The 57671-nt window shown below is 28.5% G+C and carries 57 protein-coding genes and 1 riboswitch (2 of these 58 running past the window's edge); of the genes, 45 read left to right on the top strand and 12 right to left on the bottom strand.

What is annotated here, in order from left to right:
• From ACQPUW_RS13200 to ACQPUW_RS13190, 3 genes are all read left to right on the top strand, one after another.
• Positions 1-851, top strand: the 3' portion of a protein-coding gene (locus ACQPUW_RS13200) for an ABC transporter permease (RefSeq protein WP_430837964.1). Its footprint begins 1663 nt before the window's first position; the window shows 851 of its 2514 coding nt (coding positions 1664-2514); its start codon lies off the left edge, out of view; it ends in the stop codon at positions 849-851.
• Between the two features lie 18 nt (positions 852-869).
• A complete protein-coding gene (locus tag ACQPUW_RS13195) occupies positions 870-1556 on the top strand; it encodes an ABC transporter ATP-binding protein (protein WP_430837963.1) in 687 nt (228 codons plus the stop codon).
• Positions 1557-1642: 86 nt separating this feature from the next.
• The gene (locus ACQPUW_RS13190) at positions 1643-2059 is read left to right on the top strand and encodes an acyl-CoA thioesterase (RefSeq protein WP_430837962.1); all 417 of its coding nucleotides are present in this window, start codon (positions 1643-1645) and stop codon (positions 2057-2059) included.
• A gap of 63 nt (positions 2060-2122) precedes the next feature.
• On the opposite strand, the gene pyk is transcribed toward ACQPUW_RS13190, so the two are convergent.
• On the bottom strand, positions 2123-3535 hold the full coding sequence (pyk, locus tag ACQPUW_RS13185; RefSeq protein ID WP_430837961.1) for a pyruvate kinase: 1413 nt from the start codon (positions 3533-3535) through the stop codon (positions 2123-2125).
• A 335-nt stretch (positions 3536-3870) separates the two neighbouring features.
• Between pyk and ACQPUW_RS13180 the strand changes: the two genes are divergently transcribed.
• The 14 genes from ACQPUW_RS13180 to ACQPUW_RS13115 all read left to right on the top strand — a co-directional run bounded on the left by ACQPUW_RS13180 (position 3871) and on the right by ACQPUW_RS13115 (position 18908).
• Positions 3871-4638 carry an ABC transporter ATP-binding protein gene (locus ACQPUW_RS13180; protein WP_430837960.1) on the top strand — a complete coding sequence of 256 codons (768 nt, stop codon included), beginning with the start codon at positions 3871-3873 and terminating at the stop codon, positions 4636-4638.
• Positions 4625-6619, top strand: coding sequence for an FtsX-like permease family protein (locus ACQPUW_RS13175; protein WP_430837959.1), 1995 nt, complete (start codon positions 4625-4627; stop codon positions 6617-6619). The genes ACQPUW_RS13180 and ACQPUW_RS13175 overlap by 14 nt, the downstream gene beginning before the upstream one ends.
• A 104-nt stretch (positions 6620-6723) precedes the next feature.
• Positions 6724-7395, top strand: a complete 672-nt coding sequence (locus ACQPUW_RS13170; protein WP_430837958.1) for a response regulator transcription factor — start codon at positions 6724-6726, stop codon at positions 7393-7395.
• Positions 7392-8402, top strand: a complete 1011-nt coding sequence (locus ACQPUW_RS13165; RefSeq protein ID WP_430837957.1) for a sensor histidine kinase — start codon at positions 7392-7394, stop codon at positions 8400-8402. Before ACQPUW_RS13170 ends, ACQPUW_RS13165 begins: the two co-directional genes overlap by 4 nt.
• Before the next feature lie 174 nt (positions 8403-8576).
• Entirely contained in the window at positions 8577-9377 is an 801-nt protein-coding gene (locus ACQPUW_RS13160) for an SDR family NAD(P)-dependent oxidoreductase (RefSeq protein WP_430837956.1), read from the top strand.
• Positions 9378-9770: 393 nt separating this feature from the next.
• Positions 9771-10640 carry an N-acetylneuraminate lyase gene (locus ACQPUW_RS13155; protein ID WP_430837955.1) on the top strand — a complete coding sequence of 290 codons (870 nt, stop codon included), beginning with the start codon at positions 9771-9773 and terminating at the stop codon, positions 10638-10640.
• A 29-nt stretch (positions 10641-10669) separates the two neighbouring features.
• A complete protein-coding gene (locus ACQPUW_RS13150) occupies positions 10670-12145 on the top strand; it encodes a sodium:solute symporter (protein WP_430837954.1) in 1476 nt (491 codons plus the stop codon).
• Between the two features lie 27 nt (positions 12146-12172).
• The gene (locus tag ACQPUW_RS13145; protein ID WP_430837953.1) at positions 12173-12622 is read left to right on the top strand and encodes a YhcH/YjgK/YiaL family protein; all 450 of its coding nucleotides are present in this window, start codon (positions 12173-12175) and stop codon (positions 12620-12622) included.
• Between the two features lie 64 nt (positions 12623-12686).
• Positions 12687-13484, top strand: a complete 798-nt coding sequence (locus ACQPUW_RS13140) for a sialate O-acetylesterase (RefSeq protein WP_430837952.1) — start codon at positions 12687-12689, stop codon at positions 13482-13484.
• A gap of 17 nt (positions 13485-13501) precedes the next feature.
• A complete protein-coding gene (locus tag ACQPUW_RS13135; RefSeq protein ID WP_430837951.1) occupies positions 13502-14386 on the top strand; it encodes an ROK family protein in 885 nt (294 codons plus the stop codon).
• A gap of 26 nt (positions 14387-14412) precedes the next feature.
• On the top strand, positions 14413-15264 hold the full coding sequence (locus ACQPUW_RS13130; protein ID WP_430837950.1) for a MurR/RpiR family transcriptional regulator: 852 nt from the start codon (positions 14413-14415) through the stop codon (positions 15262-15264).
• A 177-nt stretch (positions 15265-15441) separates the two neighbouring features.
• Complete coding sequence (cls, locus tag ACQPUW_RS13125; protein ID WP_430837949.1) at positions 15442-16977, top strand: cardiolipin synthase; 1536 nt, start codon at positions 15442-15444, stop codon at positions 16975-16977.
• 147 nt (positions 16978-17124) lie between these two features.
• The gene (locus ACQPUW_RS13120; RefSeq protein WP_221862373.1) at positions 17125-17799 is read left to right on the top strand and encodes a TrkA C-terminal domain-containing protein; all 675 of its coding nucleotides are present in this window, start codon (positions 17125-17127) and stop codon (positions 17797-17799) included.
• Positions 17800-17936: 137 nt separating this feature from the next.
• A complete protein-coding gene (locus ACQPUW_RS13115; RefSeq protein WP_430837948.1) occupies positions 17937-18908 on the top strand; it encodes a glycosyltransferase family 2 protein in 972 nt (323 codons plus the stop codon).
• Positions 18909-19089: 181 nt separating this feature from the next.
• Here ACQPUW_RS13115 and ACQPUW_RS13110 read toward each other — a convergent pair whose 3' ends face one another.
• Entirely contained in the window at positions 19090-19353 is a 264-nt protein-coding gene (locus ACQPUW_RS13110) for a DUF1294 domain-containing protein (protein ID WP_430833999.1), read from the bottom strand.
• A gap of 191 nt (positions 19354-19544) precedes the next feature.
• On the opposite strand from ACQPUW_RS13110, the gene ACQPUW_RS13105 reads away from it, so the two are divergent.
• The 9 genes from ACQPUW_RS13105 (at position 19545) to ACQPUW_RS13065 (ending at position 28475) form a co-directional block, all read left to right on the top strand.
• Positions 19545-20270, top strand: a complete 726-nt coding sequence (locus ACQPUW_RS13105; RefSeq protein WP_430837947.1) for a peptidoglycan recognition protein family protein — start codon at positions 19545-19547, stop codon at positions 20268-20270.
• A 55-nt stretch (positions 20271-20325) separates the two neighbouring features.
• Positions 20326-20970, top strand: coding sequence for an NAD(P)H-dependent oxidoreductase (locus ACQPUW_RS13100; protein ID WP_430837946.1), 645 nt, complete (start codon positions 20326-20328; stop codon positions 20968-20970).
• Between the two features lie 270 nt (positions 20971-21240).
• The gene (locus ACQPUW_RS13095) at positions 21241-22092 is read left to right on the top strand and encodes a YitT family protein (protein WP_430837945.1); all 852 of its coding nucleotides are present in this window, start codon (positions 21241-21243) and stop codon (positions 22090-22092) included.
• Positions 22093-22241: 149 nt separating this feature from the next.
• Positions 22242-22868: a hypothetical protein gene (locus tag ACQPUW_RS13090; RefSeq protein ID WP_430837944.1), complete on the top strand. Its 627-nt coding sequence runs from the start codon at positions 22242-22244 to the stop codon at positions 22866-22868.
• A gap of 21 nt (positions 22869-22889) precedes the next feature.
• A complete protein-coding gene (locus ACQPUW_RS13085) occupies positions 22890-23474 on the top strand; it encodes a hypothetical protein (protein ID WP_430837943.1) in 585 nt (194 codons plus the stop codon).
• 134 nt (positions 23475-23608) lie between these two features.
• Positions 23609-23890 carry an ArsR/SmtB family transcription factor gene (locus ACQPUW_RS13080; protein WP_430837942.1) on the top strand — a complete coding sequence of 94 codons (282 nt, stop codon included), beginning with the start codon at positions 23609-23611 and terminating at the stop codon, positions 23888-23890.
• Positions 23891-23925: 35 nt separating this feature from the next.
• Positions 23926-26430, top strand: a complete 2505-nt coding sequence (locus ACQPUW_RS13075; RefSeq protein WP_430837941.1) for a DsrE/DsrF/DrsH-like family protein — start codon at positions 23926-23928, stop codon at positions 26428-26430.
• 215 nt (positions 26431-26645) lie between these two features.
• On the top strand, positions 26646-27590 hold the full coding sequence (locus ACQPUW_RS13070; RefSeq protein ID WP_430837940.1) for an alpha/beta hydrolase: 945 nt from the start codon (positions 26646-26648) through the stop codon (positions 27588-27590).
• Between the two features lie 174 nt (positions 27591-27764).
• On the top strand, positions 27765-28475 hold the full coding sequence (locus ACQPUW_RS13065) for a hypothetical protein (protein ID WP_430837939.1): 711 nt from the start codon (positions 27765-27767) through the stop codon (positions 28473-28475).
• Positions 28476-28547: 72 nt separating this feature from the next.
• Here the strand turns inward: ACQPUW_RS13065 and ACQPUW_RS13060 are convergent, their stop codons facing one another.
• Together ACQPUW_RS13060 and ACQPUW_RS13055 are read right to left on the bottom strand one after the other, a co-directional pair.
• On the bottom strand, positions 28548-29153 hold the full coding sequence (locus ACQPUW_RS13060; protein ID WP_430837938.1) for a DUF2628 domain-containing protein: 606 nt from the start codon (positions 29151-29153) through the stop codon (positions 28548-28550).
• 183 nt (positions 29154-29336) lie between these two features.
• The gene (locus ACQPUW_RS13055) at positions 29337-29633 is read right to left on the bottom strand and encodes a DUF3892 domain-containing protein (RefSeq protein ID WP_430837937.1); all 297 of its coding nucleotides are present in this window, start codon (positions 29631-29633) and stop codon (positions 29337-29339) included.
• 190 nt (positions 29634-29823) lie between these two features.
• On the opposite strand from ACQPUW_RS13055, the gene ACQPUW_RS13050 reads away from it, so the two are divergent.
• Positions 29824-30255 (top strand): hypothetical protein, encoded by a 432-nt coding sequence (locus tag ACQPUW_RS13050; RefSeq protein WP_430837936.1) that lies wholly within the window; start codon positions 29824-29826, stop codon positions 30253-30255.
• Between the two features lie 84 nt (positions 30256-30339).
• On the opposite strand, the gene ACQPUW_RS13045 is transcribed toward ACQPUW_RS13050, so the two are convergent.
• The 5 genes from ACQPUW_RS13045 to ACQPUW_RS13025 all read right to left on the bottom strand — a co-directional run bounded on the left by ACQPUW_RS13045 (position 30340) and on the right by ACQPUW_RS13025 (position 34277).
• Entirely contained in the window at positions 30340-31617 is a 1278-nt protein-coding gene (locus ACQPUW_RS13045; protein ID WP_430837935.1) for an ectonucleotide pyrophosphatase/phosphodiesterase, read from the bottom strand.
• Positions 31618-31696: 79 nt separating this feature from the next.
• Entirely contained in the window at positions 31697-32662 is a 966-nt protein-coding gene (locus ACQPUW_RS13040) for a DUF4097 family beta strand repeat-containing protein (protein WP_430837934.1), read from the bottom strand.
• Positions 32643-33476: a DUF1700 domain-containing protein gene (locus ACQPUW_RS13035; RefSeq protein WP_430837933.1), complete on the bottom strand. Its 834-nt coding sequence runs from the start codon at positions 33474-33476 to the stop codon at positions 32643-32645. The genes ACQPUW_RS13040 and ACQPUW_RS13035 overlap by 20 nt, the downstream gene beginning before the upstream one ends.
• Complete coding sequence (locus tag ACQPUW_RS13030) at positions 33469-33792, bottom strand: PadR family transcriptional regulator (RefSeq protein ID WP_430837932.1); 324 nt, start codon at positions 33790-33792, stop codon at positions 33469-33471. The genes ACQPUW_RS13035 and ACQPUW_RS13030 overlap by 8 nt, the downstream gene beginning before the upstream one ends.
• A 245-nt stretch (positions 33793-34037) precedes the next feature.
• A complete protein-coding gene (locus tag ACQPUW_RS13025) occupies positions 34038-34277 on the bottom strand; it encodes a DUF1292 domain-containing protein (RefSeq protein WP_430837931.1) in 240 nt (79 codons plus the stop codon).
• A 456-nt stretch (positions 34278-34733) separates the two neighbouring features.
• Here ACQPUW_RS13025 and sfsA point away from each other — a divergent pair, with 456 nt between their 5' ends.
• Both sfsA and ACQPUW_RS13015 read left to right on the top strand, forming a co-directional pair.
• Complete coding sequence (gene sfsA, locus ACQPUW_RS13020) at positions 34734-35426, top strand: DNA/RNA nuclease SfsA (RefSeq protein ID WP_430837930.1); 693 nt, start codon at positions 34734-34736, stop codon at positions 35424-35426.
• 74 nt (positions 35427-35500) lie between these two features.
• Positions 35501-35995: an NAD(+) diphosphatase gene (locus tag ACQPUW_RS13015; RefSeq protein ID WP_430837929.1), complete on the top strand. Its 495-nt coding sequence runs from the start codon at positions 35501-35503 to the stop codon at positions 35993-35995.
• Positions 35996-36237: 242 nt separating this feature from the next.
• Here the strand turns inward: ACQPUW_RS13015 and ACQPUW_RS13010 are convergent, their stop codons facing one another.
• Positions 36238-36585 carry a hypothetical protein gene (locus ACQPUW_RS13010; RefSeq protein ID WP_430837928.1) on the bottom strand — a complete coding sequence of 116 codons (348 nt, stop codon included), beginning with the start codon at positions 36583-36585 and terminating at the stop codon, positions 36238-36240.
• Positions 36575-37867, bottom strand: a complete 1293-nt coding sequence (locus ACQPUW_RS13005; protein WP_430837927.1) for a DUF1576 domain-containing protein — start codon at positions 37865-37867, stop codon at positions 36575-36577. The genes ACQPUW_RS13010 and ACQPUW_RS13005 overlap by 11 nt, the downstream gene beginning before the upstream one ends.
• 125 nt (positions 37868-37992) lie before the next feature.
• Here ACQPUW_RS13005 and ACQPUW_RS13000 point away from each other — a divergent pair, with 125 nt between their 5' ends.
• From ACQPUW_RS13000 to ACQPUW_RS12970, 7 genes are all read left to right on the top strand, one after another.
• Positions 37993-38673 (top strand): hydrolase, encoded by a 681-nt coding sequence (locus ACQPUW_RS13000; RefSeq protein WP_430837926.1) that lies wholly within the window; start codon positions 37993-37995, stop codon positions 38671-38673.
• A 102-nt stretch (positions 38674-38775) separates the two neighbouring features.
• A riboswitch (Lysine riboswitch) is annotated at positions 38776-38944 on the top strand.
• Positions 38945-39093: 149 nt separating this feature from the next.
• Positions 39094-40389, top strand: coding sequence for a diaminopimelate decarboxylase (gene lysA / locus ACQPUW_RS12995; RefSeq protein WP_430837925.1), 1296 nt, complete (start codon positions 39094-39096; stop codon positions 40387-40389).
• A 32-nt stretch (positions 40390-40421) separates the two neighbouring features.
• Positions 40422-40928: a signal peptidase I gene (gene lepB, locus ACQPUW_RS12990; RefSeq protein ID WP_430837924.1), complete on the top strand. Its 507-nt coding sequence runs from the start codon at positions 40422-40424 to the stop codon at positions 40926-40928.
• 580 nt (positions 40929-41508) lie between these two features.
• Positions 41509-41778, top strand: a complete 270-nt coding sequence (locus ACQPUW_RS12985; RefSeq protein WP_430837923.1) for a DUF3006 domain-containing protein — start codon at positions 41509-41511, stop codon at positions 41776-41778.
• A 77-nt stretch (positions 41779-41855) separates the two neighbouring features.
• Positions 41856-42401 (top strand): signal peptidase I, encoded by a 546-nt coding sequence (lepB, locus tag ACQPUW_RS12980; RefSeq protein WP_430838093.1) that lies wholly within the window; start codon positions 41856-41858, stop codon positions 42399-42401.
• A gap of 30 nt (positions 42402-42431) precedes the next feature.
• Positions 42432-44471 carry an ATP-dependent zinc metalloprotease FtsH gene (gene ftsH / locus ACQPUW_RS12975; protein ID WP_430837922.1) on the top strand — a complete coding sequence of 680 codons (2040 nt, stop codon included), beginning with the start codon at positions 42432-42434 and terminating at the stop codon, positions 44469-44471.
• Positions 44472-44497: 26 nt separating this feature from the next.
• Positions 44498-46600, top strand: coding sequence for a HelD family protein (locus tag ACQPUW_RS12970; RefSeq protein ID WP_430837921.1), 2103 nt, complete (start codon positions 44498-44500; stop codon positions 46598-46600).
• 61 nt (positions 46601-46661) lie between these two features.
• Here ACQPUW_RS12970 and ACQPUW_RS12965 read toward each other — a convergent pair whose 3' ends face one another.
• A complete protein-coding gene (locus tag ACQPUW_RS12965) occupies positions 46662-47750 on the bottom strand; it encodes a PRK06851 family protein (RefSeq protein WP_430837920.1) in 1089 nt (362 codons plus the stop codon).
• Positions 47751-48025: 275 nt separating this feature from the next.
• Here ACQPUW_RS12965 and ACQPUW_RS12960 point away from each other — a divergent pair, with 275 nt between their 5' ends.
• From ACQPUW_RS12960 to ACQPUW_RS12920, 9 genes are all read left to right on the top strand, one after another.
• The gene (locus ACQPUW_RS12960; RefSeq protein ID WP_430837919.1) at positions 48026-48838 is read left to right on the top strand and encodes a transporter substrate-binding domain-containing protein; all 813 of its coding nucleotides are present in this window, start codon (positions 48026-48028) and stop codon (positions 48836-48838) included.
• 73 nt (positions 48839-48911) lie between these two features.
• Positions 48912-49598, top strand: coding sequence for an amino acid ABC transporter permease (locus ACQPUW_RS12955; RefSeq protein ID WP_430837918.1), 687 nt, complete (start codon positions 48912-48914; stop codon positions 49596-49598).
• Entirely contained in the window at positions 49585-50307 is a 723-nt protein-coding gene (locus ACQPUW_RS12950) for an amino acid ABC transporter ATP-binding protein (RefSeq protein ID WP_430837917.1), read from the top strand. Before ACQPUW_RS12955 ends, ACQPUW_RS12950 begins: the two co-directional genes overlap by 14 nt.
• Positions 50308-50645: 338 nt before the next feature.
• Positions 50646-51755, top strand: a complete 1110-nt coding sequence (locus tag ACQPUW_RS12945; protein ID WP_430837916.1) for an ABC transporter ATP-binding protein — start codon at positions 50646-50648, stop codon at positions 51753-51755.
• 40 nt (positions 51756-51795) lie between these two features.
• The gene (locus ACQPUW_RS12940; protein WP_430837915.1) at positions 51796-53007 is read left to right on the top strand and encodes a sugar ABC transporter substrate-binding protein; all 1212 of its coding nucleotides are present in this window, start codon (positions 51796-51798) and stop codon (positions 53005-53007) included.
• Positions 53008-53120: 113 nt separating this feature from the next.
• A complete protein-coding gene (locus tag ACQPUW_RS12935) occupies positions 53121-54002 on the top strand; it encodes a carbohydrate ABC transporter permease (RefSeq protein WP_430838092.1) in 882 nt (293 codons plus the stop codon).
• A 1-nt stretch (position 54003) separates the two neighbouring features.
• Positions 54004-54879, top strand: coding sequence for a sugar ABC transporter permease (locus ACQPUW_RS12930; RefSeq protein ID WP_204593114.1), 876 nt, complete (start codon positions 54004-54006; stop codon positions 54877-54879).
• 29 nt (positions 54880-54908) lie between these two features.
• Positions 54909-56639, top strand: a complete 1731-nt coding sequence (locus tag ACQPUW_RS12925) for a glycoside hydrolase family 13 protein (RefSeq protein WP_430837914.1) — start codon at positions 54909-54911, stop codon at positions 56637-56639.
• A 25-nt stretch (positions 56640-56664) separates the two neighbouring features.
• Positions 56665-57671, top strand: partial view of a LacI family DNA-binding transcriptional regulator gene (locus ACQPUW_RS12920; RefSeq protein WP_430837913.1) — the 5' portion only. 10 nt of this gene lie beyond the right edge of the window; the window shows 1007 of its 1017 coding nt (coding positions 1-1007); its start codon is at positions 56665-56667; the stop codon falls past the right edge of the window.

Raw genomic sequence — 57671 nt, 5'->3', positions numbered from 1 at the left:
ATATAGGGGCACTTCAAGGAATTAACCCATCAAAATACTTAGAGTATTTCCGCGGTGAGAAGATATTTAATGATTCATCAGAAAGTAATAAGGAGATATTAGATAAATTAGATAGCGGAAATAAAATTATATTAGCTGATATATATAAGAAAAAATACAAGTTAAAAAGTGGTGATAAAATAGAATTGAATATTGATAATAAATTATATGAATATGAAATAGCAGGATTCCTATCATCACCAATAAGTGCAAATAAGAGAAATTGTTTAATAAGTGAAAAGAATTTTAAGGAAGATTTTAATAGAAGTGTTCCAAGTAGTATTTTAATTAAAGGGAAAGATATATCAGAAAATACACTTAAAAAGAGTTTAAATAAAGATTTAGATGAGTATGGAGTATCTATAAAAACAAAAGAAGAAATGAAAGAGAGTGAACTTGCAAATAATGCAGGACTTATGAGTTCGTTAGAGAGCTTTTCTATAATGGCATTAATTATTGGATCATTAGGGATAGTAAATAACTTAATGGTAAGTTTCATGCAAAGGAGAAAAGAACTTGCAGTACTAACTTCAGTTGGAATGAGTAAGGGGCAAAGAAGCAGAATGATATTTATAGAAGGTGCAACAATTGGAATATTTGGAAGTATACTTGGAGTATTTACTGGAGTTTTAGTGTGCAGATTTATACCTGAGATATCACTATCTTTAGATGCATATTTAAAGATAACTATTCCAGATAAAAAGTTAATAGGATTAACCATATTTGGAATAGTTCTTATGTTAGTTGCATCACTTGCACCAGTATTTAAGTCATCTAAAATATCAGTTGTTGATGAAATAAAATATGAGTAAAAAGAGGGTTTGGATAATATGGATAATATAATTGAGGTTAAAAATTTGTGGAAGAGTTTTGAAGTAGGCAATGAAAAAGTTGATATATTAAAAGATGTGTCTTTAGATATAAAAAAGGGGGAGTTTGTATCTATAATGGGACCATCAGGTTGTGGTAAGAGTACTTTATTATACTTAATTGGAGGACTAGATTCTCCAACAAAAGGAGAAGTTCTTTTAAATAAAAAAAATATTCATAAACTTAATGATAAAGATATGAGTAAGCTTAGAAGGAGAGATCTAGGATTTGTATTTCAGTTTTATAATTTAGTTCAGAATCTTTCAGTTGAGGACAATATATTATTACCAATAACATTAGATGGTGGAAGACTAAAGGATCATAAAAAGGATTTAGAAGAGATACTAGATATAATAGAACTTTCACACAAGAGAAAAGTTACTCCAAGAGAACTATCAGGAGGACAACAGCAGAGGGTTGCTATTGCAAGAGCACTAATAAATAAGCCAGAAATAATTCTAGCAGATGAACCAATAGGAAATTTAGATTCAAAGACTGGAACAGAAATAATGAAATTATTCCAAAGAATAAATAAAGAAAGAGGAATGTCTATAGTTAACGTTACTCACTCAAAAGAATCAGCGGAGTATGGAACTCACATAGTATTATTAAAAGATGGAGAAATTGTATCTAAGGATTCTATATAGATATTAATAATATTATAAGTTTAAGGGGATAATTTTATGTTAAAATAAAACATAATCTAGTATATTTAAGAAAAGAGGTATAGTGAATGAGTTTTACTGATATTAAAGTTAGATACGCAGAGACAGATGCAATGGCAGTAGTCCATCATGCTAATTATTATATATATTTTGAAGTAGCAAGAGAGGATTTAATAAGAGAATCAGGGATTTCTTATAAAGATTTAGAAGATAAGGGGATTATGATGCCTCTTATAGAAACTCATTGTAAATACATAGAAGCTGCTAAGTATGATGATGACTTAGTTGTTGAATCTTCTATTAGTGAGTTAACGCCAGTAAAGGTTAGAATAGAGTATGTCGTTAGAAGAAAAAATGATAACACTATTTTAGCTACAGGTAATACGCTTCAAACATTTGTAGATAGTAATGAATTCAAAATAGTAAATTTAAAAAGAAATAATGAAGATATATGGAATAAGTTTACTGAAATATTTGAAGCATAATAAATAAAAAGAATCCTAAATTTAGGATTCTTTTTGTTTATTATAATTATCTTTATCTATAAGTTAGAGATTTACAATCTTAAAATTATCGTTTTTCCAAGAAAAAGTCTTATTAGCTGTAAGAACTAATATAGTATCATATTTCTTAGCAAGACCATTGTTTAAAGCTATATTTCTTGCCTCTTCCATAAATTCTTCAGGACTATCAAACTTATCATAAATAAAAGGAGTTACCCCAAAATTAAGACAAAGGCTCTTTGCTATATCTTTGTTATCTGTGACAGCTATAATTGGTGCATCAGGTCTATATTTAGATATACTTCTTGGAAGCATACCATTATAAGTTCCAACGATTATAGCTTTTGTTGGAAATTTATTTGAGATTTCAGCAACTGAAGATGCCATTAAGTTATCATAATCTAATATTATATCGTTAGAAAATATTTTGAAAAACTCCTTATAATCTAAGTATTTTTCACTATCTTCTAGAATTTTTTTTAATGTTTTTAGTGTCTCTAATGGATAGTTACCGATAGCTGTAGTGCGTGTAAGCATTAATGCAGTAGTACCATCTAATACAGCATTGAAAACATCACTAGATTCTGCTCTTGTAGGTCTTGGAAAAGTATCCATTGAACTTAAAACTTGTGTAGATACAATGGCTATTTTATTTAATTTATTACATTTTTTTATTAAGTCCTTTTGAATAAATGGAATTTTTTCCACAGGAATATCTATTCCGAGCTCTCCTCTTGACATTATAATTCCATAGCATGAATTTAAAATATCATCTATATTATCTACAGCATCACTATTTTCGATTTCACAAATAAGCTTTATATTTGGCCCACCATATTCAATAACCATATCACGATATTTTAAACAATCAGCACCAGTTCTAACAGCAGAACATGATATAAAGTTCATTCCAATTTTACAAGCAAATTCAATATCCTTTTCCATCAATTCTGTTATTATTGAAGGGTTCTTAAATTTAGGTATATTTATTTGTTTATTTTCTGATATTACTCCACCGTGTGTTATTAAACATTTAATTTCTCTTCCTAAGATTTCTACAACTTCAAAAGAAATAAGTCCGTTATCTATATATAATTTATCTCCTATATTTAAATTCTCATGAAGATAGGAATTGCTTATTGAACATCTAGTATTATCACCTAAGATTTCACTGCCACAAAGAAATGAAAAATAATCATTGGTATTAAGTGTTACATTTTTATTTGAAAATTTATTAGTTCTTATCTTAGAATCTCTTATATCTCCAAGTATTGCTGTTGTTGTATCTAACTCTTCATCTAATTCATTTAAAATTTTAACTAGAGATTTTATTTCCTCATATGAGCTATGAAAGAAGTTTATTCTAGCTACATTCATTCCATTTTTAATAAGTTTTCGTATAGTATCTTTATTATTACTAGATGAACCTAGAGTAACAATCATTTTTGTCTTTTGCATTATTATCACCTCATTAAAGATATGTTTATATATGTATAGTAAAATTATACATATGTAAATATATAAAATGATAAATTAAATAACTTATTTTCTAAAAGTTTACAAGTAAAATACTCGCTATATATTAATGAATATTGTAAGATAGAGTAAATTTTAACTAGTTGAACAAAATATACTCAATAATATTGTCTTATAGGATATTGTAAATTCAAAATTACAATATCCTATATTTTATCTTACAAAATTGAAAGATTACTGAAATATAGTTCAATATGAAGATTAAAAATTAAAGCATAAAATAAAGACATAGTGTAGGGAAACGAGGAGGAAATTAAATGAGTAATATATTAGAAGTTAAAAATATAGAAAAATATTATGGAAATAAAGATAACGTAACAAAAGCTATAGATGGAATAAGCTTTGATGTTGAAAAGGGTGAATTCGTTGGAATAATGGGAGCATCAGGAAGTGGTAAATCAACACTTTTAAATTGTATTTCAACAATAGATAATGTAACAACAGGAAAAATATTATTAAAGGGAAAAGATATAACAAAACTTAAAGGGAAAAATTTAGAGAAATTTAGAAGAGATGAGTTAGGGTTTATATTCCAAGATTATAATCTTCTAGATACCTTAACTATTTATGAAAATATAGCATTAGCACTTACAATTCAAAATAGAAAACCAAAGGAAATAGATACTTTAGTTAAAGATATAGCTAAAAGATTAGGGATTGCTGAGCTTTTAAATAAATACCCATATCAAGTATCTGGTGGACAAAAACAAAGAGTTGCATCTGCAAGAGCAATAGTAACAGATCCTTCAATCATTTTAGCAGATGAACCAACAGGGGCGTTAGATTCAAAGTCAGCTAGACAACTTCTAGAAAGCTTTGAAAATATGAATAAGGAGCTACAAGCTACAATACTTATGGTAACTCATGATCCATTTACAGCAAGTTATGCTGAAAGAATATTATTTATAAAAGACGGTAAGATATTCAATGAATTAATAAAGGGGAATATGTCTAGAAAAGAATTCTTTGATAGAATAATTGAAGTTGTTACGCTTCTTGGAGGTGAAGCAAATGAATCAAACTAAATTAGCAATTAATAATGTTAGGAAGAGTTTTAAAGATTATACAATATACTTTTTAACTTTAACATTTGCTGTATGTATATTCTATGCTTTTAACTCCATAGGATCACAGAGTGCAATGATGGAGATTAATTCAAGTAAAAAAGACTCATTACAAATGATATCACAAGTAATATCCTATATATCAGTATTTGTTTCATTTATTTTAGGTGGACTTATTATATATGCAAACAACTTCTTGATTAAAAGAAGAAAGAAAGAACTTGGGTTATATATGTCTCTTGGTATGGGGAAAGGGAGAATATCAAAATTATTAGTTTGTGAAGAATTAATTATTGGGATATTTTCACTTATTGCAGGATTAGTTGTTGGAATTATAGCTTCACAAGGATTATCAATAATAACAGCAAAGCTATTTTCAATCAAATTATCAAATTATAAATTTGTATTTTCATCAGAAGCTATGGTTAAAACTATAATATACTTTGGTATTATATTTGTTCTTGTAATGATATTTAATACATTTGCTATATCAAAATATAAGCTAATAGATTTATTAAATGCACACAAGAAAAATCAAGAAATAAAAATAAAAAATCCTATGATTTCAGGATTGATTTTCATAGTATCATTAGTTTCCTTAGGGGTTGCATATTATTTAGTAAAGAAGGTTGGGCTAGATATTAGAACAATTGAATTTAAGTTATCAATTGTACTTGGGATAATTGGAACAGCATTATTTTTCTATGGACTTACAAGTTTCTTAATAATGGCAATACAAAGGAATAAGAACTTGTATCTAAGAAAGTTAAATATATTTACATTAAGACAAATGAATAGCAAAATAAATACTAACTTTATATCAATGACAGTTATATGTCTAATGTTATTTTTAACTATAAGTATGCTTTCAGTTGGTGTAAGTTTTAAAAGAAATAATATGGATTCATTATCACCATACGATGCGTCAGTAAGTACATATGTAGATAATGATTCAAAACTTAGTTTAGAGCAAATGTTAGATAAAGTTGGGTTTAAAATACAAAGTGGAGATAAATATTCATATGTAACAACATATAATACAAAAGATACAATTAACAATGTATTAGATAAATATATGGATTCAAGATTTAAAAATAATCTAAGTAATGGTACTACTATATCTGTAATGTCTATATCAGATTTTAATAAACTTAGAGAATTAAGTGGAAAGAGTGCTATGAAACTTAATGATAATGAAGTTTTAATTCAATCTAATTTTGATAAATTAAAGCCTGCAATTGAGGATTTAATAAAGAGTGGTAATAAAATTAAGCTAGGTAAAGAAGATTATACTATAGCGAATAAAGAAATAATAACTACAGCAAATTCAACTTCAGCGGTATCACAAGTGATATTTAATCTAATAGTTCCAGATAGTGCTGTAAAAGGATTAGAACCTAGTGATTATACTTTAAATATTAATTACGGAAAAGATAATAAAGAATCATCAGAGAAATACTATTCTGATTCTGCTATTAATTATATGAAAAATCCAAATGTTGAAAATGGATATATGATGTTTATGACAAAGACATTATTACAAGAAGAAATGCAAGCAAGTACTACTATGATTCTATATATAGCTTTATATATAGGTGTTATATTCTTAATATCAAGTGCAGCTATACTAGCACTTCAACAATTATCAGAAGCAAGTGATAGTGCAGATAGGTACAATTCTTTAAGAAGGATTGGAGCGCCAAATAATATGATTAATAAATCAATATTTATTCAAACTCTAGCATATTTCATGTTGCCACTTGTTTTAGCGATAGTTCATTCAGTAGTTGGAATTAGTGTTGCAAATGATTTTGTATCAATATTTGGTAAGAGTAGTATCCTAGAATCAGCTCTTATAACAATGGGTGGAATAACTATAATATATGGAGCATACTTTATTGCTACTTATATTGGATATAAAAATATAGTTAAGAAATCTTAATCTTTAGATAAGCTTAGGCACAATAGCCTAAGCTTATTTTATGTTATATATAAATTGTAATATGGTATATAATATAAAATAAGAAGATAAAGAGGAGGGGTATTATGTTTAACATTACTATTGTAGAAGATAGTGAAATCATAAGAGAGGAGTTAACTAAGCTTCTTTCTAAATATGGATATAATATTAAAGCACCTACAGATTTTGAAAATATAATTGAAGAGATATTAAACTCAAAACCAGATTTAATAATGCTAGATATAAATTTACCTTATTTTGATGGTTATCATATTTGCAGAGAAATTAGAAAGAAATCTAGCGTACCTATAATAATTGTGACTAGTAGAGATAGCGATATGGATGAGCTTATGAGTATGAACTTAGGGGCGGATGATTTTATAATAAAACCATATAATACTCAAATTCTTTTAGCTCGTATAGAGGCTTTACTTAGAAGGACATATGGAAACAAAGATAATTCAAGTAAATTAACATATAAGAATTTAGAGCTAGATTTAGCAAAAGGAATAGTAACAGTAGAAGATAAATCAATAGAGATTACTAAAAATGAAATGAGAATATTATCATATCTTATGGAACGAAAAGGTGAGATAGTAAGTAGAGAAGACCTAATGGAATATCTTTGGAATTCAGACTATTATGTTGATGATAATACTCTTTCAGTTAATGTAACAAGAATTAGAAAAAAACTTCAAGAACTAGGAATAGAAAATGCTATAGAAACTAGAAGAGGACTTGGATATATAATGCCATGAGATTTGTAGATTATATTAAAGATAAAAGTATATTTTTAATAGTAAGTTTAGGACTATTTCTTCTATTTACGTTATTTATGATTTTAATAGACATAGGTGGTGCAGTAATTACTATAGTATTTACATTGTGGTTTGTTCCACTTATATCATACATCGGTATAGAGTTTTTAAGAAAGCGAAAATTTTTCAATGAAATAAGTGAAATATCAGAGAAACTTGATAAGAAATTTTTACTAACAGAAATAGTAAAAAGTCCAGAATTTCTTGAAGGAAAGATAATTCATGATGCTTTAAGGGAATCTAATAAAGATATGTATGAGCATATAAATTCTTATAAGTATGCCCAAAAAGAATATAGAGACTATATAGAGATGTGGGTTCATGAAATAAAGACACCTATTGCATCAACAAAGCTTATTATTGAAAATAATAAAAATGAAGTAACTAATAGTATAAATAAAGAACTTAAAAAGATTGATGAGATGGTTGAACAGGTACTATATTATTCTAAAAGTGATGATGCTAATGAAGATTATATAGTAAGAGAATTTCCACTAAAGAAAGCTGTTATGAATGTGGTAAAAAGGAACTCAAGAGATTTTATAGGCAAAAGAATTGCTGTAGATATGGGAGAAATAAATGAATTAGTTCTTAGCGATATTAAATGGGTGGAATTTATAATAAATCAGATTGTAGGAAACGCATTAAAATATACTAATAGTGGCGGAATGATTAAAATTTACTCAGAGGCTTATAAAAATAAAATCATACTAACTATAGAGGATAGTGGTGTAGGCATACCAGATGCAGAACTTTCAAAGGTGTTTTTAAAAGGATTTACAGGAGAAAACGGAAGAATATTTGGTAAATCAACTGGAATTGGGTTATATCTATGTCAAAAGCTATGTGATAAGTTAGGTCTAGGATTAACTTTAAAATCAGAAAAAGATAAAGGAACTAAGGTAAATATAATTTTTCCAATAGGAGAGAATACTAGTTTTAAATAACTTATATTAATTAATAAGGAGCTAACCTGAAGCTATAGAAAGCTAAAGGTTAGTTTTTTTATAACATAAATATATTTTATTTATATATTCTTTTACAGATAAAAATGATTATTATTTTTTATAAATGAAAGAATAATAATAAATAATTTTATGAATTCAAGGTGGATCTATAATATGAATAAAAGAATATTAGTTACAGGCGCGGGGACAGGACTTGGAAAGGAGGCTTCTATAGAACTTGCTAAGAGAGGGCATTTTGTTCTTGCAACAACACATTATGAAGATGAAGCAAAATGTATAAATAAATATGCTATTGAAAATGGGTTAGATGTCAATTTAAAATCATTTAAATTAGATATATTATTAGATGAAGACAGAAAAATGATATTAGAATATGACTTGGATATTTTAATAAATAATGCTGCAATAGGGGATTCGGGGTCAGTGTGTGAAATTGATGTAGACAGATATAGAAAAACTTTTGAGACAAATGTATTTTCTGCAATAGAATTAACACAATTATTCTTATGTAAAGTTATCCCAAAAGGAGAGGGTAGAGTTATATTTGTATCATCATTATTTGGAAGAGAATCCTTTCCTTTTTTATCTCCTTATACGGCTACTAAGTTTGCATTAGAGGGAATTGCGGAGTCCTTTAGGGAAGAAATGAAAGTTCTTAAAGATTGTACTATAGATATAGTACTTATAGAGCCAGGAGCATACGCAACTGGTTTTAATCAAAAGAATATAGAAAAGAAATATAATTGGATGAGAGAAGACTCATACTTTAAAGAGCAAGTTGAAGAGATAAAATCAAGTGAAGAAAAAGCGTTTAATTTAATGGAAGCTTCAAGGTATGATTCAATTATAGAAAAATATATAAAAGCTGTAGAAGAGGTTAAACCGAAAGATAGATATGTAGCGCCAAAATATCAAGGTGCTTTAATACAAAGTATGAGGATATTTGGAAAATGAAAAATGATAAATAAAAAACTAAAGAAAATGAAAATTTTAGGTAGTAAAAGTATGGTTATCTTTTGCTATCTTTTTCATATATAGAATATTTTTACTATAATATAGAATATTTTTATAAAAGGTAAAAAAATTTTCATTAATAAAAATTATTTTCGTAAATTTGAAAATAATTATTGAAGTAAAGGTTTAAATGTGTATAATAAAAGTATAAAAGTAAATAAATGTTAATATTTGAATTGAATTTTCATAAAATTTGACATAAAAAATTTCGCTTACAATTAACCTACCAATGAAAAAATCTAAGATAATACCTATTAAAATTAAAAATTCAAAGGTTATTATTAAAAATTTATATATTAAGATTTATATTTTATATTTTTAGGAGGAAGAGAAATGAGAGGGATTTATTCAGCATTATTAGTTTCATTTGATAAGGAAGGAAATATTAATGAAAAAGGTTTAAGGGAAATAGTAAGACATAATATTGATGTATGTGGTGTAGATGGACTTTATGTTGGAGGAAGTACTGGTGAAAACTTTATGCTTTCAACTGATGAAAAGAAAAGGATATTTGAAATTGCAATGGATGAAGCGAAGGGACAAGTTAAATTAATTGCTCAAGTAGGTTCAGTAAATTTAAAAGAGGCAGTAGAACTTGCAAAGTTTGCAACGGAACTTGGATATGATTCATTATCAGCAGTTACACCATTCTACTATAAATTTGATTTTAATGAAATAAAGCATTATTACGAAACAATAATAAATTCAGTAGATAATAAAATGATCATTTATTCAATTCCATTCTTAACTGGAGTTAATATGTCATTAGAACAATTTGCAGAGCTATTTGAAAATGATAAGATAATAGGCGTTAAATTTACAGCAGCGGACTTCTATTTATTAGAGAGAATGAGAAAAACATTCCCAGATAAGCTTATCTATGCAGGTTTTGATGAAATGATGTTACCAGCTACAGTTCTTGGAGTTGATGGTGCAATTGGATCAACATTTAATATGAATGGAAAGAGAGCTAAAGAAATATTTAATTTAGCTAAGGATAATCAAATAGATAAGGCAAGGGAACTTCAACACTTAACTAATGATTTTATAACTGATCTTTTAGGCAATGGTTTATATCAAACATTAAAAGGACTTCTTCAAGAAGCCGGTGTAGATGCAGGATATTGTAGACAACCTATGAAAGAAGCAACTGAAGAAATGAAGATAAAAACTAAAGAAATATATAATAAATATTTCGCTTAAAAATCAAATAAAGGGGTAGGTGTAAGAAAATGCAAGGATTTACTACGATAGATTTTGGAGTATTAGTAATTTACTTAGCAGCAGTTCTTTTTGCAGGACTAGCTTTCTCAAAGAAAGAAATGAAAGGAAAAGAATTCTTTAAAGGAGATGGAAAAATTCCATGGTGGGTTACTTCAGTTTCAATATTTGCAACACTTTTAAGTCCGATTTCATTTTTATCATTAGCAGGAAATTCATTTAAAGGGACATGGGTTTTATGGTTTGCACAATTAGGTATGTTAATAGCAGTACCTTTAACTATAAGATATTTCTTACCTGTTTATAGTAAATATGATATAGATACTGCATATCATTATTTAGAAATAAGATATAAAGATAAAGGACTTAGAATACTTGGAGCTATAATGTTTATAATCTATCAAATAGGTAGAATGTCAATCATTATGTACCTTCCATCAATAGTACTTGCAGAATTAACAGGAATTAGCGTAAACGTTCTTATAATTGTAATGGGACTTATAGCAATAGTTTATTCATATACAGGTGGACTTAAATCAGTTTTATGGACAGACTTTATACAAGGAACTGTATTAATAATTGGAGTTATATTCTCATTATTCTTCTTAGTTTCAACAATTGATGGTGGTTTTGGAGCTATTACAAGTTCTTTGGCAGAAGGTGGAAAGTTCCTAGGAGAAGGAGATGTATTATTTGATCCTAATATATTAAAATCAAGTGTATTTATAATAGTTGTTGGTGCTGGACTTAATACATTCTCATCATACGTATCAAGTCAAGATATAGTTCAAAGATTTACAACAACTACAGACATGAAGCAACTTAAAAAGATGACTTATGGAAATTTAGTACTTTCACTAACTCTTGCAACAGTATTCTACTTAATAGGTACAGGGTTATTTGTATTCTATAATCAAAACCCTGCATTATTACAAACTGCACAACAAGACCAAATATTTGCTTCATTTATAGCATATCAATTACCAGTAGGAATTACAGGGATTTTACTTGCAGCTATTTATGCAGCAGCGCAATCAACACTTTCAACTGGATTAAATTCAGTTGCAACAAGCTGGACTTTAGATATTCAACAATATATTTCTAAAGACTTATCAGATAAGCAAAAAACAAGAATAGCTCAATATATTTCATTAGGTGTTGGTATTGTATCAATAGGAGTCTCAATATTACTTGCAAGTGGTGGAATAACTTCAGCTTATGAATGGTTTAACGGATTTATGGGATTAGTTCTTGGAGTACTAGCTGGAATATTTGTACTTGGAGTATTCTTTAAGAAGGCAACTAAGCAAGGTGCTTATGCTGGATTTATAGTTTCAGCTATTATAGTTGTAGTTCTTAAATATGGTGGTTTTGATGTAACAGCTTGGTCTTACTCAGTAATTTCAATAAGTTCATCAGTTATTGTTGGAGTTATAGTAAGTTACTTAACTCAACCAAGTGAAGCAAAAGCAAAGGAATTAGCTTAATATTCTTAAAGTGAAGGAGAGATATATATGATCTACGGAAATTTAGAGTATTTAAAGAATTTTAAGGGGTTAGAGGATAAGGTGAATAAAGCACTAGAATTCTCAAAGGAGAAAGACTTAGTAAGTTATGCTCCTGGCTCATATGAAATTGATGGAGATGAGTTATTTGTAAATATAGTTGAGTATGATACTAAAGAGGTTTCAGAAAGATTCTGGGAAGCTCACAAAGATTATATAGATGTCCATGTTATATTTACAGGTAATGAGAGAATAGATTATAACTTTATAAAAGATTTAAACTTTAAAGAATATGTTAAAAAGGATGATTTTGTATCATTAGAAGGAGAATCTAAACAATCTTTAATACTTAGCAAAGATGATTTTGCAGTATTTTACCCAGAAGATGCTCATATGACAGCATTAAAGGTAGATGGATCAGAGAAGGTTAAAAAGGCAATTTTTAAAGTTAAATTATAAACTTATCCCCCTATGTGGATTTACTTTCCACGTAGGGGTTGTTTATAGAATGAGGAGGATTAAAATGACTGGCAATAAAGAAAAAATAGATATATTTTTGCTAATTGGACAAAGCAATGCAATTGGATGTGGTAGTGTATATGAGGTAATTCGTCCAGTAGGTGCCTTTGAGTACTTAGAGACAGATGAAATAATACCAATGAGAAAATTTTTAGAGTTATCAAGAGGCAATGGAACTATAGCACAAAGTTTTGCAAAATCATGGAACGAAGATACTGGAAAGAAATTATGTTTTATTCAATCAGCTGTTGATGGGTCTATGATAAAAAATTGGGGACATGATAGATATAATTATTTAGATGATGCTATTTATAAATATGAAAATGCAGTATCAAAATTAGATAAGATATATGATGTGGATAAAACTTATGCAATATGGATACAGGGAGAAAGTGATGGTAAGTATGGCACAGATCCTATTTATTATAAAAATGCATTAATAGACCTTGGAGATAAATTAAATAAAATTGGAATAGAGAAAACATTTGTATCTCAGACTGGATATTGGGATGGAACTAATCCTTTAAGGATGGAAGTAATAATGGTAGCCCAAGAAGAGGCTTGCAGAGAAAGTTCTAATTTAATTCTCTGTAGTAAAAAAGGACCTACATTTAAAGAAAGAAAAATGCTTATAGATGAAGTACACTACAATCAAAATGCATTGAATGAATTAGGAAAAGATATAGAAAAGGCTATATATAATTATTGTAAAGAAGAAAAAGCTATAGAAATACCTGATGAAATTAATCTTAATGAGGCAAAAGAAATATATTTTAAACTAAAAGAAATCATTAATTACTAAAATTAAGGGAGTAGATTATGAGAAAGTATATTTGTATAGATATAGGTGGAACAAATATAAAATATGGAGTTTTAAATGAAGAGGGAAATGTATTATTTGATGGTAGTAGAAAAACATCAGTATATGAAGATGGAAATGATATATTAGAAGATATAGATAATATAATTTGTAACCTTATAAATGAATACCAGGTTGAAGGGGTAGGAGTTTCAACAGCAGGCGTGGTAGATGATGAAAATGGAACTATTATTCATGCTGGTAAGACTATTCCAGATTATATAGGAACGGATATAAAAGGATTTATAGAAGAAAAATTTTCATTAAAGTGTGAGGTAGAAAATGATGTTAATTCTGCTGCGCTTGGAGAAGCTTTTTTAGGTTCTGGAAAAGGATATAAATCAATATTTTGTATGACTGTTGGCACCGGAATTGGTGGTGCGATTATTCTTAATAATGATATAGTAAGAGGTGCTTCAAAAAGTGCTGGAGAGGTTGGATATATAAATGTAAATGGAAAACCAATTCAAGAGATAGCATCAACAAAGATATTAGTCGAAAATGTTGCAAAACGTAAAAATATTAAAACTAGCGATATTAATGGAAGAATCGTGTTTGAAGAAGGTAAAAGAGGAGATTCTATATGCTCTGAAGAAATAGATAAGTTAGTAGATAATTTAACTGAACTTATTTCTAGCGTTGTTTACTTTTTAAATCCAGAGGTTATAATTTTAGGTGGAGGTATAATGGAACAAAAAGAATTTTTAGAACCTAAAATAAATACTTCCTTAAAGGTAAAATTACCAAAAGCTTTCTTTGAAAGCACAAAGATAGAGTTTGCAAAGCTAGGAAATAGAGCAGGTATGATAGGGGCATTGTATAATTTTATAAACAAAAGAGACTAATATATTAAGAAATTGGATGTGTTATTATGGATATTATAAAGCAGATTGCAAAAGAAGAGTTTAGAGAAAGCAAAAGTGATAAAATTCTTATTGAATACATAAACAAAAATGCTTCTGAATGCATATATAAATCAATAACAGAAATTGCAGAAGAGGTATCTTTAGGAGAAGCAACTATAACTAGGTTTTCTAAGAAATTAGGATTTTCAGGTTTTCCAGAATTTAAAGTAACTTTAGCTAAAAAGTTATCAAGAGAAAGTGGAAAAAATGTTATTAATGCAGTGGTGAAATTAGATGAACCAGTTAAAGAAACTGCAAATAAATTATTTGATAGCCATGTAAAAGTTATTGAAGAAACACTAAAGAATCTGGATTTTGGTGAGATTATAAGGACAAGAGAGATGTTCTTAAATGCAAAGAAAATATACTTTTTTGGAATTGGTAATTCAGGTATAGTATCTATGGATGCTAATTATAAATTTATGAGAATAGGAATGAATACTGTATCTATATCAGACTCACATACAATGAGAATGATTTCTGCAATTGTAGGTAGAGGAGATTTAATATTTGCAATATCTCATTCTGGAGAAACGAAAGAAATTATAGAAGCTGTTAAGCTTGCAAAGATTAATAAAGCTAAAATAATATCTTTAACTGAAAGTCGAGAAAATACATTAAAGGATATTTCAGATATTAATATAAGTTATGTAAGTATGGAGACTATATTTGAAACTGGATCAATTTTATCGAAGCTTGTACAGGTATTCTTAATAGAACTTATTTATGCTGAGGTTATTAAAGAGAGCTATGAGGAATCTATAGATAAGAAAATGAGAACTACAACGGCATTAGAAGAGATTCGTGAAGAATATTAATTAAGCTAGATTTAGGTATTTATATCTAAATCTTTTTTTATTATTTAATTATAGATTAATAAATAAGTCTTTCGTTAATCTTAAAAATCATAAAAAGATTAGTTATGAAAATATAAGGTTGAATATACAAAACAAGTTGTATTAAAATATATATAAATATGGTTTAAGGAGGAATAGATGAGAAAAATATTTGATTTTTTATTCAGTAGGTTAGCCATAGTAGGATTTTTAATCTTTTTTCAATTAGTAGTCCTATTATTTGGAATATGGAAGCTTACTGAATCTTTTGTTTATTTATATGTTTTCTTCTTCATAATAAGTGTATTGGTAGTCATTTATATTGTAAGTAGAACAGATAATCCATCATATAAATTAGCATGGACAATACCTGTATTATTATTTCCTATTTTCGGAGGGCTATTTTATTTAATCTTTGGTGGAAAAAAGATGAATAATAAGTTTAAAAGAAAGGTTGAGCGGGTATATAATGAGTCTAAGGAGGCCCTCATTCAAGATGACGGTATAATAAATGAATTAGAAAATATAGATAAGTCTGTAGCAAATCAAGCTAAGTATACTAGCAAATACGCTATGTCACCAATTTATAAAAATACAACAACAGAATATCTTTCACCAGGAGAAGAGTTTTTTGATTGTTTAATAAAAGAATTAAAAAAAGCAAAGAGATACATATTTATGGAGTATTTTATAGTCCATGAAGGAAAAATGTGGAATACTATTTTGGATATTTTAGAAGAGAAAGCTAAAGAGGGTGTAGATGTCAGAATGATATATGATGATATGGGATGCCTTACAACTCTTCCATATAAATATAATGAACAGATTGAAAAGAGAGGTATTAAGTGTCAAGTATTTAATCCTTTCGTACCGTTTTTATCCATAGTATTAAATAATAGAGACCATAGAAAGATAACTGTTATTGACGGGCATACTGGATTTACAGGAGGAACAAACTTAGCTGATGAATACATAAATGAAATAGTTAGATTCGGGCATTGGAAAGATGCATCTATAATGATAAAAGGTGAAGCTGTCTGGAATCTTACTGTAATGTTTCTTCAAGTATGGAGCTTTAATACTGGAGAAAAAATAAATTATAGTGATTTTAAGGTATTAGATGAGCATAAATTAGATATAGAAAGTGATGGATATGTGCAGCCTTATGCAGATAGTCCACTAGACGATGAAATAGTTGGAGAAAATGTATATTTAAATATTATAAATAAGGCGAAAGATTATGTTTATATAAGTACCCCTTATTTAATAATTGATAATGAGCTTGTAACAGCGCTTACTTTGGCTGCTAAAAGTGGTGTTGATGTAAGAATTATAACACCTCATATTGAAGATAAATGGTATGCACATATAGTTACTAGAGCGTATTATCCACAGCTTATTAAAGCTGGAGTTAAAATATATGAATATACTCCAGGATTTATACATTCAAAAACTGTTGTATCAGATGATATAGTTGGAACTGTTGGAACAATAAACTTTGATTATAGAAGTCTTTATCTTCACTTTGAATGTGGAGTGTGGCTATATAAAACTAAATCTGTAATGCAAATAAAAGATGATTACTTAAAGATGATAGATATTTGTACGAGGATAACACTTGAAGATTGTAGACATATTAAATTATATGATAGAATATTAACTGCAATACTTAGAGTATTTGCGCCACTTATGTAATTTATGGCCTTCTCATTTTTAAACAATGAGAAGGCTTTTTAAATTTAATTTAAACACTTGGAGTCCTTAATTTACAAGCAGTTCACATAAAAAAAATAGACATATTATATAATGAAATCTAGAAATATAATTGGAGGAAAACAGAGTATGGTTTTAATATTAACATTTACATTATTTATGACTATTTTTCTTTTAGTTATAGATTTCTTTTCAATTCTTTTCAGATTAACAGGAATGCCTATAAGAAAGGCTAGGTTTCAAGTTATATCATTATTAACAAGTACAGGCTTTACGACAAAAGAAAGTGAAATGATTGTACAAAATCCAGTGAGAAGAAGGCTTGCAAGTTGGCTGATGGTAATTAGTTATGTAAGTACTGCAACATTTATATCATTCTTTGTAAGAATGCTTTCTGATAAAGTAGCAAGTATAGGTTTTTTTGCTGTGGCAATATCATTTGTAATAGTAGTATTTGTTGTACATAAGTCATCATTACTTGAAAAAATAGAGTCAAAAATTGAAAGTAAGGTTTTAAAATCAAAAATATGGGAAAAATTAAATGAGAAGCATTTAACTTTAATAACAAATACAAGGGGGTATGGAATATATGAGATATATTTACCTAAAGAGTCTAAATTAATAGGAAAGAGCATAATTGATAGCGGATTAAAGGATTTAGAGATAGAAGTTCTTAATATTGATAAAGGTGATGTGTTTGTAAAGTTTCCAACACCAGATTATGTATTTGAAGTTTATGATAATATAACTGTATATGGAAATTTAAAGAATATAAGAAGTGAATTCAAGCATGTATCTAATTAATATATTGATACATGTATTGAAATGTATTGATAAGTAACATATAATTTTATATTAGGAAACTAAATAGGATTAAAGTTAAATTCGGATATTTATGATTACATAAATATTTTTTGTATTTTTAGAAAGGGAGATAAAGAATGGAAAAGTTATCTATAATAATACCAATGTATAACGAAGAAGAATCCCTTCCATATTTGTATGAAAGACTTGTTGGTCTTGGTAAGAAGATACCTAATTATGAATTAGAATTTTTGTTTATTAATGATGGAAGTAAAGATAGTTCTTTAGAAATTGTAAAGGGGTACAGGAAGACAGATCCTAGAGTGTGCTATGTTAACCTTTCAAGAAACTTTGGTAAAGAAGTTGCAATGGGAGCTGCCTTTGATTACGTAACAGGCGATGTTGTAGCTATTATTGATGCAGACCTTCAAGATCCACCAGAATTAATAGTAGATATGCTTAAATATTATGAAGATGGATATGATGATGTTTATGCTAAAAGAAGAAGCAGAAAAGGTGAAACGTGGCTTAAAAAATTTACTTCAAAAAAGTTTTATCAAATACTTCAATCTGTGTCAAGGGTACCAATACAAGCAGATACTGGAGATTTTAGACTTTTAAGCAGAAGAGCTATTGAGGCATTGAGAGCATTTCCAGAAAAACAAAGATACACAAAAGGTATGTTTAGTTTAATTGGATTTAAAAAGAAGGCTATAGAGTTTGATAGAGATCCAAGAATAGCTGGAGAAACAAAGTGGAATTACATAAAGCTTATAGATTTAGCTATTGAAGGAATTACATCCTTTACAACAGCTCCACTTAGACTTGCAACAATAGTGGGAGTTATAATTGCATTTTTAGCTTTTATTTATATGATATACATAATCATAAGAACTTTAATCTTAGGAATTGATGTGCCAGGATATTCAAGTCTTATTTGTGTAATGCTTATGATGGGTGGTATACAGCTTATATTCTTAGGTATTATTGGAGAATACCTTGGAAGAATATTTACAGAAGTTAAGAGTAGACCACTATATTTTATTGATGAATATGCAGGACCACAAGAAAAAGACGTATTAGTAGAAGAAATAGATGTAAATATATAATAAAAAGAGGTTAAAGTACAAAAATGTGCTTTAACCTCTTTTTATTATATTAACATTAGGCCGATTTTAAATCTTAGTATATTTTTATTGTACAAAGCTATACACACTGATAGCTATTAAACTCATCTTAATTATTTGTACTTACTTGTTATTTAAAAAATAGATTAAAAGTAATACCTATTTATTTAAAGAATGAGAATAGTAATATAACTTGAAGTACCAAAATTATTGGAATACCAAATTTAAATTTAATATGCTTTGTTTTATGTCTAAATGTTTGCATACCAATGATACTTCCAATACTACCTCCAATAATTGCAACAAGCATTAATGTATTTTCAGGTATTCTCCATTTATGCTTTTTAGCTTTTTGTTTGTCTAAAAACATAAGAAAATAGCCTAGTATATTGACTATTAAGATATAAGTTATAAAGATAGTATTCAAACTTTCACCACTCCTTTAAAATATTTTACTATATATAGGAAAGAAAAACAAAACAAAAAAGTTTGCACCTTTTTACAAAATATGGTAAAATACATACATAATATAAGTTACAAATTTTACAGTAATTTGTATTAAATCATTATGGGAATAAGATTAATAAGGAATTTTGAAATTTTTAAGGAGGCGGACTTATGACTAAGACAAGCTATAACAAACTTAAAGACATAGAGAAATTTTATAAGAGGAAAAATAATTATGAGAAGCTTATGATGAAAAGAAGAAGAAGAACTTTTATGCTTATATTACTAATAGCTTTAATAAGCGTTGGAAGTTATGTTGTATATAGTAATATTTCAGTTGAAAAATATTCTTTATTTCTCGCCAAGAGTAGCGACAATATAAAGGTTAATAATAAATTACTAGTAGATAAATTGGATACATTAAATAAAGATATAGATATTGAAGAAATAGATTATAAATGGTCTGGAGAGCTAACGGAGTATAATGTACCTAAAAGATTAGTTGTACATCATGCTGCTACTAAGGAGGCATCTCCAGAAGCAATACATAAGTGGCATATTGATCAAGGATTTGGTGGGATAGGATATCACTATTATATAAAAAAAGACGGGACAATATATAAAGGAAGAGATGAAAAGATGCAAGGTGCTCATGCTATTAATGAAAATAGTAAAAGTATAGGAGTGTGTTTGGAAGGAAATTATGAAAAAGAAACACCACCTAAAAATCAAATAGATAGTTTAGTTAAATTAGGATCAAGTTTAATTATAAAATATAATATGGAAGACATAGTTGGTCATAGGGATTGTAATCAGACATTATGCCCGGGTAAAAATATAAATATAGAAGAAATTAAAACTAAAGTAATAGCTAATATGGAAGGGCTATTAGAATAAACATCTCTTAAATAAACAATACTAAGTAAAAAGTATTAAAAGAGGTGTTTTTTTTATGAAGTTATTATACATAATTGTAAATTCCAAGCCAGAGTCTGAATCATCAAGTAGAAGGGTATCTAGAAAGGTTGTAAATAAACTATTAGAGGTACACCCAGATTGCATATTAGAAGAATTAAATTTATATGATGAACATATTCCAAGATTGGAATATAGGTATTTTAAGCAAAGAAATTGTGTTGTGGATAAGGAAGAGTATGATAAATTACCTGAACAAGACAAAAAAGAAGTAGATAGAATTAATCAGTTATGCGATCAATTTATGTCAGCTGATATTTATGTAATTGGAGCACCGATGTGGAGCTTATCATTTCCAGCACCACTAAAAGAATATATAGATTGCATAGTACAAGTTAATAAGACTATGATTATAAGTAATGGTAAAGTAAAAGGAACATTGGATGATAAAGAAAGAAAAATGATTTATGTTCAATCATCAGGAGGTTCAGTACCTTGGCTTTTAAGAGGAAAAGTAAGTCAAGGTGTTGAATATGTAGAAGATATAATGAAAGTTTTGGGGATTAAAAAGTTTAAAGAATTACTTGTTGATGAAACAGGGTTTGAGAGAGACTCAAAAATGGATGCAGAGTATAAAGCCATTAGGCATATAGATGCACTTATAGATGATTTAGAGGGATAGATATAAAAAATAGGTTAAATTTAACCTATTTTTTTATTATTTACTCAATAAGAAATATAAAATTTGATTTATAAAAATTCATGTAAATAGGAAATTTAATATATAAAATATTAGAACATGTATTTTTATAAGGAAAAAATTAATAAATTAAACATTAAAAAATAATTATATTTTTTTAAAAATACTATGAGAAATAAAAAAATTCTGTTATTCTAAATATTGTATTTGGACAAAAGACAAAATAGTAATGTACATTAGGAGAGATCGACTTTGAAACAGAATATAAAAGAATATGGAATTATAACCGTAGGTGTTTTGTTAGTTGCAATAGCAATTGAATACTTTTTTGCACCTAATAATTTAGCAGCAGGAGGAGTTACAGGGCTTTCAGTTGTAATAACTCATTATTTCCCATCATTAACTGTTGGAGGCATAACATTTGTAGTGAATTTATTCTTATTTGTGGTTGCTTTTATAGTAGTTGGTGGTGATTTTGGTTTTAAAACAATATATTCTAGCTTTGGCTTATCACTTGTATTATGGCTTATGGATAAATTCATACATCCTCAGGCTTTAACAACAGATTTGATGCTTGCTACGATTTTCGGAACAATTATAACAGCAATAGGACTTGCAATGGTATTTAATTTAAATGCATCAACTGGAGGAACAGATATTTTAGCTAAAATATTAAATAAGTATACAAGCTTTAATATAGGTATTTCTCTATTATGCGTTGACTTTTTAGTAACATTATTGGGTGCTATAACATTTGGAGCAGATAAAGGATTTTATGCACTTTTATCAGTAATATTAAATGGGCCGCTTATAGATAAAATAATTGCAGTTATTAATCAAAAGAAACAAATTACAATAATAAGTGATAAGAATGAAGAAATAGCAAACTTTATAATGAATGAATTAGAAAGAGGATGCACTTCTCTTGCTGGGGCAGGGGCATATAGCAAAGAAAATAAACAAATAATATATTCAGTTTTAGATAAGAAAGAGCTTGAGAAAGTTAAAGAATTTATAGATAGTATTGATCCAGAAGCATTTTTTACAATTGGACAAATTGATGAAGTTCAAGGGAAAGGCTTTCTTAAAGTAAGTGGAATATAATTAAAGAGAATGTTAGTAAGATAGTTATGCTATCTTACTAACATTCTTTTTTTTATCAAAGTAAAATTAGTGTTAATAAATAGTCAAGTAAATAATCATACTAATAATAGTTGGTATAATTATATTATGTTTAATAGGAGGGAATTTTTATGAAGAAATTGATTGCGCTTATATTAGCTTTAGGAATTATATTTGGATTAGTTGGGTGTGGAAACAATAATAATAAAGTAAATGAACAAACAAAAAAAGTAAATGAACAAACAAAAAAAACTGCGCCTGAAGATACAATAAACTCATTTTTTGCAGAGTTTAAAAAGTGTAACTTTGATAATGCAAAAAAATATTTGCTTGTGGATAAAAATATAGATTTCTCAGCATATAAGGATTTTACAAAGGGAGAGAAGGACGCAATAAAATATTGGGTTGAAAAGACTGGATATGAAATAAAATCAATGGAAATAACTAACGACAGTGCAGAAGCGACAATAAATATCTCAACACTTAATGGACAAAAAATATATAGTGATTATATGAAAGATTTACTTAACTTAAAGGAGAAATATATATCAGCAAAAGACCAGAAAGATAAGGAAGAGTACATGCAAGCTTATGATAAAGCATTAATTGATTCAATAAGAAGTAAGAATAATGAGATTGTAACAAATACAGTTAACCTTGAATTAGAAAACAAAAATGGTAAGTGGTATATAGTAGGAAATCAAAATTTCACAAATGCACTTTATGGTGGATTTGATCCAGAAAAATTTAAAAGCTAGAGAGAAATGGGGGGACTAGAGATGAAAAAGATAGTATTAGTTTTAGTAGCGATATTTATGTCAGTATCTTTAGTTAGTTGCGGAGAAAAAACAGAAGCAAAAGATAGTGTTAAAGATTTTTTTAGCGCGTATCAAAATATGGATTTAAGTAAAGCTAATGAATATGTAGAAGATGGTGGACTTCTTCAGAAGTCAATAAAGCAATTTGAAGATTATGATGAAAGTAGAATAGAAGCACTTAAATATTGGAGTAGTAAATTAAATTATAAAATATTAGATTCAGAAGAGAATGATAAAGAAGCAAAGGTTAAAGTTGAAGTAACAGCACTTAATGGATCACAGATTTATAATGAGTATATGCAAAATGTTCAATCACTTAAAATTAATGAAGCAACACTAAATGATGAGGATACAGATGGTAATGCTGTGGGAAGTGACTTTGATAAAGCATTTATAACTGCATTAGAAAATCAAACTAATTCATTAATTACTACAGATGTAACAGTTATACTTAAAAAAGAAGATGGAAAGTGGAAAATACAAAATGATAAAGACGTGTTACAAGCTATATTAGGAGGATTAAATCCAGAGCAAATAATATCATAGAGATTGTTTAAAATTATATCAAGGTGTTTTAATATATCTATCTTGATATAATTTTATTATTGACTTATTTATCATTATATCGTAATATTACGATATAATGATAAATATAATAAAGAACTAAGAAGGTGTTATATATGCAAAATAATTATAAAGAATTAGAAACACAGGCTGAATTTTTAAAGGTTCTAGCACACCCTGTTAGACTTTGTATCGTGAGAGGGTTAATGCAAAAGGATAGCTGCAATGTAAGCTTTATGCAAGATTGCTTAGGGATGCCTCAATCAACAATATCACAACATTTACAAAAGCTTAGAAGTGTTGGAATAATTGAAGGTGAAAGAAATGGATTAGAGATAAATTATAAAATAAAAGATAAGAGAGTAGAAGGGATTATAAAAATTTTACTAGGAGAATAAGAGTTAGTGGATTTTTATAAGAGGAGGATATAATTATGAGAAAAAAAGTTTTAATTGTTGGGGGAGTTGCAGGAGGTGCATCTACAGCAGCAAGACTTAGAAGATTAGATGAAGATGCAGATATAATAATTTTTGAAAAGGGAGATTATATATCATTTGCAAATTGTGGATTACCTTATCATATTGGTGAAGTAATCAAAGACAGAGGAAAGTTAATACTTCAAAGTCCTGAAAAAATGAGAGATAGATTTGAGATAGATGTTAGAGTTAATAGCGAAGTTACTGAAATCGATATAGAAAATAAGATTATAAAAGTTAAATCAAAAAATGATGGTTTATATGAAGAAAATTATGATTATCTAGTATTATCTCCTGGTGCAAAACCAATTATACCAAATTTACCAGGAAGCGATAGTAAAAAAATTCATACACTTAGAACTATAAATGATATGGATTCAATAAAGAATGCTGTTGATAATATGAATGTTAAAAATGCGATAGTAATAGGTGGAGGATTTATAGGTATTGAAGTAGCTGAAAATCTAAAACATAGAGGAATTAACGTAAACTTAATTGAAGCTGCACCACATATCTTAGCACCATTTGATTCGGAGATGTCAGAGTTATTAGAAATGGAAATGAATGATAATGGAGTATCAATTATTTTAAATGATAGAGTAGAAGCCTTTGAAGAAAATAATGATACTATAAGTGTTAAATTAAATAGTGGCAGAAAAGTAACATCAGATATAGTAATTTCTGCAATTGGAGTTATGCCAGATACTAATTTTTTAAAGAAATCAGGAATAGATCTTGGTGAAAGAGGTCATATAATAGTTAACAAAAATATGAGAACTAATATAGAAAATATATATGCTGCTGGAGATGCAGTTGCAGTTTCAGACTTTGTAAATGGTAATGTTGCATACATACCTCTTGCTGGTCCTGCAAATAGACAAGGAAGAATAATAGCAGACAACATTTCAGGAATAAAATCAGAGTATAAAGGAACACTTGGAACATCAATAATAAAGGTATTTGATTTAGTAGCAGCATCAACAGGGAATAATGAAAGAACTCTCAATAATTTAGGAGTTAATTATAAAAAAGTATATCTATATCCAATGACTCATGCAGGATATTACCCAGGTGCCAAGCAACTAGCAATAAAGGTTTTATATGATGTAGAAGGAAAGGTACTAGGAGCTCAATGTGTTGGAGTAGATGGTGTTGATAAATTTATTGATGTAATAGCTACAGTTATAAAACTTAAAGGAACAATGGAAGATCTAAGGGAGCTTGAACTTGCATATGCTCCACCATTTTTATCAGCTAAATCACCAGCGAATATGGCAGGATTTATTGCAGATAATGAAGAAAAAAAATTAACTAATTTATTTTTTGTAGAAGATCTTAAAGACTTTGATAAAGATAAAGCAATACTAGTTGATTTAAGAGAACCAATTGAAGTTGAAGGTGGAATGATTGAAGGTGCTATTCATATTCCTTTAAATAGTTTAAGAAGTAGATTAAATGAGTTAGACAAAAATAAAGAAATATGGGTTTACTGTGCTGTTGGAGTAAGAGGATGGATTGGTGAGAGAATACTTAAAGGTCATGGATTTAGAGCTAAAAATCTATCTGGAGGATATAAATCATATAAAACTTTTGGATATAAAGCAAAAGAAATATCTTTTGATGATGGTAATAAAGGTGGAAATGAAAATGGCTTAGGTGGAGGTTATGCCAGGCAACAGCAGGAAATAGCAATAGAAGGTAATAGAGAAAGAAAAGTTAGAGAATTAGATGCGGAAGGGTTATGTTGTCCAGGACCGTTAATGCAAGTTAAAATGATAATGGATATGATGGAAGATGGAGAAATGCTAAATGTTAGAGCTTCAGATCCAGGTTTTTTTAAAGATATAGAAGCATTTGCAAAAAAGACAAAAAATACTTTAGTAAGTGTAGAAAAAGATAAGGGAATAGTTAAAGCTTCTCTTATAAAGGGGATTGAAGAGAATAAGGAAATTGCAGTTGATAGTAAGAATAATAATTCAAGATTAGAAGAAAAGAATGGTCAGACGTTAGTCGTATTTAGTGGAGATTTAGATAAGGCTATAGCGTCATTTATAATAGCAAATGGTGCAGCTGCAATGGGTAAAAAGGTTACAATGTTCTTTACGTTCTGGGGACTTAATATATTAAGAAAAGATGAGAAGATTAATGCAGATAAGAATTTAATTGAAAAGGCATTTGGTAAAATGATGCCAAGAGGAAGCAAAAAGTTGGGTTTATCTAAAATGAACATGGCAGGTATTGGCCCTAAAATGATAAGAGGTATAATGAAAAATAAGAACGTTCAATCATTAGAAGAACTTATACAAGCTGCAATAGAAAATGGTGTTGAAGTAGTTGCTTGTACAATGTCTATGGATGTAATGGGAATAAAAGAAGAAGAGTTAATAGATGGTGTAAAACTTGGTGGAGTAGGCTACTATTTAGGAGAAGCTGAAGAATCCACATCAAATTTATTTATATAAATTTAAAAGACAATTAACTTTATATAAGAGATAATATTATTAGAGAATAAAGTCTATCTATATAAAATTAAGAGAGATTAATCATAAATATTTTAATAGAAATTTTCTATAAAAATATAGTATGGTTAGTCTCTTTTGAACGTTTTAAATATGCATTTCATTGAATAACTTATTTATATTTAAAACATAATAATTTTAAGAGGGAGGTTAATGTGATGGATGTAAATAAAAAATGTTCAAAGAGTATTCATTTTAGAGCTTTTAGAGTGATAAATGATATATTGGTGTCCCGCAAAGATAAGAGATGTAAAGTGCCGAGTAACATAATTTCTAGATTAGATATTCCATATGATAAAGAGAAGAGTATTTGTAAGTTAGATATACATAAACCAAGGTTTATAGGAAAGTCATTACCTATTATAATTTATTATCATGGTGGTGGCTGGGCTGTTGGAGATAAGAGTATATATAGAAATTTTTGTAGCTTACTTTCAGGAAAAGGTTTTATAGTTTTTAATATAAATTACGAATTAACATCAAACAAGCCTCACCCAGAGCCAATGAAGGATTGTATAAAGGGAGCGGAATGGGTATATAAACATGCAAAAACATATGGAGGAGATAGAAATAATATTTTCATTATAGGAGATTCGGCAGGAGGTCACATTGCTGGATTAATTGGAGCATTATGTACAAATAAAAATATGAGAGATACTTATAAGAAGAAGTATAATGTAGAGCTTTCTTTTAAAGATGAATTACGCGCAATAGGAATGCTATGTGGATTAAGTGATTTTAGATCTTGTTATGATATGAAAGTACATTATATGAAAGTACCTATAATGAGACAATTCACAGAAATGCTTCTAAACACAGAAAGCATTGATGATTCAGAGATAGGAAACGAATTATCAGTAGCTAAAAATATGACAAAGGATTTTCCAAAAACATTTGTAACAACTGTAGAAAGTGATCCAGTACATTGTGAGAGTCTTGATATTGAGAAAGCTCTTATAGAAAATAAAATATCATATAGGCTGGTTGCCTTTGATAAAAGTCATAAAAAGTTATGGCATATATATCAGTTAGACCAAAGTTTGCCAGAATCACAAAGATGCCTAGATGAAATGATAGATTATTTTATAAAGAGCCAAAAATAAGGATTTTCACATAAATAATATAAGAAATTAAATGAAGATATTGTTATGAGGATAATATGATAATAAAGAGATGGTACTAAATTTTTGAATATATTCTATATCAATGATTGAATAATTCTATTTATTTCCATATAATTAATTGATAGTAAATATTATGGGGAAAGGGAGAAATAAATGAAAAAAATATTTATTGCTTTTATACTGGGGGTATCAGTGCTTGGTATGGTTGGGTGTGCTGATAAGGAAAGTAAGAATGAGAACAATCAAGAAGTAGTATCTAAAAATGAATTATTAGAAAAAGAGAAGGCTGAAGAAGAAGCAAAGAAGCAAGAAGAATTAAAGCTTGCAGAAGAGAAAGCCAAGGAAGAAAAGGCTAAGAAAGAGGCAGAAGAGAAGAAAAAGAAAGAAGCTGAAGAAAAGAAAAAGAAAGAGCAGGAAGCTAAGAATAATAATCAGAACAAAGATACGAATATAAAAGAAAAGACATTTACTTTATATTCAGTAGATGTTTCAAATGATAAAACTATAACAATTGGAAATGTTAAAACAAAGTCTGATGATATAAAAGAAAACTTAGATTCTATAGCAAGCTCTTTATCAAAAAAGAATTTTAAATCATTTGTAATAGAAGTTAAGGAAATAAAAAAGGTTAAGGGTAAATCAATTGCATATATAAATCTAAAAGATAGTGGAAATAAGAAATGGACAAGAGATTATTTCCAAGGATCAACTGGGGGATATATAACAAGTACATCACTTATTGAGAGTTTTCTTCAAAGAAAATATAAAGGTGATTGGATAGATGGTGTAGCATTTACTTATAATAATAAAAAAGTAGAGGATACAGGACATATACCAGCATTAACACAGATAAATTATAGATAAATAAAAAGATAAATGATATAAAATATATATCATTTATCTTTTTTATTAGTTAGTATTAAACTATATATTCTATTAGAATGGGAAGCTAATCATAGATGATATTAATGTGTTTAATAGAGTAGCTACCATTATAGCAATAACTCCTGCGGCTGCTAATAGAACTAAAGGAGCAACTAAAGTAGTACCACCATTAGTTTTTAAAGCTTCATCAGTATTACCGAATCTATAAAAGAACTTCTTTAAAGATAGAATCTTCTTTTTAGAATGTCTTATATAAATACAGTTACCAAATACACCTAAAAGTATCATCATGATTAATGAGAATAATATAGCTATAAATGGGCTAAAATTATCTAAAATTGTAAAGCCAATAAAATCTACTATAGTAAAACCTACAAACCATGCATAAAGTTTTCTATACAATAGCCAATATCCACCTAAAAAGAATGAGGCCCAATTCCATGAGGAAAAAGTATTTTTATCACTATTGTTTTTCCATTTATTAAAATAATGTTCAGTATTTGTTTGGCCAACAAATGTTACAAAATCAGAATCAGTTATTTCATCTGAATTATAAGTAGGTTCCTCAGGAGGATACTCTGATTCGTAGCAATCAGTAAATTTTTCTGTATTTAGATTTTCTTTAATTTCTTCATTTTCTTCGTTTTCAAAGCTCATAACATAGCCTTCTTTCTATATGTATTATTTAATTTAATATTATTATACTAAATAAATTTTAATAGAGTGTGTAAATTAATTAAATAAAACCTTATCAGAAAAAAGTTTAAAGTTTGTTTACATATAAAGGAAAGAGGAGATATAAATAATCTCCTCTTTTTGGTGTAGTTAAATTTATAATTATTATTTAATTGTTATAGTTGGTAAATTGCTTAAGTTATTTGACTCATTATCATCAGGTAGACTTCTTAAGTATTCGTCACCCTTAGCTGATACACTAATAGCGACTCCTTTGAGTTCACCCTTCTTAGCCATATCAATTGCCGCTGCTTTATCCACCTGATGGCCGTTTTGAATTTCATAACCTACAATTCTACTACCATATTTAATAACTCCTGTAATTTCCTTTGCATCATCTTTAGGAGTAGGGATATTCTTATTAATATTTTTAGGTAATCTACCTGTTGTTTCGTCTGCCATATTAATACACCTCCATTTGATACAAATATAGTTTAAGTAGAATTAAAGAAAATATACATAACTATATAAAGTTCGTAGGAATAGCCATATTCAATAATTAAATTTAATAAGGAGCAAATAACAATAGTATTATTCTAATTAGAATTATGTATTAATAGATTATACAAAGGAATTATATTAGGAGAATCTTATGAGATTAGATTTATATACTATTTATCTTTATAACTATTCAAAAGAATATCTTTTTCAAAAAAATGTTGATTTTAAAAAGATAAGTGAGTTTTCAAAATCGTCAAAGGCTGTATTTAGAGATGATTTTATTTTTGAAAAAATAGTTGCAACAAATGTTATTGAATTTTATGATTATTTGAAGAAGAGAAAATGTTTTAAAGCAGGATTATTAATACACAATGAAAAGGAACTATTTATAAAATTTTGGTGTAAATTTTCACTAGAATATTGGCATGGAGAATATATTACTAAACCTGAAATAGACTGTTCATATATGGAATATAGAAAAGTAAAAGAAGAGTTATGGGCAGATAAGTATATGGAGCTTACAAAAAAGGAAAAAGATGAATTAAGATTAAGATTTAAAATCAATAATTATATAGATGATTAGATAAAGAAAAAACTCCTTACGGAGTTTTTATATAAATCATTATAGTAGGTTATAGTTGATGTATTTATATAGAAAATTTAAAGGTTACTTAGTGAATATATCTAGTATTTTACCATCACATTTTTTAGTGGAATGATTTAATATATTTAAAATAGTAGTACCTTCATCTATTAAACTCATATCGCCTATATAATTATTCTTTTTTATATTTTTTCCTTTTATCATAAAGAATGTTCTATAATCTAAGCTTTCAGGGAAATAGCCATGAGTTGCAACATCGTGGTTTCCAGAGGTTTTTTCGATTATATCTCCATCAATAGAATTAATGAAGTAGTAGCCATCATTAGCTTCTAACATAAAGTCACAGTTTCTATCAGCTCCAAATGAGATAGCATCTTTATTTGAATATATATTCTTTATGCACTTATTATTATCTTTAGAGAAATTATCAATAAGTGCATAAACAGCTTCTCTAGAAATATTTGAATCTTTATTTATATAAATATAAGCTGAGCCATCACAATAGTTACAATATATGTCCCATGCTGTTATTTTATTTTTATTATTAACTTTGATATAGCCTTTATCTAAAAAGAATTTATTTAGTTTAATTACATAATCTGCATCCTTAAAACTATGATCACCAAGTGCTATTAATGTGCTATTTTCATAAATATTATTATCTTCTAAGAATTTAATTATTTTTCCAAGTCTATCATCATGACGATTTAAGGCTTCTTTAATTTTAGGTGATTTAATACCAAAGTTATGCTTATGAGTATCTACATCTGTAAGATGAACTAATATAAAATCAGCAAGATCGTTTTTAAGTACATACATAAGGCTTTCAAAGGTAAAGTTATCTAAATTAGGTTGATTAAGTCCATCTCTTAATTTTCCAAATAAATTATTTAATTTAAGCTGAAATGATAGTGTACCATTTAGAGCTGAAACTAAAATTTGATTTTGCCAAGGTCTATTTGCAAAAACTTCAGGTAAATTCAAATCAATAGTTTTGGATTTGGCTGTAACTGGCCAAAGTAGAGCACAGGTTCTAAGTCTAGACTCTTTAGCTACATCATAAATTGTTGGACCGTTTATATATTTTTGTTCCCAAAACCAATCAGGGTTTTTTCTAAAAGGTTCAATCTTAATGTTATTTACAATTCCATGATTAATAGGGTATTTACCTGTTGAAATTGATATATGAGCTGGATAAGTAAGAGAAGGATATACTGATCTTACTATATCTGAATATGAGGAGTGTTCCATAAGCTTTTTAAAATTAGGTAATGTTTTTATATATTTAAAATCATTTGTATCTACTGCATCGAAAGATAATATTATAAATTTTTCTTTCATAAAAAATAAACCCCCTTTAAAGGTAAAATATTATATTAATATTTTACTATAAAGGAGGAAGTTTATATAATTAGTTTTTTTATTTTAGAATAATATCTCCATTATTAGTGCTTAAATTTACAATGTTTTTTCCATTACCTAAAGAGAAGGAGCTATCATCAATAGATTTATTTTCATAATAAATACTATTAATAGTACCTGTTACTAATATTTGATAATCATTAAGATTTTTTATATTATTAAATTGTATTTCTCCATAGTTATTAGTAGATATATTTGTATTCTTGCCTAATTTAGAAAGATTGGTTTCAATATTACCATTATTAGACTTAATATTAGAGTTTCCAATAAAACCTTGTACATAAATATCTCCGTAATTAACTGATATATCAGAATTATTTATATTAGAATCATTTGATTGTATATGACCATTTGAAGCTTTTAAATTAGCATCATTAGCTTTTATAGTCTGTAGATTAATATCTCCATAATTAAGGTCTAAATTTAATCTAGAAAGAGTCAAATCTCTAACATTAATATATCCGTTACTAGATTTTATATTTAAATTTCCAGTATAACTTTTAGGAAGTAAAATTGTAATGCTTATATTATATATATTTTTAAATTCATTAGGTAAAGATAATTCTAAGGCAATGCCTGTTTCTTTAAATTTCATAGTAGAATCTTTAAATTCTTCTACTTTTCTTTGACGTCCACTTAATGAATATGTTAGTCCAATATCATTAGAATCTGTACTTTCAATTTCTATATTAGCTGATTCTAAATTTATATTAATATCTTTAATGTTTTTATTTAATTTCTGGTTATATGATTGAGTTATTGAAATATGAGGCTCGTTCCAAGTAGAAAAATCAAATATTGATTCATCGATACCAAAGTATTTAGTAACTTCATCTTTATAATTAGATAATCTATAATTGCTACTATATAGTATAGTACATGCACCTACGTATGAAAAAATAGATACAAGAAGGAGAACTAATAAAGTTATTTTAAATCTCTTTTTAATTATTGGTTTTTTCATTTTGAGCTCCTCCTTTATTTGGTTTTTTAAATAAATTTATTATTGAGAATAATATCCATTTTATAAAATAGTAAGAAAGCATAGCTAAAAGAGCTGTTAATGCAAGTGATCCTATTATAAATAATATAATTACGCTATTTGGAAAATCTATAATAAAACCTGGGGTACTTGAAGCACCAATAACAACTATACCTATTTTGCTAAGCATTACAAATATTCCGCTTACACTTATTGCTAGTCCACCAATGATTAATGCGCCAAGAAGGGCAACAAAAGCAATAAATAACCCAATAGCACAGGCTCCTGCACCTAATGCTAATGGTGCTAAAAAAATAAGTGCTATTACTATTAAAATAAATTTGATTAATCCTTTGCCACTAAATGAAAAGTTTTTAAAAGGTCTTGAATCTTTTTTATTTTCGGTTTCTTCTTTAGAAAAATTATATTTAAAATCTTCAGTAGCTTCAAAAGTCTTTTCCTTAGAATCTTCTATAGGATCTTCTTCACTCTCTTTAGTGGTTTGTTCATCAGATACAGTTTCATATTTTACATCACCATAAAACTTTGTATCATCTTCAGTATATGATGATGTAGTATCCTCATTTGTCTGAACTTTTTCTAGGTATGCACTTCTATATTGATAAACTAATTCGTAAGGATTTCCTAGTTCATCTATAATTTCTTCTTCTGTTTTACCATTTGATAATCCAACTGTAAAATGCTCTTGATAATCAAATATAATATCTGCAAGCTCTTTTTCAGGGAAATCTTTTAATCCGTTAGCTAGTATAGATAAAAATTCGTTTTTACTCACACTTATAACCTCCCATAATAATGTTGTTAACTGCGTTTTGGAACGCTAACCATTCACGTTCAAGATTTTCTTTATAATCATAGCCAAGTGATGTAAGTCTATAATACTTTCTCGGTGGGCCTTCCATAGATTCTTGAAGATATGTGGTGAAATAGCCCTCTTTGGTTAATCTCCGAAGAATGGGGTAAACCGTGCCATCTGAAATTGAGATATGTTTTGAAATTTCGTTAATTAATTCATAACCATAACAGTCTTTAATAGATAATACTGAAAGAACACATAACTCTAAAACACCTTTTTTTAATTGAGTATTCATGGCATCAGAACCTTTCTGTAAAATATTTCATGTCTATAGTATACGATTCAGTACTATACAATGCAATATAGTGAAATGGAATTTATTTATATTTTAAGAAAATAATAAGATTTCTTAAGAATTAGATTTTTAATGAAAATTTATTATAACTCTAGTAGAAATAGATAATAATATAAATAAAATATCATCATATTCTAAAAGGAAATTTTTATAGAATATGATGATATTTATATAGAGTAGTATTATTACATTTTTAGCTTTGAAACTTGCTTAAACATATTAATCTCTTTTTCAGAGGATACCTCCTCTAGAGATTCATTCCAATCTTTATCAAATTTTATTTTAAATAATTCTATTTTTTCATGAGATTCAACTGGAGCTAGTGCAACATATTCTGATCCACATATTAAAACTTGCTCTAAAATCTCATAATCAATTTTATTATTGTTTTCATCTCGGAAAGTCATTACTTTTTTATCACTCAAAATTATCACTCCTTATCTTATAAGATTAGTATCTTAATTAAATAGATTTTTATGCTTCAAAATGTTCATAATTTTCTATTTTGAAACTATGAAAATAATTACATTGGTGAAATCGATCCAAAATATGTAAAATTAATACACACTCAAAAAACGTTGAAAATAGGAGGTTTAAGGGGTATTGTGTTAATAATGTGGATAAGTCTAATAACTTTGTGGATAAGTCCTCTTTTGTGTTAAAATTCTTAAAAAGTAAGGTTTGTACAATATATATGTATAAAATAAAATATAAGTAACAATATAACGTATATTGTAGAAATAACAATTATCAATTACAATTTATTGTAGAATGATAATGAATAGTGTTAAAATTACTCAACATTACTAACAAAGCTGTGGACAAAAACTGTGGATAATGTGGACAAGATGAAAAATCCACAAAGTAAAAGGAGATTAATAATGAAATATAATAAAGAAATATTAGAAGCTAAATTTATAAGTAGGCCAAATAGATTTAATGCAAAGGTAAATTTAAATGGAGAAGATATAACGGTTCATGTTCCTAATACTGGAAGATGTAGAGAGATATTAACAGATGGTGCAACTGTGCTTTTAAGGAAAGAAGATAATCCAACTAGAAAGACAGCCTATGATTTAGTTGCAGTTTACAAGGGAGAGATGCTTATAAGTATAGATTCTCAAATACCTAATAAAGTGGTTTTTGAAGCTCTTCAAAATAAGAAAATAAAAAAGTTAGTTAAGTACAATAATATACTTAAGGAAAAGACCTTTGGTAATAGTAGATTTGATTTTAAGTTATCAAGTGATGAAGGTGAAGAATATTATTTAGAAGTTAAAGGTGTAACTTTAGAGGATAAGGGTCATGCAGCTTTTCCAGATGCACCGACAGATAGAGGGAGAAAACATTTATTAGAGCTTATTGATGTAAAAAAGAGTGGAAGAGGTGCTGGAGTATTATTTTTATTGCAAATGGAAAATATGAAGGATTTTGTTCCTAATGATGAGAGAGATGAAAAATTTGGTGAGGCACTTAGAGAAGCACGTGATAATGGTGTTGATATATTTGTATATGAGTGTATTGTAGATAAGGAAGGTATAACTTTAAATAAAGAGGTTAAAGTTAATTTTTAGAAAACATACTTCTAAAAGATAAGAGGGTACTTTATAATAGAGGTAATTGATGTTTTATAAGAGGGAGAAAGTGTATGAAATATAAATTTTGTCCAAAGTGTGGAAGAGAATTAGAAATGTTTAATTGTTGGGATGAGGGCGAAGTTCCGTATTGCCCAGTTGATGAGACATTGTATTTTGATACTCCAAGACCATGTATTGTTGTTGGTGTAGTTAAAGGTGATGAAATTCTTTTATTAAAACAAAGTTATATATATAAGAATTCTAAGGTGTTAATATCTGGATATGTAGATCAGGATGAATATGCAGAGGATACAGTTTATAGAGAGGTACTTGAAGAGACTGGAATAGAGACTAAAAATATAGAATATTTAGGCTCTGATTTTGTAGAAGGTAAAGAGCTTTTAATGATAACTTTTATGGCTGAATATAAATCAGGTGAAATAAAAAAATCTGATGAAGTTGAAGGTATTGGTTGGGTTAAAATAGATGATGCTTTAGCACAAATGCAAGAAGATAAAATAGGAACAAAAGTTGTTAAGAAGATTATTGACATTAGAGAAAAGTAGAAATCTATAGATATACAAGATAAGTAGTGTTATATATTAATTTATGAAGTTACGTTTCATAAATTTAGATAAGTATAATGCTACTTATTTTATTTTTATAAAGAGTAAATTTTAATATTTCATAAATGGTTTCCATAATATTTAGAGGGAGTAGTTTGAAATAGTAGTATATAAATTAAAAACACTATTGTAATATTACAATAGTGTTTTATTTTCTTTGAAATAAATATTATAAAAGTATATTAATGTGATTCTATTCTTTGAAGTTCTATATGAAGTACATTACTTTCATAATTAATATTTGCGCTATCAACCATCATACCTACAAGAGAAAGTTCACAGTCAAATTCACTTTCGCCACCAAGGTGCCAGTAATACTGCTCAACTTCATGCTGACGAGGAATGTTCAATGTTTGAACTAAGTTATCATAATCATCCTTAGGGAAATTCTTAATAATAGCATCTATAGTTATATTAGATGCATTATCTATAGTTTTTACATTAACAGTTATGTCTTCTGCTAAAAAGTGATAGCAAAAGGACATTAATTCATTTATTATCCTAAGATTTTTTTCAATTTTAAATTTCATCCTTACGAACCTCTCTTTTAAATGTAGTAATAATCGGTATTAAAATCATAGCTGCAAATCCACCAGCTAAACCATTATTATAAAGATTTAGACCTCCATGCAAGTATCCCACATTTGTAACTAATGCTACATGAAGTATCCCTGAAATTACACCAATCTTCCAGCCAAATTTACCACCGATAGGAGCTAAACAGGTACTAAAAAGTATTGCAAGTAATATTCCAGGGTCAGATAGGGAATAGATACTTATAAGTCCTCCAAGAGTTGCACCAATCATAACAGGTATTATGTTTCTTATATGTTTACCAAAACATCCAAAACCTATTATGGTGAATATTCCACCAAGGGTTGGACCATTTAGATCTCCACCTATAAGTAGTAAATAGAATGTAGCAAATAGACCTACTATTCCCATATTAATATAAGTGGTCTCTCCAAAAAGTAGATAAAAGTCTGACACAAGTTTACCAGATTGTTTACTTATTCTTTTTAAATTATTTTTTGTATTTCTTCCATAATAAAGTCCAATACCAATTAAATAAAGGCATATTATTATCATAAATACAAGAAAGAATTCATTATTGCCTGTACTCCAAATTAATTGAGTCTTAAAATCAATGCCTATTGATCTAAATAAAGACATTAATAGAGTTGCAAGTAGTCCACATGCAAAACCTATATTGTATAAATTATAGCCAGCATGGGAAGATATACAGTGTGTTGCTATAGGAGTTAAAACAAATCCTATAAAAACGCCAATAATTGAACCAAAAAATAATCCTAGAAGTGGGTTATCTGAAGTAAAGCTAAGCTGACTAACTGTTGGTGCAAGGGTGGTAGATAATAGCATAACTAATGTGTAATTAAGTAGTGGTTGTTTTTGATATCTTGCAAAAAGATAAACACCAAACATAACAGGCCATATGTTTAAAATATTTTTTCCAAAGAAAGAAAAGCCAGTCATAAGCCATAAAGCCATTATTGTTGAACCATTTGGTTTTATACCTACAAGAACCAATATAAAGATGCTTATTATACTAGTTAGTGCTGCATTTACTAAGGTAGCACCTATTCCACCAATCTCTACATAGTCAGTAATTAGTATGTCCGGAGTTAAGAGAATTTTCTTCAAACCATTAAAGATCTCATGGGGTGAATTAATAATAAAGGCTGTAACTATAAAAAATAAATAAATAACCAATAAAATTTTATATGGTAAGAAGAGTTTTTTCTTTCCAATCACAGTCTTTTCACCTCGTTTTATTCTATTATTTGTAAACATTATATTACAAAACTAGGCATATTAGCTAGAAAAATAATTAAAATATTACTATATAATATTTCCACAAAGGAAAGTTGGAGATATAATATAGTGTAAAGTTAATACATAATTTTGGAGGGATAATAATGAATAAGGATAATGAAAGATATGTACCGGAGATTTTAGGGACTTTAAGAAATCATATAATTGAAGCACCAGCAATTATAAGGAAGTGTAGTGGAATAAAAATATTTGGGAAAAGAGTTAAGTCTATAATGTTTTCCACAGATGTTGCAATGATAAAGAATACAAATGCAGATGCAATAATGGCAGTATATCCTTTTACCCCCCAGCCTAAAATCACTGAAGCCATAATAACAGCTGCTGATGTTCCAGTATTTTGTGGCGTAGGTGGGGGAATAACTCAAGGTAGAAGAGTTGTAAACTTAGCATTAGATGCAGAATTTAAAGGAGCAATAGGAATAGTTGTAAATGCTCCAACTTCAAATAGCATAGTAAAGAGAATAAGAAAGACAATAGATATACCGGTAGTTGTAACTATTGTTTCAGAAGATACAGATATAGAAGAGAGATTAAATGCAGGAGCAACTATATTAAATGTATCAGGTGGAAAAGATACACCTAAAATAATAAGAAGGATAAGAGAAGAATACCCATTAATACCTATAATAGCAACAGGTGGACCAACACAAGAAAGTATTCAAGAGACAATAGAAGCAGGAGCAAATGCAATAAGTTATACACCACCATCATCAGCGGAAATAATGGGGGATTTAATGGATGTTTACAGAGAAAGAAAATTATAGAAAAAATTAGAAAAACTTTTAAAAAAAGTATTGTAAATTAATAAAAATATGGTATCATAATTAGTACAAGTTGTATAAAATATAATATAAAATTGAAGACAAACCTAGGGTAGAGGTGCCAAGATTAAGAGTAATCTTTAGGAGTTTTGCAGACTATGATAAAAGATGAAAGGGAGATTGGCCGAAGTTTAATTATTAGCAAAGATAATTATACTGGGGGTGTATATAATATATGCATCACTGTCACATGTCGTGGAGAGCTACAAGGATTAAAAAGTTACAATGATTATTTCACCTATTGCATCTTAGCAGTAAGTAATATTCTTATACGTAATAATAGACCTTATAATCACACGCTATTACCCGTCACAGTTTAATCTGTGGCGTTTTGTTTTACTTAAATAGAGTGGAGGAATCATTATGAAACTATTTGGTAATATGAAGACAGAAGAGAATACATTGGTAATTGGAGGCGTAAAAACAACAAAATTAGTAGAGGAGTTTGGAACACCTCTATATGTTATGGATGAGCAATTGTTAAGAGAGAATTGTAAGAAGTATATTACTTCTTTTAAATGTGAAGAAAGAGGAAATAAAGTAGCATATGCAGGTAAGGCGTTCTTAACTCTTGCAATGTGTAAATTAATTGAAGAAGAAGGACTTTATTTGGATGTAGTATCAGGTGGAGAGCTTTATACTGCATACAAAGCAAATTTCCCATTAGATAGAGTATTATTTCATGGAAATAATAAAACATTAGAAGAAATTGAAATGGGTGTACAATTAGGAGTGGGAACATTCGTAGTTGATAATCTATTTGAAATAGAACAACTAAATCAGATGGCAAAGAATTATGGAAGATCACAAAATATTTATCTTAGAATAACTCCGGGGATAGAAGCACATACTCATGAGTATATTAAAACTGGTCAAATAGATTCAAAATTTGGATTTGCACCAGTTGGAGATAATATAATAAATGCAATAAAGAGAGCGATAAAACTAGAAAATGTAAATCTATGTGGGTTACATTGTCATATAGGATCTCAGATATTTGAGCTAACACCCTATGAAGATGCTGCTGAAATAATGCTTAATTTAATTAAGAGAATACAAGATGAAACAGGATATTTAATTGGAGAGTTAGATTTAGGTGGTGGATTTGGAATTTATTATAGCAAGGAAGACAAGCCTAGAGAAACAAATGAATATTGCGATGCTATATTAAATAAAGTTGATTCAGTATGTAAGGAAATTAATTTAGAGGTTCCAACACTTGTAATTGAACCTGGGCGTTCAATTGCAGGGAATGCAGGAACTACATTATATACAATAGGATCAATAAAGAATATTCCATCAATAAGGAAGTACGTATCCGTAGATGGAGGTATGACAGATAATATTAGACCAGCTCTTTACAAAGCGAGGTATGAATGTATTGTTGCAAATAGAGTTATATATGATTCAAAAGAAAAAGTAACAATCTCAGGAAAATGTTGTGAATCAGGAGATATATTATTAAATGCTATAAAGATACCGTCAGTTTTAAGTGGTGATTTATTAGCAATGATGTCAACAGGAGCTTATGGATATTCAATGTCTAACAACTATAATAAAATACCAAAACCAGCAGTTGTTATGGTTAAAGATGGAGAAGCAAGAGTTATATGTAAAAGAGAGAGCTATGAGGATATAATAAAGAATGAAGTAATATAAAAAAATTAACTAAGGGTATAAAGAGGGGAAGTATGGATAATAAGTTTATAAGAGAGTGGTTACCTCCTATAATTGTGGCTATTTTACTGGCTATAATGATAAACAAATTCTTAATATTTAAAGTAGATGTTCCTACAGGGTCTATGGAACCTACTATAAATATAGGAGATAAATTCTTAGTAACTAGGATATATAATTTTGAAAATCTAAAAAGAGGAGATATTATAGTCTTTAAAAACAATGAGAAGAATCAACTTATGGTAAAAAGACTTATAGGGGTTCCAGGAGATGAGATAGATATTCAAGGTGAAAAATTATATATTAATGGAGAAGAGATTAAAGAAGACTATGTAAAATATCCAGATAAATACTTTGGAAAATTTAAAGTTCCAGAAGGTAAATATTTTTTCTTAGGGGATAATAGAGCAAAGTCTGGAGATTCAAGAGAGTGGAAAGAGCCTTATATTGATGAAAGTGATATAAAAGGAAAAGTTCAAATAAGGGTATATCCTATTAAGAATTTTGGTAGTATAAAGTAGTATATCTAGAATTTATATCTAAATGAAGGAGAAGATTGTATAATCTTCTCTTTTATTTATTGACTTAGATTATTAAATTTGGACAGAATTATCAATAAGTTAAAAGTAGAGTGTTCTAAAGATATACTGAAGACTAAAAACTTTAATCTATATATCATATCTTAAAATTAATCAGCATAAATTAAACCTATAAATAATTCAATAAATAATATAAAGATAACTGCAAAACAAATATTCCAAATACTTTATATATTTTATACAATATATAAATACCTGCTGAACTTATAAAGCTATGTTTAGTACTAATTTTATATTACTAATAAACAATAAAACTAACTATTTTAAAAGGTATCTGATATTATATTATATATATATTGAAATTATATATATAATAGGGTAAAATGAAAAATAAATTATCTTAAACGTATAATTTTCATATAAAAATCATATAAATTTCTTCTAAAAATAATACTTATTAGAAAAATTCCTAAATTTACACATATGATACATAAAGCTTAACTAACTTTTAATAAAATTAAATGTCCTGAAAGAAAATTGACAAAAAAATATGATATAATTAATGATAATATCAAGTTTTAGAAAGGTTAAAGAGGGCGATAATATATTTATGAAAGATGTATATATAGTGGATAGAAAAGAAGGCGAATATTATATTTTGGAATCTTCAAGTGGAGATATGATTAATGTTCATGAAAGCGAAGTCCATATGTCACCAAAAGATGGAGATGTATTATATAAGAAAGAAAATAAATACTATTATAGTAAAGAAATGACCCAACAACATAAGAATGATATTAAAGAGTTAATGAAAGGAATATGGGTGGAATAATGATCGAAGATCCAAATACATCACAAGATCAAAATATAGCAGAAGAAAAAAATGATGTAAAGATAACTGACTATACAATGAAGAGATCCGATAGAGGAAAGAAACAAGTTAAAGAAAACAAGAAGAATTTCTTTTATGATTGGATTGTACCAGTTTTTATAGCAGTAGTTCTTGCTATATTGATAAATAATTTTTTAATCTTCAAGGTATATATCCCAAGTTCCTCAATGGTACCGACTTTAAATGTTGGAGATCGACTTTTGGTAACTAGGGTTTATAATCCAGAAAAGTTACATAGGGGTGATATAGTTGTATTTGACTCTGATGAGCTTAATGAAACTGTAATAAAAAGGCTTATAGGACTTCCAGGGGATTCAATCAAAATTGATGGAACAGCAGTTTATGTTAATGGGACAAAATTGGATGAACCATATGTAGAACATCCAATGGATTCATATGGAACTTATATAGTGCCTGAAGGTAAGTATTTTTTCTTAGGAGATAATAGAGCAAATTCTAATGATTCGCGTTTTTGGAAAAATCCTTATATAGATGGAAGTAAGATACAGGGAAAAGCTCAAGTAAGGATTTATCCTTTTAATAACATAGGTTTTTTAGAGTAGAGAATTATACTAAAGAAAGAGGTGGATTAAATGGAACAGCAAAATAAAAAAAGAAATAAAGCTGGGATTATTTATTTTATAATAGCTCTAGCTATAATAATGTCTTTTAATTATGTTAGAGAAACATCTATGAATAAAGAGATTAGTTATACAGAGTTCCAGCAAATGGTTAAGGACAAACAAATTTCAAAGGTTATAATAACTAATGAGAATCTAATAATAACACCAAAGGATGATAATGAATTTAAAGGTAAAACTTTATATACTGCAAATATAAAAAATGATGATTTACTTAAAGAGTTAAATGCTGCAGATGTTACTGTTACAGGACAAAATCCTAAGCAATCACCAGTATTTGATTTATTACTAGTTTACGGTTTACCAATACTTTTAATGTTCTTTATATGGAGAATGTTATTCTCAAAGATGGCAGGTAAAATGGGTGGCGGAATGATGTCTATGGGCAAAAATAACGCCAAAGTTTATATGGAAGATGAAATTGGAGTTACTTTTAAGGATGTTGCAGGACAGGAAGAAGCTAAAGAATCATTAGAAGAGGTTATAGACTTCTTAAATGATCCAAGAAGATATACAGAAATAGGTGCTAAGCTTCCTAAAGGTGTACTTTTAGTTGGACCTCCAGGAACAGGTAAAACATTACTTGCAAAAGCAGTAGCAGGAGAAGCAAAAGTACCATTCTTCTCAATATCAGGCTCAAGCTTTGTTGAGATGTTTGTTGGTGCTGGTGCAAAGAGAGTTAGAGAATTATTTAAAGATGCTCAAGAAAAAGCTCCTTGTATCATATTTATAGATGAAATAGATGCCGTTGGTAAGAGTAGAGATAATCAGCTACAAAGTAATGATGAAAGAGAACAAACTCTTAATCAATTACTTTCAGAAATGGATGGATTTGATTCTTCAAAGGGTATAGTAATACTTGGTGCTACAAATAGACCTGAAATACTTGATAAAGCATTACTTAGACCAGGTAGATTTGATAGAAGAGTAATAGTTGATAGACCAGACTTCCCAGGAAGAGAAGCTATACTAAAAGTTCATGCTAAAGATATAAAACTTGGAGATGATGTAGATTTAGAAGAAATAGCAAAGAGTACTCCAGGAGCTGTTGGAGCTGATCTTGCAAACATAATGAATGAAGCAGCACTTAGAGCAGTTAGAGAAGGCAGAAAAGAAGTTATTCAAGCTGACTTAAGAGAAGCTGTTGAAGATATAATAGCAGGTAAAGAAAAGAAAGATAGAATCCTATCACCTAAAGAAAAGAAAGCTGTTGCTTTCCATGAAGTTGGGCATGCTTTAGTTGCAGCACTTTTAGATGGAGCAGATCCAGTTCATAAGATTACAATAGTTCCAAGAACAATGGGTGCACTTGGATATACTATGCAATTACCAGAAGAAGATAAATACTTAATTTCAAGAGAAGAATTATTAAACCAAATTACAGTAATGCTTGGTGGAAGATCTGCTGAAGAAGAAGTATTTAATTTAGTTTCAACAGGAGCATCAAATGATATAGAAAGAGCAACACAAACAGCTAGAAGTATGGTAACTGTTTATGGTATGTCAGATAAGTTTGATATGATGGCTCTTGAATCAATACAAAATAGATATTTAGATGGTAGAGCAGTAAGAAATTGTAGTGAAGAGACTTCAACTATGATAGATAATGAAGTTTTAAAAATTATAAGAGAAGCTCATGAAAAGGCTAGAAAGTTATTACATGATAATAGAGACCTTTTAGATGAGATATCAAATGTTCTTCTTGAAAAAGAAACAATCTTTGGAGATGAATTTATGGATATAGTATATAATAAATATCCAGAAATGAAAGTTAAAAAAGAAGAAGAAGAGAGAATAAAAGAAGAGGCTAGAAAAGAAGCTAAAATGCTTGCAGAAAGTAGAAAAGAAATCAAAAGAGAAGCTACTATTCTAAGTCTTGAAAAGATAGATGAAGATAGCGAGAGTGAAGCTGTAGTTACTAAAACTACAACAATAGACGAGAACAGCGATGAGAGTTCTTCAAAAGAACAAGATGGTTCAGATAACCAATAATTTGAAAAAAAGGAGATGTAGCGCGCTTGAATAATAACCTAGATTTCCTAATGGAAGAACAGCATTTAGAGAATACTTTAAAGACATTAAATGAAGAGATATTAAATTATATAGAGAAGAGAAAATATATAACAGAATATATCGTAGACTATAGAAAAAAGGTTATAGAAGAATACAGAGATGATGAAGATAAGGTATTAGAGTATTTTGACCATGAAGCTTATGTAAAAGAAGAAGCTTATAAAAATATTGATAAAAAGCTTAGAGAATATACTATTCTTAAAGAGTCACCTTATTTTGGAAAGATAGACTTTATAGAAGAAGATAGTACTCCAGAAGAAATCTACATTGGAAGATTTGGATTGACTAAAGAAGGAACATATGAGCCAGTTATAGTTGACTGGCGTGCTCCTATTTCATCATTATTCTATAAAGGAAGTCTTGGAAAATCTTCATATGAGTCACCAGCTGGAGATATAGAAGCAGATATATTAAAGAGAAGACAGCTTATAGTTAAAAATAGTAAGCTTAAAGGTGTATTTGATTCAGCAGTTGATGTAAAAGATGATATTCTACAAATGGTTTTAACTAGTAATTCTGGGGAAAAGCTTAAAGATATAGTAATGACAATTCAAGAGGAGCAAGATGAAATTATAAGAGCTCCTAAAGATAAAGCTGTAGTAGTAAATGGAGTTGCAGGGTCAGGTAAAACTACAATAGCACTTCATAGAATATCATATCTTTTATATAACTTTAGAAAGCAATTTGGTGATAAGGTACTTATTTTAGGACCAAATGATATATTTATGGATTATATTGCAGGAGTATTGCCTTCACTTGGAGAAGATGGAATAGATAACATGACATTTGAAGCTTTTGCAAGAAGAGAGATAGGATTAGAAGAAGAGATAACTGAATTCTCTTACTATATAGAAGAAGCTATGAAAGGAAATGAAAAGGCTCTTGAAGAATATAAAGAAAAGAGTTCAAAAAGATTTGTTTCAAAGCTTGATGATATAGTTAATGATATGAATAGTACTTATTTTAATATTGAGCCTGTAACATTCTTTGGAGAAGAAATTGTATCTAAAGATGAGATAAGAGCTTTATTTACTGATCATTATGCATATATGCCTTTATTTAGAAGAAGTGAAAAGGTAAAGAGAATACTAACTTCAAAAATAAAGGATAAGAGAGATGAAGTAGTTTGGAAATTAAATAAGGATATAGAAAAGAAGATAAGTGAATTAAGCGAAGATGATCTTATTTTTGAAAAGAATAATTTAGATTTCCAAAGAAGAATTAGAATAAGAGAAATAGTAAGGGAAGTAATGAATTCTAGAGCTAGAGTAGATGAATGGTTATCACATGAAAGTATTCTTAGCATATATAAAAGAGTTACTGATACTGAGTCCTTAGGATATATGGATCTTGCAGGAATTCTTTATTTAATGATTAAATTAAATGGGAAGAAGACAAAGAAAGAGTATAAACATCTTGTAATAGATGAAGCGCAGGATTATAACTATATGCAATTTATGGTTTTAAAAGAGCTAACAGGTTGTAATAGTTGTACAATAGTTGGAGATAGTAATCAAAGACTTATTGATACAAAAGAAATCCCTGCAATGCTGAAGTTAGATGAAGTATTTAAAGATAATGTCTTAGAATTCTCATTAAATAAGAGTTACAGATCAACTCAAGAAATAATGGAATATGCAAGTAAATTCTTAGATGAGGATAGAATAGTTCCATTAGTTAGAAATGGAGAAAAAGTTCTTGAAGAGGAAACTGAAAGTATTGAAGAGACAGTTGATACAATAACTTCAATAATTGAAGATTATGAAGAAGAAGGTCTTGAAAGTATAGCAGTTATAACTAAAAAGAGAGAAGAACTTAAGGATATATCTCATAACTTAAAAGAAAAAGTTAAGATTCTTACCTTTGATAGAAATGATATAATTTATAGAGGTGGTAAGGTACTTGTTCCAGCTTACTTTGCTAAAGGATTAGAGTTTGATGGAGTAATAATATTAGAAGATGAAGAGGAAACTCCAAATCTTGTTAAATATATTATGTGTACTAGAGCACTTCATAGATTATCTGTTATAAAACAAAATAAAAAATAAAAGAGCCTATAGGCTCTTTTTTTATTATAAAGAAACACATAAAAATCTAAGATTCTATATATTATTTTTTAAATTGTTCAAACTCTAAGATAATTTCATCATAAATTTTATTTACCATATCAAAGTCCATATTATTAGCATAATGCTTTTCAAGTTTATCATGAAGAAGCTTGGCTTCAGTGATTAATGAAAGACCTTTATTTAATAATATATCAAATTCACATTTATCAAAATCTAGTTCATCTTTATACTTATCAAGTATATGTTTGTTACATAGAGATGACATATCAAAAACAGTTCCGTTTATATTAAGCTTTGATATTTCATTTTGGGTAAACACTCCTATATTTTCTTCAGGTATTATAATGTGTTCAATATCATCAGGCAATAATGGATGATGATAGTACTCTACATAAAGACCTGATTTTTGAGCAGATTCTCCAATTGATTTTAAGATATTACTTTTAGAAAGCCCAGGCTCTCCTTTAAGTACAAATAAATTTTCAACAGAGCTTGCTAAATCTTCACCAAAAGAAACTATACCATTTGGAGTGAATGCTGTAGCAAAAGTATGTCTTTCTCCTCCCAAAGTAGGTGATGATTTCTTTGGAAGAACTATACCTTTCACAGTTGCCTCAAATTTAACTAATAGATCTTTGTCTACAGATTTATTATTAAGATTTCTCCAATCTAAGTAGACTTTGCTAGCTGAATTAAAGAAGGTAAATGCTCTACTAAAACTTTCACTTATATCTTTTCCGATATCTATTATTTCAGCCTTATGATTAACTAAGTTTTTATGGTTAAGAGCTTGAGCTAAATCTATTATTTTATCCACGGCACCAGGGGTCACAGGATCAGTTGTATGGGGTGCAGTACCATCTAATATTGCGACTTTTAGTTCTTTAACTAGCAGTGCATCTAGTGATTGATCATCTGAAGAACAATGATATTCTTCTACAGTATAAGAATTAGATTTAAAATAAAAGGCTAATTTTTTCATTAAAGAAGATTTTCCGGTTCCAGGTCCTCCTTTTAAGCATATTATTTTATTAGCATCCTCTTGAGAAATTAGATTTTTAAATAATGAATAAAATCCTTGGGAGGTATTGTTTCCAAGAAACATGTGTCTATTCTTTGCTTTGCTCATAATGCCACCTTCTTACATATTTAATATTCTAAACAATATATTATATATTGCTTTGAATATATTTGTTACTACAACAAAATATACTGTACTTAGGAATGTTTACATGAATTGAAATTAAGTAAATATACATAATTTATGCATAAATACTTAAAAATAATGGAAAAATCGAAAAAATATAAAAAATACTTGCATAAATATTAATTTATGTTGTATACTTATAACAAGTTAAAAATGTAAATGAATTGAGGCAATTAAATAAAGAGGGGGATATAAACATGAAAAAAGGATTATTAAAAAAGATATTTGCGGTAGCAATAGTAGGAGTAATGGCATTTAGTATAGTAGCTTGTGGGGACAAAGCTAAGACAGATGAAGGAAATAAAAAGGAACTAGTAGTTGGATTAAGTGCAGATTATGCACCTTATGAATTTCATGCAATGGTAGATGGAAAAGATACCGTTGTTGGATTTGACGTTAAACTTGCTGAAGAGATAGCAAAAGATTTAGGAGCAACACTTAAAATTAAAGAAATGAAATTTGATTCACTTCTTGGGGCATTGCCAGCTGGGCAAATTGATATGATAATTTCAGGAATGAATCCTGATCCAGAAAGAGCAAAAAAAGTAGACTTTTCAGATATATACTATACTGCACAACACTCTGTATTAGTAAAGAAGGAGGATGCAGCTAAATATAAAAAGCCTGAGGATTTAAAGGATGCTAAGGTGGGAGCACAAATGGGATCAACTCAAGCAGATATAACTAAAGATGTTATAAAAGCTAAAGATCCAACACTTTTATCTAATGTTAATAATTTAATATTAGAGCTTAAATCCGGTAAGATTGATGCTTTAGTTACTGAAAAACCAGTTGGAGAGATGGCAATTAAGAGCAATAATGATCTTGTATTGTCAGATATAGAATTTAAAGATGAGTCAGGTGGAAATGCAGTTGCTGTTAAAAAAGGAAATAAAGAATTATTAGATCAAGTAAACAAGACAATAAAGAGATTAAAAGATAGTGGAGAACTTGATAAATTTATAGTTGAAGCTAACGAATTAGCTTCAAAACAAATACAACAAAAATAATATATGAAAAGAAATTTATGATTGGCGATGAATAACTTCATTGTCAATCTTAGCTTAAAAAGGGGGCTTTGAAATGGGATATCAATTTGATTTTAGTTTTCTTCCACAATACTTTCCAGTATTTTTAGAGGGAGCTAAGATGACATTAATTATATCACTTATATCAGTATGTTTTGGTACTGCATTTGGATCAATTTTATATTTTATGAAAACTGTTAATTTTAAAGTAGGTAAATTCAAGCCATTATTATGGATTGCAACAATTTATATAGAGATAGTTAGAGGAACACCAATGATATTACAAATCTTAATGGTGTACTCAGGATCAGCATTATTCTTTGGATGGGATTTTAGTCCACTTACAGCAGCAGTTGTGGCAATTTCATTAAATTCAGCAGCTTATGTATCTGAGATTATAAGAGCAGGTATAGATGCTGTAGACAAAGGGCAGATGGAAGCTGCTAGAAGTTTAGGAATGACAAAAGTTCAATCTATGAAAATGGTCATACTTCCACAAGCCGTTAAAAATATTATGCCAGCTGTAGGTAATGAATTTGTTGCAGTAATAAAAGAATCTTCAATGGCTTCATTTATTGGAGTTGGAGAGCTTATGTTTAGTGCAGATATAGTAAAAGGATCTGTTTATTTAGTTTTTGAACCACTTATGGTAATAGGTGTATTATACTTTATTATGACTTTCTCACTTGGAAGACTTATGGCATATTTTGAAAGGAGGCTGAAGGCTAGTGATATACGTTAAGGAACTTAAAAAATCTTTTGGCAAAAATGAAGTTTTAAAAGGAATAAATGAAGAGATAAAAAAAGGCGAGGTTGTTGTTGTAATAGGGCCTTCAGGATCCGGAAAGAGTACATTTTTAAGATGTTTAAATCTTTTAGAACATCCAACAAGTGGAGAAATAATATTTGAAGGAAATAATATTATAGATAAAAAGATTAATATAAATAAGATTAGAGAAAAGATGGGTATGGTATTCCAGCAATTTAATTTATTTCCACATAAAACTGTTATGGAAAATATAATAATGGCTCCAATGAACGTTAAAGGATGGAAAAAGGATGAAGCAACAAAGAAGGGTGAAGAACTATTAGAAAAGGTTGGACTTCTTGAAAAGAAAGATGCTTATCCAAATTCATTATCAGGAGGACAAAAACAAAGAATAGCAATTGCAAGAGCATTAGCTATGGAGCCAGATGTAATGCTATTTGATGAGCCTACGTCAGCATTAGATCCGGAAATGGTTGGAGAAGTTTTAAGTGTAATGAAGTCACTTGCCAATGATGGTATGACTATGATTATAGTTACGCATGAGATGGGATTTGCAAAGGAAGTTGGGGACAGGATTCTTTTTATGGATGAAGGCAATATAGTGGAAAGCGGAAGTCCAGAAGATATATTTGATAATCCTAAGAATCAAAGAACTATAAGCTTTTTATCAAAAGTTTTATAAATATATGTGTTATCAGACATAAGTGGAGGAGTATTTGTTACTTCTCTATTTATTTTAAGTATAAAAAATTAAAAAGTATTTTTTAAATAAAAAAAGTATATAAAAATTAAAAAAAAATTAAAAAAGTGGTTGAAATTGTAAAGGGGAAATGATATTATTAATTCAAGGAAACGTTTTCTAAAATAAAAACTATTTAATAGTTGTTTTTTTTATTTTGTAAGTTTTGGAAAGGTTTCCGAAAAAGAAGGATAATATAATTATTTTAGAGACGTTATATGGATATCAAATTTTTTTTAAGTTAATTGGAAAGGTTTCCGGAAAATAATTGGGAGGTTAGTATGGCTGGAGTAATTTTAAAAGATATTTATAAAATTTATGAAAATGGGTTTAATGCAGTAAAAGATTTTAATTTAGAGATAAAGGACAAAGAGTTTGTAGTATTTGTTGGTCCATCAGGATGTGGTAAATCAACAACATTAAGAATGATTGCAGGACTTGAAGATATTAGTAAAGGTGATATGTATATTGGAGACAAGCTTGTAAACGATGCACCACCTAAAGATAGAGATATAGCAATGGTATTCCAGAATTATGCTTTATATCCTCATATGTCAGTATATGAGAATATGGCATTTGGATTAAAACTTAGAAAACTTCCAAAGGATGAAATAGATGAAAAAGTTAAGGCAGCAGCAAAGATTTTAGATATAGAGCATCTATTAGATAGAAAGCCAAAGGCGCTTTCAGGTGGTCAAAGACAGAGAGTTGCTATGGGAAGAGCAATAGTTAGAAATCCGCAAGTATTCTTAATGGACGAGCCTCTTTCAAATTTAGATGCAAAACTTAGAGTTCAAATGAGAATAGAGATTTCAAAATTATATAAAGAATTAGATACTACATTTATATATGTAACACATGACCAAACAGAAGCTATGACACTTGGAACTAGAATTGTTGTTATGAAAGATGGAGAGATTCAACAAGTTGCAACTCCAACTGAAATATATAATAAGCCTGTAAATATGTTTGTAGCAGGATTTATAGGAAATCCACAAATGAATTTCTTATATGGTAGTGCAGAATTTAAAAATGATAAGTCTTATATAAAGATAAATGATATAGGAGTAGAACTATCAAAAAAGAATACAGAAAAATTAAAGCAAATTAAAAAAGATAAAGTTGATTTAATAATTGGAATAAGACCAGAAAAAATATTATACATGCCTGAAGATATGAATAAAGAAAATATTTTAAAATTTGAAGGTGTAGTTGAATTAACTGAGAACTTAGGTGGAGAAGTATTCATTCACGTAAAAGTTCAAGATAGAAATATTGTTATAAAGGCAAAGGGTGGCACAGAAAAGGCCATAGGAGAAAAGTTAGAAATAGCATTTGATATCAATGATATACATGCTTTTGATAAAGAAACTCAAATAACTATTTTCTAAGATTTTTGATAAAAGTATATTGATTTTTGGAGGGATTAACATGGTTAAAAAGAAACTTATTGCTTGCCTTATGGCTGTAGTAGTAACAGGATCATTATTCGTAGGGTGCGGAGGATCAAAAGAAGATTCAACAAAAGGACAGGAAATAACTATTTGGACAAAAGTAAAAGAAGATGAAATGAAGGTTATTGAGGATTCAGCTAAGAAGTGGGCAGAAAGTACAGGGAATACTGTAAAAGTAGTAAATGATGAAGGTGAATTCCAAGATTATCTACAAGCTGCAAACTCAAGTAAAGGACCAGATGTATATATAGGTATGCCTCACGATAATCTAGCAACATTTAAAGAAGCTGGATTATTAGAAGAAGTACCAGATGGAAAATTTGATAAGAGTAAGTACACAAGCGATAGTGTTTGGGATGCAACAGCATTTGACGGAAAGAATTATGCAGTACCTTTAGCACAAGAAACAGTAGCATTATTCTACAATAAGGACAAGGTTAAAGAAGCACCTAAGACTATGGATGAATTAGTTAAAGTAGCAAAAGAAAATAACAATGGATTCCAAATTGATTTAGGAAACTTCTATATAACAGGCGGAATTATTCAATCATATGGTGGATATATATTTGGTGGAAAACCAGGAAATTATGATCCAAATGATATAGGGCTAGATAATAAGGGCGCACAAGAAGGATATCAATTCTTACAAGATCTAGTATTAAAAGATAAATTAATGCCAGCTGATATAACTGGTGATATTGCATCATCAAACTTTAAAGATGGTAAGTCAGCATTCTATATTTCAGGACCATGGGATATAGCTCAATTTGAAAAAGCAGGAATGAATTTTGGCGTAGCTAAAGTTCCAACAATAAAGGGTGAAGGTTATAAATCATTCTTAGGTGTACAAACTGCTATAGTAAGTTCAAAATCAAAGAATAAAGAATTATCATGGGATCTATTAAAATACATTGTTGATAATGAAGGAGAAGCATTATTTAAAGCAGGTAACAGAATTCCAGTATTAAAAACTGTATTAGATTCACAAGCTGTTAAAGATAATAAATACTTCCAAGGATTTATAGATCAAGCTAAGACAGCAGTACCTATGCCAAACATCTTACAAATGCAAGCTGTATGGAATGCAACTAGCCAAATCACAAGATTATACAAAGGTGAAAGCCCAGCTACAGTAGGAAAAGATGTTGTTAGTGCAATTAAAAAGGGTATTGAAACACAAGGACAATAATATCTAAGAGGGGGAGGGAAGGTAGGACCTTCTCTCCTTTATTAATTTAAGGAGTGAATATAGTGAGCAAGAAAAAGATAACATATAAAGATAACTTAAGAGCTTTAAAGTTTATGTCACCATCACTAATAAGTATGATTATACTAACTGTACTTCCTATTATATGTACCATAGTAATAGCATTTACAAATTATAATATAAAAACACTTAATACAGGATGGGAGTTTGTTGGACTTAAAAACTTTGCGGATATTATAACAGGTCCACTAAAAGAAATCTTCTTACCGGTATTTGGATGGACAATAGTTTCAACAACAATAATAACTTTTGGTGGTTTTTTTGTTGGATTAATATATGCATTAATTCTATCAAATAAGAATATGAAGGAATCAGCTATATATAAAGCTTTTCTAGTAATACCTTGGGCATTACCAGCAACTATAGTTATAATTTCTTTCACAGGACTTTTAAATAGCCAATATGGAGCTATAAACGGAATGTTAATGAATCTTCATTTAATATCAGAACCTATCATGTGGCTTACAGAGCCATGGGCAGCAAGAACAGCGATAGTACTTATAAGTATTTGGCTTGGTTTCCCATATATGATGAATGTATGTATAGGAGCTCTTGCAGCAATTCCTGAAACATATTATGAAGCAGCAAGTATAGATGGCGCAACACCTGTACAAAAGTTCTTTAAAATAACACTACCATCTCTTGCAAATACTGCATTTCCACTTTTAATCGGATCATGGTCATTTAATTTTGGTAACTTTACAGCAGCATACCTTTTATTAGGTGGTGGACCAGTAAGACCAGATTCACCATTTGCAGGTTATACTGATGTACTTGGATCAGCAGCTTACAAAATGACAATTCAATTTGGAAGATTTGATTTAGGGGCAGCACTTTCAATAATACTATTCATAATAGTAGGAACTATAGCATTTGTTCAAATGAAAGCATCTGGCCAATTTAAAGAGGTGGATTAATATGATGAGTTTAAATAAGAATAAGAAATATAAGCATAAGAGAAGATTAACTAAACCTGAAAAAGTTACGCTTTTGATAAGTAGAATATTTATTTGGCTTAGTATAGCAGTAGTATTATTCCCAGTGCTTGCAATAGTTACTGCATCACTTTCAGAAGGTACAAGCTTTACACAAAGCAGTATAATACCAAGTAAGATAACATTTGAAAATTATGCATTTGTACTTAAAGAAACTGATTTCTTATTATGGGTATGGAATACATTTAAAGTATGTCTATTTGTTGCATTAGCTCAAGTTTTAATGACATTACCAGCAGCTTATACATTTAGTAGATTAAGATTTACTGGTAAAAAGTATAGTCTTATGTTCCTTTTAATACTTCAAATGTTCCCAGCTTCTATGGCATTACCTGCTATTTTAGGAGTTGCATACAAGCTTCCATGGGGAATGGATAATCTATGGTTCTTAGTTCTTGTAATGTGTGGTGCTAGTGCTTATAATATATGGCTTATGAAAGGATATATTCAAGGATTACCTAAAGAACTTGATGAATCAGCTCTTGTTGATGGAGCAACACATGGACAAATATTTAGAAAAATAATATTACCATTAACTAAACCAATGCTTGTAGTTATATTTTTCTTTTCATTCATTGGAACATTTGGTGAATTTATTTTATCAGCAGCATTACTTAAAGATCCAAGCGTGAAAACTTTAGTAATAGGATTAAAATCATTTATGGATAGTGGTGTTTCAGCAAACTGGACTGCGTATGCAGCAGCATCAGTAATGGCAACAATTCCACTTGCAATAATGTTTGCAGCAATTCAAAAATTTGTATCAAAAGGATTAGTTGCAGGAGCAGTTAAAGAATAATATATACGGTAAAGTTCTAGGAGGATGTTATGAATAAGCAAGCTATTTATCATATACCAGATGTACCTTATGCATATGCAATTGATAAAGATACCTTAAGAATAACATTAAGAGTTGCAAAAGATGATATTAAAGAGGTTAAACTTTATTATAGATGTCGATATGATTTTAAAAGTTCATATGAGGCAATTAAGATGAATTTATTTGAAGATAATAATCTTTTAGAAATATATTCAGCGGATATAAAAGTATTTAGAAATAGATACAGATATTATTTTGAAATTACAGATTTAGAGGGAAAAGTTCATTACTATGATGAACGTGGATATAGAGAGAATATAAGAAATAAAGAAACAGATCTTATACCATTTCAATATGCATATATAGGAGAAGCTGATGTATATGAAGAATCAAAATGGCTTCAAGAAGCAGTTGTCTATCAAATATTTCCTGATAGATTTTGTAACGGTAATAAAGAAAATGATCCTAAAGGGATAAAAAAATGGGGAGATGAGGTCGACGCTAAATCAATATTTGGTGGAGACTTAAAGGGAATAACTGACAAGATTGATTATTTAAAAAATCTTGGAGTAAATCTTATATATATGACTCCAATATTTATGTCTCCAAGTAATCATAAATACAATATAAATGATTATTATAAAATTGATCCACAGTTTGGAGATAAAGAAGATTTAAAAAATCTAGTTAAGAAGGCACATGAGAAGGGGATTAAAGTCATATTAGATGGAGTATTTAATCACACAGGAGATGAGTTCTTTGCATTTAAAGATATACTTGAAAATGGAAAGGATTCCGAATATAGAGATTGGTATCATATAGATGACTTGCCTATAGATCAAGATAAAGTGAATTACTATACATTTGCAAATGATGTTAAGAATATGCCAAAGCTTAATACTAATAATGAGAATGTCCGAAAATACTTTATTGATGTAGCTAAGTATTGGATTAAAGAGGCAGATATAGATGGATGGAGATTCGATGTTTGTGATGAAGTAGATCATAGATTTTGGAGAGAAATGAGAGTTGGAATAAAAGAGGTAAAAAGAGATGCAGTCCTTATTGGGGAAATAATGCATGAAGCAGTATCTTTCTTAAGAGGAGAACAACTTGACTCTATTATGAATTATCCATTTAAACATGCTATGGTTGATTTCTTTGCAAAAGGAACTATAGATGCAAAGGAATTAAATGATGCACTTTCAATGAATAGATACATTTATATGGAAAGTATAACAAGACAACTTTGGAATCTATTTGGAAGTCATGATACAACTAGATTTTTGACAGAGTGCAAGAATGATATTCAAAAAATGAAGCTTGCTATAGTATTTCAATTCACCTATCTTGGAGTTCCATATATTTATTATGGAGATGAAGTTGGAATAGATGGTGGAGATGATCCACAGTGCAGAAAATGTATGACTTGGGAGGAAGAAAATCAAAATAAAGAAATCTTAGATCATTATAAAGAGCTTATAAAAATAAGAAAAGAAAATAAATCATTAATTCATGGTGACTACAAATGTTTATATGAAGAAGGGAATATAATTTCTTTTAGAAGAAGATCAGATGATGAAGAAACTATTGTAATTATAAACAATGATGAAAAAATATCAGAAATTTCTTTGAATATAAAAGGAAATTATATAGATATGTGTAATAATATTACTATAAATTGTAATGATAAAATCACATTAGAATCTTTATCATATATAATTTTAAAGAAGAAATAATATAAGGTTTGAGAGGACGTAAGACATGAATATTAATGATATAGCTAAAATTGCTGGAGTTGGAGTTGGAACTGTTTCAAGAGTTATAAATAATCATCCAGATGTAAAAGATGAGACTAGAAAGAGAATAAAGAAAATAATAAAAGATAGTAATTATATACCAAATAATAGTGCGAGGAATTTAAAAAAATCTAATTCCAACACCATTGGAGTTTTAGTGAGAGGGGTATTCAATCCGTTTTTCTCAGAAATGATAGATGTAATAAGTAAAAGAATAACTAAAAATGGATGTACTATGGTACTTAGACATACAGATTATTCAGCTAGTGGTACAGCAGAAGTTAGGAACTTAATAGAACTTGAAAAAGAAAGAAAGCTTCAAGGAATAATATATTTAGGTTGCGATATAAAAGAGGTTTGCGAAGATACTTTTAAGGATATAAATATTCCGTTAGTATTAGCATCCACAAACTGTACTTATGATACAGATGCAAATAATTTTTCCTCAATAGGGATAAAACAAGCAGAATCAGCTTTTAATGCAACTAAATATCTAATAGATACAGGACATAAGAATATTGCAATTATCCTTGGACTGAAAGAAGATGCTGGACTTGGATCAGAAAGATTACTAGGATATATTGATGCATTAAATAAAAATGGAATAGAAGTTAAAGATGAATATAAAGTATATGGTAAATATAGCGCAAAAGGTGCTTATGATGTTACAGAAGAGCTTATAAAGAACAACAAAGAAATAGATGCAATCTTTTGTATATCAGATATTATGGCAACTGGATGTGTAAAAGCTTTAATTGATAATGATATTAAGGTTGGAGATGAAATATCAGTACTTGGTTTCGATGGTATGGATATAGCAGAATTTTATAATCCTTCAATAACTACAGTAGTGCAGCCAAGAAGAGCAATGGCAGAACAAAGCGTAGATATGTTATTTGATTTAATAAAGAATAATTCAGAAAATAAGCATGTAGTGTTAGATACTAAATTAGTTGAGAGAGAATCATGTAA

The organism is Clostridium sardiniense (assembly GCF_050584765.1).
Classification (GTDB): domain Bacteria; phylum Bacillota; class Clostridia; order Clostridiales; family Clostridiaceae; genus Clostridium; species Clostridium sardiniense_A.
Note: the sequence above shows the minus strand (reverse complement) of the source record. Positions and strands in the feature narration are given on the sequence as shown.

What these genes read in the sequence shown, in the direction of transcription:
- lepB (WP_430837924.1), top strand. Translation starts at nt 40,422, where the DNA reads ATGGATAATAAGTTTATAAGAGAGTGGTTACCTCCTATAATTGTGGCT.
- ACQPUW_RS13090 (WP_430837944.1), top strand. Translation starts at nt 22,242, where the DNA reads ATGAAGAAATTGATTGCGCTTATATTAGCTTTAGGAATTATATTTGGA.
- ACQPUW_RS13155 (WP_430837955.1), top strand. Translation starts at nt 9,771, where the DNA reads ATGAGAGGGATTTATTCAGCATTATTAGTTTCATTTGATAAGGAAGGA.
- ftsH (WP_430837922.1), top strand. Translation starts at nt 42,432, where the DNA reads ATGGAACAGCAAAATAAAAAAAGAAATAAAGCTGGGATTATTTATTTT.
- ACQPUW_RS13100 (WP_430837946.1), top strand. Translation starts at nt 20,326, where the DNA reads ATGAAGTTATTATACATAATTGTAAATTCCAAGCCAGAGTCTGAATCA.
- ACQPUW_RS13130 (WP_430837950.1), top strand. Translation starts at nt 14,413, where the DNA reads ATGGATATTATAAAGCAGATTGCAAAAGAAGAGTTTAGAGAAAGCAAA.
- ACQPUW_RS13085 (WP_430837943.1), top strand. Translation starts at nt 22,890, where the DNA reads ATGAAAAAGATAGTATTAGTTTTAGTAGCGATATTTATGTCAGTATCT.
- ACQPUW_RS13195 (WP_430837963.1), top strand. Translation starts at nt 870, where the DNA reads ATGGATAATATAATTGAGGTTAAAAATTTGTGGAAGAGTTTTGAAGTA.
- lysA (WP_430837925.1), top strand. Translation starts at nt 39,094, where the DNA reads ATGAAACTATTTGGTAATATGAAGACAGAAGAGAATACATTGGTAATT.
- ACQPUW_RS12935 (WP_430838092.1), top strand. Translation starts at nt 53,121, where the DNA reads ATGTCACCATCACTAATAAGTATGATTATACTAACTGTACTTCCTATT.
- ACQPUW_RS13075 (WP_430837941.1), top strand. Translation starts at nt 23,926, where the DNA reads ATGAGAAAAAAAGTTTTAATTGTTGGGGGAGTTGCAGGAGGTGCATCT.
- ACQPUW_RS13175 (WP_430837959.1), top strand. Translation starts at nt 4,625, where the DNA reads ATGAATCAAACTAAATTAGCAATTAATAATGTTAGGAAGAGTTTTAAA.
- ACQPUW_RS13005 (WP_430837927.1), bottom strand. Translation starts at nt 37,867, where the DNA reads ATGTTTACAAATAATAGAATAAAACGAGGTGAAAAGACTGTGATTGGA.
- ACQPUW_RS13060 (WP_430837938.1), bottom strand. Translation starts at nt 29,153, where the DNA reads ATGAGCTTTGAAAACGAAGAAAATGAAGAAATTAAAGAAAATCTAAAT.
- ACQPUW_RS13115 (WP_430837948.1), top strand. Translation starts at nt 17,937, where the DNA reads ATGGAAAAGTTATCTATAATAATACCAATGTATAACGAAGAAGAATCC.
- ACQPUW_RS12945 (WP_430837916.1), top strand. Translation starts at nt 50,646, where the DNA reads ATGGCTGGAGTAATTTTAAAAGATATTTATAAAATTTATGAAAATGGG.
- ACQPUW_RS13150 (WP_430837954.1), top strand. Translation starts at nt 10,670, where the DNA reads ATGCAAGGATTTACTACGATAGATTTTGGAGTATTAGTAATTTACTTA.
- ACQPUW_RS13190 (WP_430837962.1), top strand. Translation starts at nt 1,643, where the DNA reads ATGAGTTTTACTGATATTAAAGTTAGATACGCAGAGACAGATGCAATG.
- ACQPUW_RS12960 (WP_430837919.1), top strand. Translation starts at nt 48,026, where the DNA reads ATGAAAAAAGGATTATTAAAAAAGATATTTGCGGTAGCAATAGTAGGA.
- ACQPUW_RS13000 (WP_430837926.1), top strand. Translation starts at nt 37,993, where the DNA reads ATGAATAAGGATAATGAAAGATATGTACCGGAGATTTTAGGGACTTTA.
- ACQPUW_RS13065 (WP_430837939.1), top strand. Translation starts at nt 27,765, where the DNA reads ATGAAAAAAATATTTATTGCTTTTATACTGGGGGTATCAGTGCTTGGT.
- ACQPUW_RS12930 (WP_204593114.1), top strand. Translation starts at nt 54,004, where the DNA reads ATGATGAGTTTAAATAAGAATAAGAAATATAAGCATAAGAGAAGATTA.
- ACQPUW_RS13140 (WP_430837952.1), top strand. Translation starts at nt 12,687, where the DNA reads ATGACTGGCAATAAAGAAAAAATAGATATATTTTTGCTAATTGGACAA.
- ACQPUW_RS12965 (WP_430837920.1), bottom strand. Translation starts at nt 47,750, where the DNA reads ATGAGCAAAGCAAAGAATAGACACATGTTTCTTGGAAACAATACCTCC.
- ACQPUW_RS13080 (WP_430837942.1), top strand. Translation starts at nt 23,609, where the DNA reads ATGCAAAATAATTATAAAGAATTAGAAACACAGGCTGAATTTTTAAAG.
- ACQPUW_RS13160 (WP_430837956.1), top strand. Translation starts at nt 8,577, where the DNA reads ATGAATAAAAGAATATTAGTTACAGGCGCGGGGACAGGACTTGGAAAG.
- ACQPUW_RS12940 (WP_430837915.1), top strand. Translation starts at nt 51,796, where the DNA reads ATGGTTAAAAAGAAACTTATTGCTTGCCTTATGGCTGTAGTAGTAACA.
- ACQPUW_RS13015 (WP_430837929.1), top strand. Translation starts at nt 35,501, where the DNA reads ATGAAATATAAATTTTGTCCAAAGTGTGGAAGAGAATTAGAAATGTTT.
- ACQPUW_RS12955 (WP_430837918.1), top strand. Translation starts at nt 48,912, where the DNA reads ATGGGATATCAATTTGATTTTAGTTTTCTTCCACAATACTTTCCAGTA.
- ACQPUW_RS13120 (WP_221862373.1), top strand. Translation starts at nt 17,125, where the DNA reads ATGGTTTTAATATTAACATTTACATTATTTATGACTATTTTTCTTTTA.
- ACQPUW_RS13050 (WP_430837936.1), top strand. Translation starts at nt 29,824, where the DNA reads ATGAGATTAGATTTATATACTATTTATCTTTATAACTATTCAAAAGAA.
- ACQPUW_RS13040 (WP_430837934.1), bottom strand. Translation starts at nt 32,662, where the DNA reads ATGAAAAAACCAATAATTAAAAAGAGATTTAAAATAACTTTATTAGTT.
- ACQPUW_RS13010 (WP_430837928.1), bottom strand. Translation starts at nt 36,585, where the DNA reads ATGAAATTTAAAATTGAAAAAAATCTTAGGATAATAAATGAATTAATG.
- ACQPUW_RS13135 (WP_430837951.1), top strand. Translation starts at nt 13,502, where the DNA reads ATGAGAAAGTATATTTGTATAGATATAGGTGGAACAAATATAAAATAT.
- ACQPUW_RS12925 (WP_430837914.1), top strand. Translation starts at nt 54,909, where the DNA reads ATGAATAAGCAAGCTATTTATCATATACCAGATGTACCTTATGCATAT.
- ACQPUW_RS12985 (WP_430837923.1), top strand. Translation starts at nt 41,509, where the DNA reads ATGATAATATCAAGTTTTAGAAAGGTTAAAGAGGGCGATAATATATTT.
- cls (WP_430837949.1), top strand. Translation starts at nt 15,442, where the DNA reads ATGAGAAAAATATTTGATTTTTTATTCAGTAGGTTAGCCATAGTAGGA.
- ACQPUW_RS13055 (WP_430837937.1), bottom strand. Translation starts at nt 29,633, where the DNA reads ATGGCAGACGAAACAACAGGTAGATTACCTAAAAATATTAATAAGAAT.
- ACQPUW_RS13145 (WP_430837953.1), top strand. Translation starts at nt 12,173, where the DNA reads ATGATCTACGGAAATTTAGAGTATTTAAAGAATTTTAAGGGGTTAGAG.
- ACQPUW_RS13045 (WP_430837935.1), bottom strand. Translation starts at nt 31,617, where the DNA reads ATGAAAGAAAAATTTATAATATTATCTTTCGATGCAGTAGATACAAAT.
- ACQPUW_RS13030 (WP_430837932.1), bottom strand. Translation starts at nt 33,792, where the DNA reads ATGAATACTCAATTAAAAAAAGGTGTTTTAGAGTTATGTGTTCTTTCA.
- ACQPUW_RS13070 (WP_430837940.1), top strand. Translation starts at nt 26,646, where the DNA reads ATGGATGTAAATAAAAAATGTTCAAAGAGTATTCATTTTAGAGCTTTT.
- ACQPUW_RS13165 (WP_430837957.1), top strand. Translation starts at nt 7,392, where the DNA reads ATGAGATTTGTAGATTATATTAAAGATAAAAGTATATTTTTAATAGTA.
- ACQPUW_RS13105 (WP_430837947.1), top strand. Translation starts at nt 19,545, where the DNA reads ATGACTAAGACAAGCTATAACAAACTTAAAGACATAGAGAAATTTTAT.
- ACQPUW_RS13170 (WP_430837958.1), top strand. Translation starts at nt 6,724, where the DNA reads ATGTTTAACATTACTATTGTAGAAGATAGTGAAATCATAAGAGAGGAG.
- lepB (WP_430838093.1), top strand. Translation starts at nt 41,856, where the DNA reads ATGAAGAGATCCGATAGAGGAAAGAAACAAGTTAAAGAAAACAAGAAG.
- pyk (WP_430837961.1), bottom strand. Translation starts at nt 3,535, where the DNA reads ATGCAAAAGACAAAAATGATTGTTACTCTAGGTTCATCTAGTAATAAT.
- ACQPUW_RS13180 (WP_430837960.1), top strand. Translation starts at nt 3,871, where the DNA reads ATGAGTAATATATTAGAAGTTAAAAATATAGAAAAATATTATGGAAAT.
- sfsA (WP_430837930.1), top strand. Translation starts at nt 34,734, where the DNA reads ATGAAATATAATAAAGAAATATTAGAAGCTAAATTTATAAGTAGGCCA.